This window comes from Stenotrophomonas sp. SrG (assembly GCF_050031795.1).
GTDB lineage: Bacteria > Pseudomonadota > Gammaproteobacteria > Xanthomonadales > Xanthomonadaceae > Stenotrophomonas > Stenotrophomonas rhizophila_A.
In genome coordinates this window covers 86,826-143,083 of the sequence record NZ_JBNBBE010000010.1, presented here as the reverse complement: position 1 = coordinate 143,083, position 56,258 = coordinate 86,826, and the positions used below count along the sequence as shown (strand labels likewise).

The following is a 56,258-nucleotide window of genomic DNA, read 5'->3' as shown; positions in this document are numbered from 1 at the left end:
ATGATCGGGGAATAGGCATCATCGGGGCTTTGGATCCAGGCCTGCCCACCGGCGCTGCGGACCGCGGCAACGCCGGCGCTGCCGTCGTTGCTGGCCCCGGTCAGCAGGATGGCGAGCACGCCACTGCCGAACACCTCGGCGGCGCTTTCGAACAGCGGGTCGATCGCCGGCCGCGAGAACAGCACCGGCGCGTCCACCGACAACGCCAGGGTGCTGCGGCTTTCGACCAGCAGATGGTAGTCCGGCGGCGCGAAGGTCACCGTACCGGGCGCCAGCGGCTGCTTGTCCTCGGCTTCGCGCACCGCCAGCGGGCAACGCAGGCCGAGCAGGTCGGCGATCCGGCTGGGGCGGTCACGCGGCAGGTGCAGCACCACCAGCACCGGCATCGGCAGGTCTGCCGGCAGCGCGGCCAGCAGCTGCTGCAGCGCGCTCACGCCGCCGGCGGAGGCGCCGACCACGATGACCTCGAACTCGGGCTGCTCGACCGGGGCGTCCATCAGGCCAGCTTCCGGTACAGGCGCTGTTCGCGCGCGCAGGCTTCGAATTCATCGGCGTGCTCGCCGAACTGCAGCGATTCCTTGCTGCCCAGGCCGAGGAAGCCACGGTGCACCAGCGCCTCATGGAACAGGCCAATGGCGCGGTCCTGCAGGGCGCGCTGGAAGTAAATCAGCACGTTGCGGCACGACACCAGGTGTACTTCGGAAAACACGGTGTCGGTGGCCAGGCTGTGGTCGGCGAACACGATGTTGCGCTTGAGCCGGCGGTCGAACACTACGCTGCCGTACCCGCTGCTGTAGTAATCCGACAACGAACCGGTGCCGCCCGCTTCCAGGTAGTTGCGGCTGAACTGAGCCATCCGGTCCAGCGCGAACGCGCCGGTTTCGGCGGCTTCCAGCGCATCGGGGTTGATGTCGGTGGCGTAGATGATGGCGCGGTCCAGCAGGCCTTCTTCCTGCAGCAGGATCGCCAGCGACCACACTTCCTCGCCGGTGCTGCAGCCGGCGATCCACAGCTTGATCGACGGATAGGTGCGCAGCACCGGGATGGCGTGCTCGCGCAGCATGCGGAAGTAGGCCGGGTCACGGAACATCTCCGAGACCTGCACGGTGAAGTACTGCATGGCCAGCGCAAAGGTCTCCGGCTCATGCAGCAGCCGGTGCTGCAGCGCGCCCATGTTGTCGCACTCGAAGCGGGCCATGGCGTGGCGCATGCGCCGGCGCAGCGACGCCAGCGCGTAGTCGCGGAAGTCGTAGTGGTAGCGCTGGTAAACGGCCTCCAACAGCAGCCGCAACTCCAGGTCGAACAGCTCGGCGTCGTTCATCGGCGCGAACACCAGACGCGGCACAGCGAGACCAGCTTGTCCACGTCGATCGGCTTGGCGATGTAATCGTTGGCACCGGCCTGCAGGCAATGCTCGCGGTCATCGGGCATGGCCTTGGCGGTCAGCGCGATGATCGGCAGGTCGCGCCAGCGGTTGTCGCGGCGGATTTCGCGCATTGCGGTCAGCCCGTCCATCTCCGGCATCATGATGTCCATCAGCACCAGGTCGATGTCAGGGCCCAGTTTGTCCAGGGCTTCGCGACCGTTGCGGGCGATTTCCAGCTTCACCCCCAGCGGCTCCAGCACGCTGGACAGGGCGAAGATGTTGCGCACGTCGTCCTCGGCCAGCAGCACGGTGCGCCCGTCCAGCACCGCATCGCGGCGGCGCGCTTCGCGCAGCAGGCGCTGCTGGTCGCTGGGCAGCGAGGCTTCCACGCTGTGCAGGAACAGGGTCACTTCATCGAGCAGGCGCTCGGGCGAGCGCGCGCCCTTGATGATGATGCTCTTGGAATAGCGGCGCAGGCGCTGCTCTTCGTCGCGGGTCAGAGCACGCCCGGTGTAGACGATGACCGGCGGGAAGGCGACCGCCTCGTTGCCGGCCATGTATTCGAGCAGGTCGTAGCCGGTGCCGTCGGGCAGCGCCAGGTCGGTCACCATGCAGTCGAAGGTGGAGGTGCCCAGTTCGGCCTTTGCTTCGGCGAGGCTGCCCACCGCGGTGATTTCCAGCTGGTCGCGGCCCAGCAGAAGCTGCAGGTTGGAGCGCAGCGCGCTGTCGTCCTCGACGATGAGCAGGCGGCGCACGTCGCGCTCGCTGGTGGCTTCCAGCTGCTGGATCGCCTCGACCAGGCGTTCGCGCGTGGCCGGCTTGATCACATACCCGATCGCGCCCAGCTCCATCGCCACCTGCGAGCGTTCCAGCCCGGAGACCACGTGCACCGGGATATGCCGGGTGGCCGGGTCGCGCTTGAGCCGCTCCAGCACGCTCAGGCCGGACACATCGGGCAGGCCGATATCGAGCAGCACGCCGTTGGGGCGCAGCTCGGCGGCCAGCGCGAGGGCTTCTTCGGCGGTCTGCGCGACCACGCAGTCGAAGTCCAGCTCATGGGCCATGCCCACCAGCGCCTCGGCGAAGGTCACATCGTCCTCGACCACCAGGATCATCCGCCCGGCGCGGCTGCGGCGGCCACGGTCATCCACCACGCGCGGCGAAGGGGCAGCGGCGGACGCGTCATGCGCGCTGCCGAACAGCGGCGCCGGTGCGGCCGGCTTGGCGGCCGGCGCCGGGCGCACGTCAGGCGCCGCCATCGGCGCTGCCGTCGCAGTACCCGCCGCCAGCGGCAGGTCCAGGGTGAAGCAGCTGCCGCGACCGGGCTCGCTGGACACAGAAATGCTGCCGCCCATGCGCGCGGCCAGGTCGCGCGAGATCGACAGGCCCAGGCCCGTGCCGCCGTAACGGCGCCGGGTGCTGCCATCGGCCTGGCGGAACGCCTCGAAGATCACGTCGGTCTGCGCCTGCGGAATGCCGATACCGGTATCGGTCACCGCGAACTGGATGCGCCCTGCCCCGTTGCCGCGCACCACCAGCGAGACACTGCCGTGTTCGGTGAACTTGACCGCGTTGGCCAGCAGGTTCTTCAGGATCTGCTGCAGGCGCTGGCCGTCGGCCACCAGCTGGCTGGGCGCATCGGTGTCGGCGCGGATGTCCAGCGCCAGGCCCTTCTGCGCGGCCAGCGGCTCGAAGGTCTCCTTCAGGCGCTGCAGCACGCTGGACACCGCCAGGTTTTCTTCGGCCAGTTCGACATGCCCGGCTTCGATGCGCGACAGGTCCAGGATGTCGTTGATCAGCGCCAGCAGGTCGTTGTTGGACGAGTGGATGGCCTGCGCGTACTTGACCTGTTCGGCGGTCAGCGTGCCGTCCTTGTTGTCGGCCAGCAGTTTGGCCAGGATCAGCGCGCTGTTGAGCGGGGTGCGCAGCTCGTGCGACATGTTGGCCAGGAACTCGGACTTGTAGCGCGAACTGGCCTCCAGTTCGCGGCTGTTCTGCACCAGCTGACCCTGCGCGATCAGCAGCGCCTGCTGGCGCGATTCCAGTTCATGGGTGCGCTCTTCCAGCTGCACGTTGGTCTGTTCCAGCTCGGCCTGCTGCTGTTCCAGGTTGGCCTGCGAGTGCAGCAGGCTGCGGCTCTGTTCTTCCAGCTCTTCGTTGGCCACCCGCAGCTCTTCCTGCTGGGTCTGCAGCTCTTCGCTCTGGCGCTGGGTTTCTTCCAGCAGCTCCACCAGCTGCGCGCGCAGCAGTGCGGTGCGCAGCGCCATGCCAATCGGCTCGGCGCACTGCAACAGAAGTTCCAGTTCCAGTGAACGCGCCGGGGACACGCCCGCGCGCCCCAGCTCGATCAACCCGATCACCGCGCCATCAGCGGTGATCGGTCCCAGCAGGCGCTGGTGCACGGGGGTGCGGCCCAGCGCGGTTTCAATCTCAAGCAGGCTTTCGCTTTCTTCCAGCCGACGCGGCTGGCCCTGTCGCAGGACTTCGCCCCACTGCCCGGCAGACGCCATGAGGGACTCGGGCAGGTGCGGCGGCAGCGCCGCGCCGCCAACCAGCACCAGGCGTTCGCCCTGCAGGCGATAGACCGCACCCACATCCGCGTTCAGCTGCGCGCACAGCGTGCGCATGGCTTCGTCGGCCAGCGTGCGCGGTTCCGGATCCCCGCGCAGGCTCACCGTCACCACGTTCTCGCCTTCCTGCAGCCACAGCGCATCGGCGGCCGTACGCCGGGCCTGGATGGCCTTGATCACCGTCAACGCCATCAACAGGAAGCAGATCCCACCAATGGTGCGGTTGACGAATGAAAATGCGGAATTGGTGCTCGCCGGGGCCAGGTGGTACCCGACGACCAGCAGGATGCACGAGCCGGCCGCGACCAGCAGCGGCACCTCCAGCCGGCGCTGGAACAGGGTGACGCCCACCGCGATGAAGTACGTCAGCCACACCGCATAGCCCAGCGGCACCACCAGCTCCAGGCCGATGGTGAAGGCCATCAGGCCGGCCGATGCCAGCCAGATCCAGCGATCGCGAGCGGTTGGCGCTGCATTCATGCACACGGTTCCAGGGTGAAAAGGGGTTCGATGTTAACCGAACTGTGAATTCGGGCGTTATACGCCAAATGGCGACGTGTTCAGAACCAATGTTGACACTATCTTCACATCGCGACTTCTACGGTTCAGCCCCTTAAAGGGGAGTAAAACCGCCGCCGTGGTCCAGGCAGTCACCGATATCGCGCCGCTTGCTGATGATCGTCTGCAGTTACAGCTGTTGATCGATCACGTATCCGATCACGCGATTTACCTGCTTGACGCGCACGGCTGCATCCGCAGCTGGAACCGGGGCTGCGAGCGGGTCAAGGGTTATTCCACCGAAGAAGTGATGGGGCAGCACGTGCGGCTGTTCTACGCCCCCGACGAGCGCGCCTCCGGCACCGCCGAACACACCCTCGGCCAAGCCGAGCAGCATGGCCGCTACGCTGGCGAAGGCTGGCGCGTGCGCCGCAGCGGCGAATGCTTCCGCGCCAGCGAGGTGATCGAAGCCGTGCGCCAGGACGGCGCCCTGCTCGGCTTCGTCAAGGTCACCCAAGACGTCACCGAGCGCTACCACGCCCAGCGCCTGCTGCAGGACGCCCAGCGTGCCCGCGAGCAGTTGCAGCAGTTCGAGGGCGTGGGCCGGCTCACGCGCGGGCTGGCGCACGAATTCAACAATCTGCTGACCACCATCGGCAACGCGCTGGACCTGATCTCGCTGCGCCCCGGCGCCGATGCGCGCACCCGCGAACTGACCGAAATGGCCCAGGCCGCCGCCGACCGGGGCTCGCTGCTGACCCGCCAGCTGCTGGCGTTCTCGGCCGACCAGACCCTGGTACGCGAGCCTTTGCAGGTAGCGCGGCTGTTCGAACAGGAACTGCCGGTGCTGCAGCGGGCCTGCCCGGACAACATCCGTCTGCGTCTGGAAGTGCCTTTCGACCTACCTCGAATCACCACCGATGGCGTACAGTTGCATACCGCTGTACTGAACCTGCTGCTCAACAGCTGCGAGGCCATGCCGCAGGGCGGGACCATCACCATCAGTGCCACGGCCGAACACCGCTTGGCCCCGGACCTGGCCAACCCCACGCAGCGCCGCTATGTAGCCATCGCGGTGACGGACCACGGCAATGGCATGCCCCCGGATGTGGCCGAGCGTGCCAGCGAACCGTTCTTCACCACCAAGGAAGTCGGCAAGGGCAGCGGTCTGGGCCTGAGCCAGGTATTTGGTTTCGTGTCCCAGTGCGACGGTTTCGTCGATGTACAGACCGCCCCCGGACACGGCACCACTGTCCGTTTGTTGTTACCTGCCCTAGAGGAAGTCGCGCATGTCTGAGCCCCTTCGTGTCTTGATGGTCGAAGACCAGGAAGACCTGCGCGAGCTGATCGGACAGGCATTGCGTGATTTCGGCATCGAGGTGCATACGGCGACCGACGGCCCGACGGCCGTTAAATTGATCGACCTGAACGGCGGCTTCGACGTCGTGTTCAGCGACGTCAACATGCCCGAAGGCATGAGCGGCCTGGAACTGAGCGCGCATGTCGCCAATGCCCTGCCGAACGCCCGGATGATCCTGTCGTCCGGCTATGCACGGTCCCAGCTGCCGCCGCTTCCGGATAATGTTGAATTCCTGCCGAAACCCTACCGGCTCAAGCAATTGATGACGCTGTTGAAGGAATCGTCGCCGGCGACCTGATGCGCGCCGAGGTGAATGCTTCATACCTGAACGGCGCACTTCACACCGGCACTGCAAACGCGGCGGGATAGTACCTGCGTACTCCGTTTGACAGGACGCACGGAATGCTCGACCGCAGCCAGGATCTGGAACGCATTGCGCTGATCGAAGCGCTCAACGTGATGGATCCCGCCTTGGGGCGCTCGCTGGACCCGGTCACCGAACTGGCGGCGTTTACCTTCGGCACCGCCATTGCGCTGATCTCCATCGTCGACGCCGACTCGCAGCGCTTCATCTCGCGGGTCGGGCTGGCGCTGGAACGCACCGACCGCCACCACTCGATCTGCTCGTGCGCGCTGCAGTCCAGCGGGATCCTGCAGATCGAAGACCTGCGCCAGGACCCCCGCTTCCACGACAACCCGCTGGTGGCCGGCCCCGAGCAGATGCGCTTCTACGCCGGCGCGCCACTGGTGACCCGAAACGGCATCGCGCTGGGCACGCTGTGCCTGATGGACCGCACCCCGCGCGTGCTGACCGCCGATGAGCAGCGCCAGCTGCAGACCCTGGCGCGGATCGTGGTCAACCAGATGGAATTGAAGATGTCGCTGGGCCGGCGCGAGCCGATCAGCGGGCTGCCCAACCGCCAGCAGTTCCAGGCCGACCTGAGCGTGCTCGGCCGCCAGGACGGTGGCAGCCAGTTCACCGGCGTGCTGCTGGATGTGTTCGACCTGCAGAGCGCCAATGACGCCGGCCAGGCGTTGGGCCTCAAACCGGTGGAATCCCTGCTCCGGCAGGCGTCGCTGCGCGTGCAGGAAGTGCTGACCGACGACGTGCAGGTCTACCACGTGGCCTCCACCCGGTTCGCCTTTGTGGTGCGCAACCACGACCACGCGCAGGTCGAGGCGTTGATGCAGCGGCTGCGCGAGCGCATGCGGCGGCCGTTGATGGTCGGCAGCATTCCAATGTCACCGCAGTTCCACGCCGGGCTGTGCGATTTCCGTGCCGATCCGGATGAAGCCGGCGACCTGGTGCGCAAATGCATGGTGGCCTTGAACCACGCACTCCAGACCGACGCGTGCCTGTGCTGGTATTCGGCCGACCGCGATGCGCACCTGCGCCGCCGCTACCGGCTCGCCTCCGATGCCGCGCGCGGGCTGGCCCAGGACCAGTTCAGCCTGGTCTACCAGCCGCGCTATGACCTTCGCGATGGCCAGCCGGTGTCGGCCGAAGCGCTGCTGCGCTGGACCCACCCGATGCTGGGACCGATCACGCCGGGTGAGTTTATTCCGGTGCTGGAATGTACCGCGCTGATGCCGGCGCTCAGCCAGTGGGTGATCGAGCACGCGTTCGCGCAGGCGGCGCGCTGGCAGCAGCTGCTGCCGGGATTCACGTTGTCGATCAACCTGTCCCCGCGCGATTTCGATAACGCCAACCTGTGGACCGGCATGGCCGAGCGCCTGCAGGCGAACGGGCTGGTGCCCTCACAGATCGAAGTAGAGATCACCGAAGGCCAGTGGCTGCACAGCCACCCCGCCGCCCTGCCCCAGCTGCGCGCGATGGCCGCTGCCGGCGTGCGCATCGCCATCGACGACTTCGGCAGTGGTTACAGCAACTTCGGGTACCTGAGCGAAGTGCCGATCAGCCACATCAAGGTCGACCAGAGCCTGGTCACCGGCCTGGCGCGATCGCGTACCGCGCGGCTGAAGGTGGAGGCCATCATCCGGCTCGCCCAGCAGCTGGGCTACCGCACCGTGGCCGAGGGTGTGGAGCATGAGTCCGAACTGTCGCTGCTGCGGCTGTGGGACTGCAACGAGGCGCAGGGGTATTACCTGGCCCGGCCGATGAGTGCCGATGCCGTCACGCAGTTGGTGCTGGCCTGTCGCGCCGGGCCCCCGAGCGATATCGACAGCGACTAGGCCGGCGTCGGGTTGCGATAATGGCGGCATTCCGTTATCTGGCGCTTCCCATGTCCGACCTAGTCCCCCTGCCCGTCCTTGCCCCGGGCCACTACCGCCATTTCAAGGGCGGCAACTATCAGGTGATCGACGTGGTGCGCCACAGCGAGACCTTGCTGCCAATGGTGCTGTATCGCCCGCTCGACGAGGACCTGGGACTGTGGGTGCGGCCGTATGAGATGTTCACCGCGCAGGTCGAAGTGGACGGTGTGCTGCGGCCACGGTTCGCGTTGGTGGACCAAAGCTGAGCTGGCGCAGTCCCCGCTGCGCGCACAAAAAGAAAGCGCCCCGAGGGGCGCTTTTTGCTACGGGATCAAAGCCATGGACTCAAGGTGTCGCGGTCACACCCTGGGCCGAGGCGCCGACCACGATGAACGGGTCGCGCCCGGCATCGGCGTAGGCACCGCAGCTGGCGTCGCCCGGTGCCACGGGATCGCACGGCCACACCGCGCGCGGCACGGTATCGCGCGGCTCGAAGCGCTCGCCATTCCAGACCGCGAAGCCCAGGTGCAACCGGCCCCATTCGCCGTAGCTACGCGGCTCGGGTTTCTCGGTGGTGCCAACGTCCACATACCAGCGCACCGCCGGGCCAAACTGCAGTTTGCCCGCATCCAGCTGCACGCGTGCGCCGTCGGCGCCGTAACGCTTCCGGTCGGCATCCGACAGCAGCGGCTCTGCCGGCAGCGCCTGCTGGGTGATGTCCGCCGGCGCCGCGCCAGCACTCACGCGGTAGACGCGCTGCTGCACCAGCCCCTCGCGGCAGCTGCCGGCCGGCAGGCGCACCGTCTTGACCGGCTCGGCGTCGGGGCCGCGGTTGTCGGCACACGCGAACGGGCCGGACACCAGGTACACCGTGGTGGACGGGTCAGCGCCTTCTAACGAACGCACCCAGACATCGCCCTGCACCGCCAGGAAGTCCGGGCGCAGCCCGTAGCCCGGGACGGCCTTGAACCAGCCCTTCTGCCTGACCTCGCGCTCGCGCCACGCGCGCGGCAGCAGCAGTTGCTGTTCCGGAATGGCCACCAGCAACGCTGAGAGGTGCAGCGGCAGAGTGCCTTGGCAGGCACCGATCAGGAGGTCCGCCTGGGTGGCCAGACGCGCTGCAAGGTCGTTCGGACAACGCGCACCGAGCTGACGCTCGATCTGGTTGTTGTCATTGGCGAGCGTGGGGATAGGCAGCGGGCGCGGAGCGACGGGCGCCGGTTCGACCAAAGGTGATGACTCGCCTCGCGGACCGACCGCAGCAGCAGTGTCGGCAGCTACAGTTGCAGTGTCCGCGTTGACCGGTGCAGAAGGACTCGCCGGGGGTTGGGCCCCATGAAGTACTCCTGCAACGGACGCAGCACCGATCGGCGCAGCGGGCGCTGCGGCCGGAGCATCAGCGGCGGTCGGGTCACTTAGAGTCGAAGCTTCAGCCTCTACTTCGTCAACCGCAGTGGCTGGTCGCGAGGGCGCCGGCTCCACCGGCCTCGGCTCGATGCCCGGAGTCACCGTCGCAGGCAGGTTGACCAAGGCAGGCTGAGCGACAGCCGCCACCTCCTGCACACCGGTCGATTCAGCGGCAGCGGGTACACCTACCGGGGAAGCAGCACCGCCCCCCTCGTCGACCACCGCTGCCGTCTGGGCATGAGCAGAGCAAAACGCGATCGGCAACAGCACCAGGAAGCATGCCGGAAGTCGAACAGCCGAACACCGAGATAGAGCAAGAGAATGTCGCATGATGTCGTCCTTGAACCTGAAAAATTAAACTACGAGACACACCTTCTCAGAATGCTTCAAACTTCGGCTTGGCACGCGCGGAATGTATCCTGCGACAACCTACCCCGCCGCACTTGGCGCAGCGGTCCAGCGCGATGTTCTTACCTGACGAAGGGCCCCAAGGCGCGCATCGAACCACACTTGGACGCTCGCCGAGAAAACCTGATTCAATGCGGGATCACTCGATTGTCCGCACGGGGCAATGTCAATACGACTCGAACTCAGGCTGCGCGCAGGCTGCGTAGATCACATTGCATCCAATACCACCATCGGAAGCGCACCGGTCCATCGCCAGCTCTTCGGCCTTCTCCTTGGTTTCGGCGCGACCGAAACTTGTACCACCATCCCCGGAAGTTGGCACCGTCGCTGCACCGCACTGATTCTTGAATGTGAAAGCAACCTTGCAGGAACGGCCGCCACTCTTCGCGCAGTTTGCCTCGGAGTCCTTCGCTGCGTCAGCCTTGCTGAGCTTGCCCGTCGATGCACCTGCCGCTCCATCGGTCGAGATCGCAATTGCGCCCCACGTCTTGTGCCAAACACCTGTGGGACGTGGAGAACCCGAACCCGCTTCTGATTCGGAACCGGGGATTGGCGCACATCCCTGAACGCCCTGCACCCCAATCGGGTATTGACCGGGAGGACAGCGTCCTTCCGCGATCGCGGTCACAGGAAGCAATACCAGACCTACAAGGACAATCAGTACTCGAATCACAGGCCGCTCCTGATTCCGTTCAAGCGCACAAGCCATTCAGAAAGATTTGAACTCGGACATGCTACACGCAGAATAAGAGACGGTGCAGTCGCCACCGCCATTCGCTTGCTTACAGTCACGAACTGCCAGACCCTTTGCCTGCTCAAGCGTTTCCGCATGCGCAGCAATGGAAGTGCCACCAGCTATGACGCCAGACGAAGTGCCAGGATCCGCTATTGCAGCGCATTGGTTGTAGTAGGCGAGACGAACTTCACACTTGTTCCCGCCTTGTTTTCTACACTCATCCATCGCAAGTGACGACGCGGCGCGCTTTGACTTTTGGGAAACAGCCGCCCCCGTAGCGAGAGGTGCACCTGGACTGGGAGACTTGTCTTCAGCAATCGCACCCCAGCGCGTTTCCCACTTCCCGGTTGGTCGAGGAGAAACACCATTCGCGCCCGTTCCGCCGCCCGGAATAGGGGCGCAACCTTGAACGCCTTGTCCTCCAATTGGGTAGTGGCCAGGTGGGCAATTGCCCTCCGCGAGTGCCGCAAAGGGAACCAGCATCAACAGTGCAAACAAAAGCTTGTTTTGCATACAAGAACCTCCACCTCTCGTGTCATTGCAACGCCGCTGAACGTGTCTCACCGTGAATCAGCGTTGCCGTACTTTCCAGACCCGCTGGCGGTACTTCCGGCCTCAGAAGTGCTCCTCACGGTTGGCTGTACCACCTGGCCTACTGATCCTGCATCGTCATTCTTGGTCTGCGCTGGAGTGTACGACCCCGGCGGCTGGCCTTGCGGGCCGGCGGCTGCCGAGCCACCTATCTGGGAATATGCCATGAAGCTACCCAACGTACCCTGGAAGAACATCGCGGCCATTGGGGGCGCAGTCAGAATCAGTGTCGTGAGGATGAGGCCCATGCCACCTTGCTGCATGGCCTGGCTGGTCATGCCGTCGCTCATCGCATCATCGAGGAAGAAGCTGTTGATCAGCGACGATGTCCAGAATGCCGCCGAAACACGAATGACCATGTCCAACGCGATGGAGACCATGGCCGACAGCACCGCCATGGAGAACATGGTGCCTATGCCATAGAACAACCACTTCTGGAAGAACTGCTTGGTCTGGTCGAACAGTAGACACAGAATAAAGAGCGGCCCGAACCCGATGAACAGCGCGATTGCAACCTGGTAAAGCAGCAGCATGGCGCCAGCCGTCACGGCCGGGCCGCCCGTGCCAATGCCGATGAACCACATGGCGCGCGTCTTCTCCTCGCGCAATCCGCCATCGTCCAGCACCTTGATCGCATCGATGCTGGACAACGCCACCTGCATCCATGCCAGGCTCTTGTCGATCTGGTCTTCAGCGGTGCCGCCCTCGCCGGTTACAACGCGGGTGATCAGGCCGCCTACGTCCTTGGTCAGGAAGTCGCTGACGCTGCTGCCGAACATCGCCATTGAGGTGGCTACGCTGATGATCAGTGCCGCGCGCGCCATGTTGGTGACCAACACCATCATTGAATCGCGGCTCTGGCCGGTGACGATGCGGTAGCCCTGGATCAGCACCCACAGAGTCATCAGGATCAAGGCGATACCACCGACCCAGGCCATCATGCGGCCCATCATGTCGATACCGAAATCGTTGATGCGCGCGCGGAGGTAATCCAGGATCAGCTTGAAGAAAACGAAGTCGCCAATCGACTGGACACGCACTGCGTAGCCCAGCAGATCCTGCAATCCGCCCGAGAAATCAAAAACGTTGGCAATCGACCTGATCGACATTTCCACAATCCCTTGGTGATGCTGCTACTGCTTTGGGTCCGGCATTACTTTGCAGACCCGCTGAACCTGCTTGGACGAGTTACTTGACGCTGAGCGCGCCCTTGAGGGCGGCGGTCTTCACCAGTGTCCCGATGATCTGGTTGGTTGTATCGCCTTTGAGGGCGTTCTCGGCAACCACCTTCTGGTTGGCTTCCATCACCTCGATGTAGGCGTCGTACGAGTGCATCCGCGATTGCCAAATCTGCGCCTGAACCGCCAGGTCGTTGGCCATGCGAAGGGCTTCACTGTCCGTGCCCTGCACGTTGCCCTGGCTGTTGCTGAAAATACGCATGTTGAAAATCCGGGTGAGCGACGACTGCATGAGCGGCACAGATTCGGTCATGAACTTGACCGCCTCGTTGTACTTCCGGTTCTGCATCATGCGGATGTTCACGCAGATTTGTGTCTGCTGCTGCTTGAAATCAGCCTTCGGGTTGAAGACGAAGGTTTTGAACAGGCCGGTGACGCTCAGGTCGGTAGTACCGCCACAGCTTTGCGCAACCAGATAGTTGTCCGCCACTGGAGTGAGCGCGATACCCTGCGGCATGCCAAAGTTGTTGAGTACCGCCTGCACCTGGACCAACGCCTGCGCATACTGCTCCAGCGTGCGGATCCAGCGGGTGCGCTGTTCGACGTACTCGGCCGCGTCCTGCGCCTTGGAGGCGTACGCGGTGATCTCGGCCTTGTAGGTATTGATCTGGTTCATGATCTGCTGGTACACGCTCGGGCCAACTTCGACCACGGGCATCGTGTAGGCGGGCGCGGGCGCGTTGCACATCAGCACGGTCACCAGCGACAGGGCGGCCAGGCGGAAGCTGAAGTGACGGCGGCGGGTCGTGTTTTTGTTCATGGCAATGTCCATAATTATCTCCATCGAATGCGGCGAAAGCCTGTCCCTGATCGGCCGGGGGACCGTCAGGCAACGGCGTCCTGTCGTGTCCCGGCGGGCTTTCCAGAGCCCTTGCGCTTCCTGTAGAACTCACTGAGCCACTGGTCCGGGGTGAGGTCGGCCTGCGATACCTTCTCGCGCTGGGCGGCGTCGAGCAGGACGCGGTGCATCACGTCGATATTGTCGGTGGAGGCCGAAATCACCGACAGGATGTCATCCATGCCACGCAGGTTGAGCTGGCACACGCTGGCGGCATGGCCCTGCTTGACCAGGAAGCAGCGCGAGCGCTCGTCCAGGGCGGTGACCACCTTGAACTCGGACTCGGTCAGCTTCAGCCCGTCGATGTAATCCGAGCGGCTGGCATTGGGGTTGGGCAGCAGGATCAGCGTGGCGGTCTGCTCGATCAGCGCCGCGGCGATGTCGCTCTTGAGCGCATCTTCCGGGCTCTGGGTGGCGAAGATGCCCATGCCGTTCTGCTTACGGATGGTCTTCTGCTTGTTCTTGGCGAATTCCTTCAGGCCGCCCTCGCCGTCCAGGATCTTCCAGAATTCGTCCATCACGTAGATCAGCGGGCGGCCGTCGATCAGCGATTCCAGGCGGTGCAGCAGGTAGTTGATGACCGGCACGCGCACTTCGGGGTTGTCGATGATGTCGGTGTAGTCGAAGCCGATGATGTTGGCGCGGCTCAGGTCCACGGTGTCGACCGGGTTGTCGAACACCCAGCCCAGCGAGTTGCCCGAGGTCCACTTGCGCAGGCGCGCATACAGACCGTCGTCGCCCATGTTGGGCAGGCTCTTCTGGAAGTTGGTCATGCTGCGCAGGTGCATGGGGGTATCGAGCATGTTCTCGACACCGCGGAAGATGTCCTCTTCCTCGCGGGCGCTGTACTCGTGCTTGTTGGCCAGCACCTTGATCAGGTCGGCCAGGAACTGCACGTTGGCTTCATTGTTCTCGCACTGGAACGGGTTGAAGCCGGTGGCCTGGCCGTTCTCGAGCGCCAGGTAGTTACCGCCACAGGCGCGCACGAAGATCTCCGCGCCGCGGTCCTTGTCGAAGAAGAAGATGGTCGGCGACGGGTCGTACTTCTGGACCTGGCTGAGCAGGAAGTTGATCAGCGCGGTCTTACCCGTACCGGACTTGCCGATCACCATGGTATTGGCGATGGCCTTCTCCCCCAGCGAGTTCTCCGACGGGTGGGTGGCGTGGAAGTTGAAGTAGTACGGCTGGCCGTTGGTGGTCTGCAGCGTGGTCACGCAGTCGCCCCACGGGTTGTTGTGCTGCTTGCCGGTGGCGAAGTTGTGCAGCGGCGACAGACCCAGGAAGTTCAGCGAGCTGATGTTGGCCAGGCGGGTGCGGTAGCGCCAGTTGGCCGGGAACTGCGAATAGAACGAGGCGGTGACGGCCAGGTCTTCCTTGGTCGACACGAACCCGGCGTTGGACAGCTCGGCGCGGGTGGTGGCGATGTTCTGCGACAGCTTTTCCTGGCTGTCGGCGTAGACGGCCATGATGAAGTGGTACTCGCCCAGCACGAAGTTGCCGGAGGACAGCTGGTCCATCGCCTGGTCGAGCTCGACGATCTGGCTCACCGCCTTGTCGCCGGAGGAGATCATCATGCCCTTGGTGCGGTCGAGCACCTTGAGCGCGTCCTGGCGGCCCATCGGGCTGAACGAATGGGTGATGACGTATTCGAAGTCGAGGTACTTCAGGCCGTTGAGCACGCCCGGATAGGTGCCCTCGGCGTATTCCTTGATGTTGAGGATGGCGCCGAAGTGATTGACGCCGTTGGGCGTGCTGATCACGAAATCGCCGGTCTTGGCCGAGAACATGTGGCGGCTGATCGGCAGGTAGTCCTTGACCGGCGCGGACAGCACCGGTACCGGCTCGTCGACGCGGTTGAGCAGGTAGCCGAAGAACTCCAGGGTCTCGGAGAAGACCATGCCGTTCTTGGCTTCATACATGCCCATCCGGTAGGGCGAATAGTCGCGGATCACCGCTTCCACGTTGCCGGCCATTTCGAGCAGCTTGGCCACGGACTGGTCCTGCTCGGCCTGCAGCTGGGTGATGCTGGAGGACTTGTCCATGAAGCGCTTACCGGACACGACCGGCCGGTAGATCATGGTCAGGTACAGCTCGTTCTGCATGATGCGCTGCGAGGACAGCATGCCCATGTACTGGTCGGACACGTCCTGGTTGAAGCGCTGGGAGAACTTGCTGCTGCCTTTGAGCTGGCGGCGACGGCGGATGTCGTGCACCCAGAAGGCGACGTTGACGAAATCCGGTGCGCGCAGGGTCTGCAGCAGTCGATTGAAGGTGTTGTGGCGGTGTTCGAGCTCCCAATCCTCGCGCCCTACGAAGGGCAGGCCTTCCAGGTGCCAGGTCAGCAGGAAGTCTCCACCCGTGGTCTTGACGACCGTCGGCGCCACATGGGACGACAGGGGAATGAATTCGCTGATCGAGGTATCGGGACTGAACATGGGCGCTTCCAAAGGGTGCTGCGGGGATGGTGCGGGGCCTGCACCGGGCAGGCGATGTGATCGCCTGCCCGGCCTGTAGCGTGCCGTGGTCAGTCCGACGGCGGCGGCTTGTCGCGGTAATGGTTGGGCGTGAACACCCACATTCCGTCGTGCTGCTGCAGGTTGCGCGCGCGGAACTTGAACTGCAGGCGCAACCCGATCAGGCGGAAGATCATTTCATCGCGCTTTGCCATGTGACGCAGGATGAAGATGGCAATCGGGATGGTGATCAACAGCCGCATGTCGATGTACATGCTCAGCAACAGCAAGCCGCCTGCGACCAGGAAGAACGGGACGTACGGAACGCCCAGAAACATCGCTGGCCGCGTGCAGCCGCGGAACAGGACGTTCTTATGCACTGTAGTACTGGACGGCGTTCATGATGGCGCCGGTGGCGCTGCCGGCGCAGGAGCTGGAACCGCCGTCACCGAGCAGCATCTTGGCGATCTGGCCAGCGGCGCCGATCAGCAGGCCACCGATCAGGATCGGGGCCACGTCACCGATGCGCTTGTGGGCGAAGGCGATCTGGTAGCCGGCGAAGATGACGGCGATGGTCACCACGGCGATGGAGGCGATGTTCAGCAGGCCGTTGATGTTGGAGAAGAAGCCGCACACCTTGGTGTCGGTGCCGCCGAAGTTGGTGGACTGGGCGAACACGTCCGGCACGAACACGGCAGCGGCGAAGGCAGCGGCCATCAGCACGGTCTTCAGCGTGCGCTGGGCCTGGGCGATATCGAGGTTGTTACGCTTCATGGTGGGTTTTCCTTGTTGATGGTCTAACACGACTGGATCGGTCCTTCAGAACACGAAGGCTTCATCCCCAGCGGGGATGTTCTGTACCGGCATGGCCTGCGCAGGCACGGCCTGCGCGGGTAATGCCACCGGGGCATTGCGTTCACTCCAGGCGCGCACCACGACCGGGCCGGCGTCGTTCTGTGCCGGCATGGGCTGCGGTGCGACTGGTTGCTGGGCGATGGGCTGCGGTGCGGGCATCTGGGCGGCCTGCGGCTGCGGCACCACCTGGTCCATGGCCCCCATCACCACGCGTGACAGCGCGGCGTCGGCGGTGCGGACCAGGCCACCGCGCACCATCGCGCCGGTGGAGGGGTAGACCTCGTAGGCACGCGCCGGGTCCACCGGCACGACGGCCTGTGCATACGTGGGCGAGAGCGCCTGCATGGCCTGCACGCGCGCTTCGGCCACGCCCTGCGGCTGGCCGCTGAACTGCGGGTGGTGGGCCACGTCGACCACGCGGCGCTGTGCACGGCTGACCACGTCGATCGGCGCGGCCCCGTTGGCGGCGACCATGTTGCCGCGCTGACGCGAAATGGACGCGAACACCTTCTGCACGTAGCCGTGGCGGAAACCGGTGGTGAAGTTGCCCGAGTAGTAGCAGCTGAAGGACTTGCCCCAGTCCTTGCCCGAGCGGCCATAGCACTCGGCCAGGATGCGCGAGGCGGCCTGCAGGTTCGGGCACTGCTGGAACGCCTTCTCGTACGAGTCCAGCCCGTACTTGGCCAGGTTGTAGCGGTTGACCTGGGCCAGGCCCACCGAGAAGTTGTAGCCCTTCTCTTCCAGCATGCGCACGGTGGCGAGCGCCTCATCGAGCTGCTTGGGCTGGCGGACCAGCGCGCCGCCGACCACGCCGATGGCGTACGGGTTGCGCGACGATTCCACGTTGATCACGTGCTGCATCACGTCCATGGACACGGCCATTTCCGGACACACCATGGCTTCAAGACCGGGCAGCATCAGGCATCACTCCCTGCGGCCAACGCGCGTTCGGGGCTGAAATCGATGCCGGTGATGTAGCGGCTGCCGGCATGCGCCTTGATGTGCACGACCACGTCGATGGTCATCTTCAGCAGGCGCTTGATCACCGAGAACTCCAGGCCGGAGCCTTCGGCCGAGGCCTTCACCATCAGGCCCAGCTGGTCCCAGGTCTGTTCCGGGCTGCCGGCGTGGCAGCTGGTGATCGAGCCGGGATGGCCGGAGGCGCAGTTGCGGATGAAGTAGAACGCTTCATCGCCGCGAAGCTCGGCCAGGATGATGCGGTCCGGCTTCATGCGCAGGCACGCTTCCATGCAGCTCTTGGCCGTGACGTTGCTGGCGCTCTGCCCGCCCTTGGAGTACAGCAGGTGCACCACGTTGGGCTGGCTGATGAACAGCTCGCGCGCATCTTCGATGGTGACCAGGCGTTCGTTGGCCGGGATGTGGTTGACCAGCGACTTCATGAAGGTGGTCTTGCCGCTGCCGGTGGCACCGGATACCACGATGTTCTTGCGGTACTGCACCGCCTTGCGGAAGAACTCGGCGTAATCGCGGTTCTGGCGCAGGGCGAGCAGTTCCTGGTCCTGTTCGCTCAGCGCGTGGCCCTGCTCCAGGATCTGGTTGAAGAACCCGTCGCTCTGGTACTGCTCCAGGGTCTTGGTGTGCTTGGACGGCAGGCGGATGGTGATCGACACCTTGCCGGCGTCGCACGCCGGCGGGATGACGAACTGGGCGCGCTGGCCGGTCGGGAAGGTCAGCGACACCACCGGATCGACGTCGGTGATGCGCTGGCCGGTGTTGCTTTCATTGACCACGGCGGTACAGAACTGGCGCGCACGCTCGAAGGTCAGCGTGGGAACTTCCACACGCTGCCATCCGTCACGCGTTTCCAGGTACACCTCGCCCGGACGGTTGATGCAGATTTCCGTCACATCGGGCGAGGTCATGTACTGGTGAATGCCCAGAACCTCGTACTGGTACCTGAGAAACTCACTGGAAACGTCGGCTACAGGGGCCACTTCGGCGTCCATGTTCTGTCCAGGCGATCAGCGGCGGCGCGGCAGCACGTCGCTGAAATCGACGTCCTTGGCCACGTAGACACTCATCACGGTGCCTTGGTTGATGGTGACGGTGGGCGGGCGACGCTCGCTCATCGCTTCGTTGGCCAGCCGCTCCATGCTGCGCGCGGTGGCGCTCTCATAGGGCGACTGCACGGCAAAACCGTTGCTGCTGATGGTGGTGGTCTCCGGACCGTGTTCGGCCGCGGCGTATTTGAAGGCGTCCGCGATCAGGCTGATCATCAGCGCCGAGGCGATACGGCTGCCCCAGTGGGCGCTGTAGTCGCCCGGGTGGCCCGCGCCACCGAGCTGGTCGATACCCGGGCTGGACATCGCCACGTCGATGCCGTTCGGCGTGGTGATGCGGTCCCAGATCACTTCGACGCGCTTGCCCTTCGGGCCGCCGCCATACGCACCGTAGATCTTCGAACCCTTCGGCAGCAGCAGGCTGCGGCCGTTGATCGAATACACCGGTTCGGTCAGCAGGCACGAAGTGAAGCCGGAGACGTCGGTGATGATGCGGGTTTCCAGCACGCAGCGCAGGTAGGTGCCGCGCACCAGCAGTGCATCCGGGCTGCGGATGAACGCAGCGCTGGAGACGTCTTCGACGTCGGGACCGCGGCGGACCTTGGCCGGTGCCGGCTGCTGCGCACCCGGCAGCTGCGCCATCATCGCGCGGGTGTACTCGTCATCGGGACGGCCACCGAGGCCACCCTGCCCTTCGGCCCCAGTCGCCCCATTGCTGCCACCCACGCCGTTGCCCGACGCCATGCGGCGGTCCAGCAGCGACGGCTGACGCGGTTCGTTGGACATGCCCATGTCACTGGGAATGGCCGGCGGTGTGCGGTACGGGTTGTCCTGTTCCGGCGGCGGCAGCGGCGGCAGCATTTCAATGGGCTGCGCATCGGCCACCGGGGCCTGCGGCAGCACCGGCTGCGCCGTCGGCAGTTCAGGCGTGGACACGCGGGCCTGTTCGTTGACCTTGGCCGGACCGTCCTGATCGTCGCTGCTCTTGCGCAGGAGCAGGAAGCCCATGGCGATGATCAGCACCAGGATGCCGCCCAGGAACGCCAGCGCCTTGCGGTTCAGGCGCTGTTCCTCGGCCGAGCGCAGCTGCGGCGCGGCGGCATCGAGGTTGGGATTGTTGTCGGCCACGTTCTGGCCGTAATACGGGTTGCTCGGCGCGTCGCCGTCGTCGCGGCCGCGGTTCGGCTCGTTGCCGGGAGTGTTGTGCTGGCTCATTTCTTCACGTTCCTTCGCAGACCAACGACGTTGTCACCGTGACGGATGACCAGGTAGGGATAAGTGCCATGCACGATGAGCGAATTGCCCTCCACCGTCGTGTTGACCACGAAATCCTCACCGTACTCGCTCTCACGGCCGAACACCGCCGGGAAAATGCCCGTCTTGTACTCCGGCGACGCCGGCAGTTTCAGGTAGGTGAAACGGCCATCGTCGTAGGCATTGACCGGAATCAGCCAGCCCATCTTCTTGGCGCGGCGGGTGGAGTACGAATAGTCGAAGTTGTACTGGCGATCCTTGGCCAGTTCCGAGCTGAGCAGCGGCTTGACCTCTTCATCCACCGCCTGCTGGGCGGTACCGAACTCGGTATCGCTGGGGTAGCTGAAGGCGATCTTGTACTGCACGCCGGCACGACGCGCCTGTTCCAGCTGGCGCCAATCGGTGGCCACCACCTTCAGTTCGAAGATGTAGGAATGGGTCTCGGTGCGCACCATCATGTTGGTGTCCACGTCGACGTTCTTCGGCTTGAGGTAGAACACGTTTTCGCGACGGGTCAGCTCCCAGCCACTGCTGAAGCCGGTGCTGTAATCCAGGATCTTCTCGTTCGGGCTCAGTTCGATCTGGGTGGTGAGACCCAGGCCGGTGCGCACCGGATAGATGCGGTCCTGTTCGTATTCGTAGTGGTCGACCACCTGGGCCTTCGCAGGCGCGGAGACCAGGGACATCATCGGCACCAAGGCCAATGCGGCCCACCAAAGTTTGCTACTACTCATCGGTTGCTTGCTCCCTCAGCAGTTCCGGTGGAAATGTTCTGTGCCGGCACGTTGGCCGGTTGCCGCGGCGCGACTTGTCCTGGTATCGCCTGGCCCGGCACTGCCTGCCCGGGGTATTGCTGCTGCATCGGCTGCGCGGGGACCTGGCCCGGCACCGTCATCTGGCCCGGCACCTGCTGCCCCGGCACCACCATCTGGCCGGGGACGGCCTGGGCCGGCACCGCAACCGGCTGGCCGGTGGCCGGGTCGATCATGGTGGCGGTGGCCGGGTTGTTCGGGTCGTACACCGGCGCTGCCGCGGCGGCAGCCGCTGCCGCCTGTGCCGCCTGCGCCGCAGCCGCCTGGTTGGCCTGCCTGGCCATATCGGCGTCGTCGGGCACCGGCACGCCACGGGCGTAGTCGTTGTCGACGCGGTATTCGGTCACCTGGAACGCCAGCGGATTGAGGATCCGGTCCTGTTCGCTCAACGCCAGGTCGGTGCGGTAATCAAAACGCATCGTGACCAGCTTGTTGTCCAGGAACTGCGAGACCCCGGTGGTCTTGTCGAGCAGGCTGCGCTGGATGCGCACCGAGGCGCCGCGGAAACTGCCATTGCCTTCGGCGGCCAGCGGCGTGATGCTCAGGATCTTGACCCGGATTGCCTTGTTGGTGCCATACACGAACACCGGGTTCTGCGGATTGTTGTTCGCATAGCGCTGGCGCTGGGTGGCGGCGACCGGCTCGGACGACATCGTGAACACCAGGTCCCAATCGCGCAGGCCCATCACCGCCGAGTCGAACGACTCGCGCGCCAGCACGTACTGGGCCACGTTGCTGCGGTTGATGGCTTCGTTGGCGGTGATCGATCCGTCACCGAAATTACCCGCCAACCGGGCCACGGTTGCGTTGCCGGTGTAGGCGTCGGCCATCACCAGGAACGGCACCTTCTCCTTCAGCGGCAGCATGTAGTAATAGCCGCCGGCCAACGCCAGCGACATCACCAGTGAACCGGTCGCCACCCACCAGGCGCGGCGCTCGCTGCGGCGCGCCATGTCGGCAACGGTCAACTCGTAGCTCACCGCCTTGGCGACCGCCTGGTCGACCTTGGGGGTGTTGCCTGTTTCCTTCTTTCGGAACATGGGGTCATCCGTACTACTGGAACATCAAGGGGCCGCGGAACTCAGCTTCCGCTGGACGCGTCGACACTGCCGGCGGCAGCGGTCGGCGATGCGGCGGAGGCGGACTGCACGACGATCTGGTTGCCGACGATGGACACCGACACGCCCTGCCCTGCATAGGCGGCAGTGAGATCGATCATCGCCTGCTGCGGATTGGTGGTGCCGATCGTGGAGACCGCGCCATACAGCGTGTAATCGGAGCTGATGCGGTAATCCAGCGTCATCCCCGAATCCTTGGCCCAGCGTTCAAGCATGGTCTTCAAGGTGCCATCCATGGGCGAGGCCTGGTACACGTAGCTGGTGTACAGCGGAATTTCCATGGTGGTGCTGGCGAAGCGGTTCACCGGCTTCCAGCGACCGCCAAAATCCGGCGCGTCGGGAGTCGCACAACCGGCGAGCAGCAGCACGGCAACGGCGGTGGCAACGCTGATGGATCCCTTTGACAGAAACGCTTGCTTCATACGAACTTCCCTATGACGTACGGAATAGCGGCTTTTAACCGGGAAAAAACGGCAACACGCTGACGTGTCATGGCCTGAGGTCAGGCCCGACAACGCAACGTTGGATGCGAGCAACACCTTTCACCGGTGCAACCGGGCCCCCGCCCCGTCTGGTGTGTAAACGCCCCGAACGCCTGTCCGGCCCCTGCGCCTGCACACCCAACCCGAGAAAAGCCATCCATGTTCCTCTTGACTGCTTCAGTGCATGTCTTCCAGCACTGGTCTCAACAACAAATTCATGACGTACAGAACGTCCATCACAAATACGATGCCACACATTCGCGTCAAATCAACGTCAAAAGCGACAATTTTTTAACGTTCATCCCGCGTTTCTTTGACGCACGTCACATGCCTTCACATATGACGATTACAGATCCAACGTAGGCACCGACGTCTTCGGCAACAGACGCGATGTGAAGTAGCGGTCCTGGTAATACTTGATCTTGTCGCACTTGACCGGATGCGGAATGCCCTCGTAGAGGAACACCTCATGGTCATTGCCCATCGCCTTCAGCTCCTGCGGCAGCATCAGCGCGCGCCGCTCTTCGGTGAAGCTGTGGGTCTTTTCACGGGCGTGCGTGACATTTTTCCTGCGCACGGTGGTGTAGCCGAGCATTTCCGAATAGTCGTTGGCATCCTGCTGCTCACGCGGCGCGTAGAGGATCTGCAAGGCGTGGTTGGTGATGATGGTGCGCGAGACGTCCCTGCCGTAGGTGGCGTCGAGCTGGGCCATGCTCTGGATGATGGGCAGCAGGCGCACGTTGTAACCGGCCATGTAGGATACCGCCGAGGCGATGATGTCCACCTTGCCGATCGCGGTGAATTCGTCCATCAACAGCAGGCACTGGTACTTCAGGTCCGGGTTGGACTTGGGCAGTTCCTTGGTGTTGAGGTTGATGATCTGGCTGAAGAACAGGTTGATGATCAATCGGCTTTCAGCCAGCTTGTTGGGCTGGATGCCGATGTAGATGGTCATCTTCTTCCTGCGCAGGTCGGTCAGCAGGAAGTCGTTGGCGCTGGTGGCCTTGTCCAGCACCGGGTTGATCCAGGCGTTCAACGGCTCCTTGAAGGTGCCCATGATCGACGCGAAGGTCTCATCGGCCTGCGACAGCAGGTTGGCGAATGCCGAACGCGCATTGCCGCTCAGGAACTTCTGCTCGGACAGGGCCTTGAGGTACTTCTTCAGGTCGCTGCCATCGCCGGTGGACAGGCGGAACACCGCGCCCAGCGTCGGCGTGCCCTGCCCGCCGGGGAAGCCCTGGCGACGCTCGTCGTCCCAGTTCTCGAACAGGTACAGGGTGAAGGCCATGAACGCATTGCGCGCCTGGCTGATCCAGAACTTCTGCTCGTCCGAACCATCCGGGTACAGCATCGCGGCGATGCTCATCAGTTCCGAGACGCGGAAGGCCTGGTCGTCGGACACGTAGCTGAGCGGGTTCCAGCGATGGGTGCGGCGGTCTTCGGCAAACGGATTGAACAGGAACACCTCATGGCCCTGGCTGGCACGCCAGCCGCTGGTGAGGTCGAAGTTTTCCTGCTTGATGTCCAGCACCACCACCGACTCGCCGTACTCGAGCAGGTTCGGAATGACCACGCCCACGCCCTTGCCCGAACGGGTCGGCGCGGCGAGGATCACGAACTGCTGGCCACTCAGGCGGACCAGCTTACCGCCGAAGCTGCCCACCACGATGCCGTTGTCGGTCTTCTTGAACAGACCGTGCCTGGCCAGGTCGGCGGCGTCCGCGAAGCGGGCATCGCCGTGCAGGGATTTCTTCTTCGGCTTCAGCACGAAGAACAGCGCAACCAGACAGGCCACGATGGGCAGGCTGAAACCCACCACGCCCGCCGCCTTGATCTTGGTCAGGTACGGCGCAACCGCCGGCTGGTCCATCGCCTGGACGTACTGGTAATAGGTATTCCACTTGAACAGCCCGGTATCGAGGCCGAGGAACAGCAGCGTGAGGTAGCCGGCAAGGCAGTAGCCAACAAGTGCGGTCAAGAGGATGACAACAGCGGTGACAACGATCTTCTGCGTGGACAAACCCAATCCTCCATGACGCGCCCGAAGGCGCTACGACTTACGCCGACGCCTGCGTGGCGCCGCGCGTGTACCGGTTGCTTCAACTTCCCCAAGGGCCGTCTTCGCTTCCTCGCGCAACAGCGACCAGTGCAGGTGCGCCTCATCAAGCGACACCACATCGGTCAGCCGCGCGCCGTCGGACGTGAGGACGGCGAAGCCGAACACATCGGCCGGACTGTAGACCGGCGAATATGTCAAAGCCACCAGCTGAAACCTGCCATCTACCCGCAGTGCGTGAGGGAATTGCACCATCACGCACGCTCCCTCGGGTCGATGCCAATGCGCGCATGCTAATGCACGTTTACGGCGATGCCAATCAGAAATTACTTACAATACAGCTGTGAATACAGGTGTACTCGCAACAATGTTGCGCGTGGCGGGACAATGTAACGAGATCGCGTTCAACACTCATCGCAAGCCGTGAAGATAGCGTGTACGTCCCGCACGTCTCACTGCGGTCAGTTGTTGCCGCCGAGGTTGCGGTGCGTGGGACACATGCACCCACTCACCGAACTCTTCGATGAGCTGGTCGAACGGAAGTTGCAGCGCGACGATGCGTCGCGCCAGCGCCATGGAGGTCATCCCCTCCACCTGGATGTCTGCGGCCTGGCCACTGCGGTGCTGGCTGCCAGCCACCCCGCCTACGGCGCGATTGACCGCGGCCGAGCGGAAGCCGGACGTGATGTACACCGGTTTACCAATTGAATCGCGCAACGGCTGCAGCACGTTTGTAGCCAAAGCCTGTAGTGCGGCGCGCTCTGCACGGTTGGGCACGTTGGGCAGCCCTGTCGCGGTCCGGGTGAACTCTTCAAGATGGAAGTTCGGCGTCAACAGCATCGGCATCCACACGCGGAATGGGATGGTCCAAGCGTGAAGCGTGCGCACCTCGCCGACGTGAAGATCGCGTGAAGAAAAGGCGAGACCGATCCCCGGTTCCAGCGGCCACGCCACAGCATTCCAGCACCGGATACCTTGATTCCGGCCATATGTTGCGCCGCAGCAGTACAATGGGCCGCTTCATTCTCCGCCTGCTGCCCATGAGCCCCACTCCCCTCCCCCTGGCCGCGCGCCTCACCGCGCGCCAGCGCACGCTGATCATCCTGGCGCTGTCGCTCGGCGGCTTCGCCATCGGCACCAGCGAATTCGCCAGCATGGGCCTGATGCTGGAGATCAGCCGCGGGCTGTCGATCAGCGAGACCCAGGTCGGCCACCTGATCAGTGCCTATGCCATCGGCGTGGTGGTGGGAGCACCGGTGCTGGCGTTCGCCGGCGCGGGGTATGCACGCCGCACGTTGCTGCTCGGCCTGATGGGCTTCTATGCCGTGGGCAACCTCGCCAGCGCGCTGGCCCCGGATTACACGACGATGTTGATCGCCCGCTTCATCGCAGGCCTGCCGCATGGCGCCTACTTCGGCGTGGCCATGCTGGTGGCCGCCGCGATCAGTCCGCCGGCGCAGCGTGGCGCCGCCGTATCGAAGGTGCTGCTTGGCCTGTCGGTGGCGATCCTGGTCGGCAATCCGCTCACCACCTGGCTGGGCCAGCAGTTGAGCTGGCGCACTGCGTTCGCGCTGGTGAGCGTGCTGGCGATTGCCACGGTGCTGATGATTGCCCGCTTCCTGCTACCGGACCCGGATGAAGTGCGGACCTCGCCGATGCGCGAACTGCGCGCGTTCAACCGGCCACAGGTGTGGCTGGCGCTGGCAATCGGCTCGGTGGGCTTTGCCGGCATGTTCTGCGTGTTCACCTACCTGGCGCCGACGCTGGTACAGGTGACCGGCCTGGCCGAGTCGTGGATGCCGGTGGCGGTGGGCATCTTCGGCATCGGCGCGATCATCGGCAATGTCGCCGGTGGCTGGCTGGTGGACCGCTTCCAGTTCCGGGCGGCGGCGATCGTGCTGCTGTGGTCGATCGTGGTGCTGCTGGCCTATCCGCTGGCCGCAAACTCTGTCTGGACGATCTTCCCGATGATCATCGCGGTGGGCACGATGGGCGCCCTCGCCGCCGTGCTGCAGACCCGCTTGATGGACGTGGCGGGCGAAGCGCAGACCCTGGCCGCGGCGTCCAACCATGCCGCGTTCAATACCGCCAATGCGCTGGGCCCGTGGTTCGGTGGCCTGGCTATCGGCGCCGGCTTCAGCCCCGCCGTGACCGGCTATGTCGGTGCGGCCACCGCGCTGGGCGGCCTGCTGTTGTGGGTCGTGGCAGTACTGGTGCAGCGCCAGTCGCGCACTGGTGCGGTGGTGGCCTGCGAGCGCTGATCCGCAAACGTGGCGCCGCGCTGAAGAAGCCCCGCTCCGGCGGGGCTTTTTTGTTGGGATTTTCCTATCATGGCGGCCCACCTCTCCCCGATGCCGGCCCGTTCCGGTACGTGGCCCGCTTTCCTGGATGTACCGATGATCCACGACTGGTCCCCTTCCCCGTGGGGCCGACGCCTCTCGCGTTCGCCGGACTGGCGGCTGCGCCGGCTCGATGACCGTTTCGAGCTCACCGTCGACGCGCAGGTGTATTCCCTGCCGGTCAGCGCAACCCAGGCGTGGCACCTGCAGCGCGGTGCGGTATGGACCACGCTGTGCATGTCGACCGACGAGGGTGACCTTCGCCTGGGCGGGCTCCCCAACGCGCAGGCGCACGAACTGGAAGCGCTGTGGAGCGCCAGTGCGCAGATCCATCGACAGGACCACGCGGTGGGCGAGGCCAATGCAGCGTTGGCGCAGATCCGTGAGTGGCTGCAACAGGTCGACGCGGTGATGGCGGGTGCCGATGCCGCGGACCGCTGGCTGACCCAGGAACACCAGCATGCGCTGCTGTACGCGCGCCCGGTGCTGGCGCTGGACGACGATGCGCTGTGGGCGGTGTTCGACGATCCTGCGCTGCGCCCGCAGCTCGCGGGGACCGCTGCGGTGATCGAGGACGACCTGCTGCGCTGGTCGGGCGACTGGACGGCGGTGTGGGCGTCACGCAATGAAGCGCACCTGCAACGCGAACGGACCGATGCGGCAGCACTGCTGAGCCACGTGGAGCGGCTGCCCCTCAGCGACGAGCAGGCACGCGCGGTGCTGTGCTTCGACAGCCGGATGCTGGTGGTGGCCGCCGCCGGTTCGGGCAAGACCTCGACGATGGTGGCCAAGGCCGCCTACGCCGTCGAGCGCGGCCTGATGGCACCGGACCAGATCGTGATGCTGGCCTTCAACCGCGAAGCGGCCGGCGAACTGCAGCAGCGCACCAGCGCCGCCTTCGAGCGGCTGGGCCTGCCTGCCGGCGACGTCACCGCCTGTACCTTCCACGCGCTCGGTCGGCAGATCATCGGCAAGGTCACCGGGCGCATGCCGGAGGTGCCTGCGTGGGCGGTGGACGCCGCCCAGGGCTTCGAACAGCTGGCCGACATCATCGACCGCCTCAAGGACCGGTCGCTGCACTTCCGCACCCAGTGGGACATGTTCCGGCTGGTGTTCGCGCGCGACCTGCCGCCGGAGGGCCAGGCCGCGCCGGCCGACGGCTGGGACGCCGAGGGTCACCGCTATGTGCGCACGCTTCGTGGCGAACGCGTGGGCAACATCGAAGAATGCGTGATTGCCGACTGGCTGTTCTACAACGGCGTTGAATACACCTACGAACCGCACCCGGTGCTGGATACCGCCACCGATACCTGGCAACCGGGGCACGCGGACTTCTTCTATCCGGGCACGACGCTGTACCACACGCATCGCACGGAAGACGGCGCCGGTCCGCACCCGCGCGGCCGCGATGCGATACAACTGCAGACCAGCAGCGGACAGCTGCGCAGCGGGGCGCTGTTCGAGGCACTCGAAACGGCGTTGAGCGAACACCGCATCGGGCTCGACCCCAACCCGGACCGCGAGCTGCCCGCGGAGGGTGCAAAGCCGATGCCGGACAGCGACCTCATTGGCCTGCTGCGTACCTTCATCAGCCACGCCAAGAGCAACGGCCTTGCCGTGGCCGACCTCGCCGAGCGCCTGCGCCAGCTGCCCGAGGACCGCTTCAAGCACCGCTATCGGCTGTTCCTCGAGCTGGCCACCCCGATCCTGCACGCGTGGGACGATGCGCTGGCCGCCGAGAATGCCATCGACTTCGAGGATATGCTCAACCAGGCCGCCGAACACCTTGAACAGGGCCGCTACGCATCGCCGTATCTGCTGGTGATGGCCGATGAGTTCCAGGATGCCTCGCGTGCCCGTGCGCGGCTGTGCCGGGCGCTGGTGGAGGCGCCGGGGCGGCACCTGTTCGCGGTGGGCGACGACTGGCAGTCGATCAACCGCTTCGCCGGCGCGGATGTGAGCTGCATGACCCGCTTCGAAGCGACCTTCGGGCCGTCGCAGATCCTGCACCTCACCCGCACCTTCCGCTGCCCGCAGGCGTTGTGCGACGCCTCCAGCCGCTTCGTTTCAAGGAACCCCGGGCAGATCGCCAAGCAGGTGCGCTCGCTCGCACCGGTACAGGGCCCGGTCCTGCAGGCCTTCCAGGTGGCCGCGCGCGACCGCCTGCAGGATGCGATCTACCAGTACCTTCAGCGACTGCAGCAGCAGCTTCAGAGCGGGGCCATGGCGCCCGGCCGCGATGGCCGGTTGTCGGTGTTCATCGTAGGGCGGTACAACGCCGAGCGCGCGTTCCTTCCCTCGCACTGGGCGGCGCGCTTCGGCGCGCACCTGCAGCTGAGCTTCCTCACCGCGCATCGCGCGAAGGGCGCCGAGGCCGATATCGTGATCCTGCCGGCCATGCTCGACCGCAGCTTCCCCAGTGCCCGCGCCGATGATCCGGTGCTCGCGCTTGCAATGCCGCATGCCGATGCGTATCCGCTCAGCGAGGAGCGCCGCCTGTTCTATGTCGCATTGACCCGTGCGCGTCGCGCGGTGGTCATGTTTACCGTGCAGGGCAAACGCTCGCCGTTCCTCGACGAGCTGGTCCACGATGGCGCCGTGGAGATCACGGCCGCCAGCGGCGAGCCGATCCGCGAGCAGGCCTGCCCGGCGTGCGATGGCGGGGTGATCGTGCAGCGCAGCGGGCCCTACGGCGAGTTCACCTCATGCTCGGGCTACCCGCGCTGCCAGTACAAACCGCGACAGACGGCGGCGGCAACAGCACCACGGTAGCGCCACGCCCTGCGTGGCTGACGCATCAATCAAGCAACCCCAACAGCGACCGGTGCACCGCAACCCCGACCAATGCACCCTCGCCCACCGCCAACGCGATGCTGCCGGCCATCCGCCCGGCATCGCCACAGGCGAACACGCCCGGCACCGTCGTCTGCTTGGCCGAATCGGCCGTGATGCAGCCGGCATCCATCAGCTCGCAGCCAAGCTGTTCGGCCAGGTCGCAGGACAACGTCGACGTCGGCAGCAGGAACAGCGCATCGAGCACTACACGGCGGTCGTCGGCCAGCACCACGGTGGCCGTGTCTTCGACACGTTGGACGCGGGTCGATTCGATCACCACGCCGCATGCATCGAGCCGCTCGCGCTTTTCAGGATCGATGCTGCCAGGGTCCGGGCAGAACAGCGTGATCTTTCCCCAGTCGCACAGCAGCAGCGCCTGCCCGACGCCACCATCCTTGGCGCAGCCGAGCACGCCGATGTTGCCTTCATACAACTCATAGCCGTGGCAGTAGGGGCAATGGTAGACACTGCGTCCCCAGCGCTCGGCAAGGCCATCGACGGGCGGTAATGTATCGGTTACGCCATATGCCAGCACCAGCCGGTCGGCGGCGAACGTGCGGCCGTCGGCGCAGTCCACCTCGAACGAAACGCCTTCCTCCACGACGCGGGCGCTCGCGGCCTTGCCCTCCACCCAGGTCACGGTGGGATAGGTAAGCAGTTCGGTGCGCGCCTGCGCGGCGATTTCCGCCGGATGCATGCCTTCCCGGCCGATGAAGCCGTGCGCTTCGAGGGAATTGCGGTTGCGCGGCAGGCCACTGTCGATCACCAGCACGCTGCGCCGGGCCCGGACCAGCTGCAGGGCGGCCGACATGCCGGCGTAGCTGCCGCCGATGATGATGACGTCGAAATGGTCTTGCGCTGTACGGCTCATGCGCGGGTGGTACCTGTGTAGATGGATTTCGGCAGCATACGGTTGCCGCGTGAAGTACCGCTCACGTGGTCGCACCTTGCAGCGTCAGGTAGCTTGCGGGCCGATTGCACATGAACAGTTGCCTAGCGTTCGCTCCGTGTGAGGCTCGGATTCACTGCTTCGCTACCGGGTTCCAAGCAGGATCGAGTCACCCACAACGGGTTCAACCACGAGGTAATTGAACATGGACAAGAATCGTACTGAAGGCGCGAAGAACCAGGTCAAGGGCACCGTGAAGGAAGTAGCTGGCAAGGTGACCGGCGATAAGTCGCAGGAACTGGAAGGCAAGGTCCAGAAGGAAGTCGGCAAGGTGCAGAGCGACGTGGGCAAGGCCCGCGATAACGCGCGCCATTGATGTCGGTGCCACGCATGGCGTGGCATTGCGTCAACCTCATGAAAGACGCCCCTTCCTGGGGCGTTTTCTTTTTGCGGTTTTCTGCTTCGACATCCGGCGCTCTCCGCCAGATACGCAAAACGCCTGCCGGTGCTGGTCATACACCGTCAACGTGACAGGGGCATGCTGAATGTTCGTGCGGGAGAATAACTATGCGGATATCGGGCAGTTTTCTTGCAGCAAGTGCTGTCACGCTGAAGGTAGGCGTCGTGTTCTGGGTCCTGGTGGCCTGGCGGACTCCGGGGGGCGAGCCTTGGGACGCGCCCGCGTTCTGGACCGTCGTCTATCCCATCGCACTGGGGATCGCTGCGGCTCTAGGCGCGTGTTTTCCCCGGCATGCGTGGCTGTGGGGCCTGCTGTTCATGGCGCTGGAGGTGCCAGTAGCGGCCATGGCGTCGGGCTTTGGCCCGATGTTTCTGGCCGGACTGGTATACGCAGCGGTGCTGGCGGTGCCCGCGATGGCTATCGCGGCAGCGGTGGGGGCGCTGCGTCGCCGCCTGCATGAGGCTTGAGGCATAGACCGCCAAGGCCGCCGCCGCGAAATATCCAAGCACATTCATGTAGTTCAGCTCCTAAAGCGAAGGGTTTGGCAGGAAGTGAACGACAGTCCTTGCTATAGCAGCAATGGGGAGCGCGATGCTTAGGGCCACGGTCAAACGGTTCCCCGCATTGCCTTGGAATGGAATCCAGATGACTAAAACGATAGTGATCAGCGAGAAGATCACCACTGCTTTGCCGCTTGCCATCATCGCCAGACACAAGGCGATAAACGCAAACAACTCAAGAGCAAGTTCGATGTAAGTGCGTCTATTCATCTTTTTCCGTCTTGCTTGGGCTGGGAGTCGTCCATGACCGCGATGGAAGCTTGCGGCCCACAAATGATATCACGAATCATTCGCAATTGAGGCGGATCCAACAGGCCACTGTCAGACTGCCTTGAGTGGAAAGCTTGGCTTGCACATACGCGACAAGCTCAAGACTTCGATATGGCGAGACGGCGAGCACATTTTGAGCGTGGAAGGATTCCACAGCGCCAGGGCTCTCGATCTGCCACTGCTCGTTGACCGTGGCGTCTGGGGAGCCGCTCCGGTTCAACGTGAGCTCCTGTAACTCCCCGGCGCCCGTCAGTCGAGTGATTGCCAGGTCAGCATCCGTTTTGCTGAGCTTGACCACTCCTTGATCCTTCAACTATGCGAAGAGTCGAGCACAGCCGATGAAAGGACGACCGCACGCACGTGGCCTGGGCCAGATCTATGGTCCGGAGGGTACGCTTGATAAGCCGGCAGTCGAGCACGACGCGAAGTTCGACGGGGACTCGCTGGACGAAGCACCAGCGGCCGGTGGCGGGCCGGCTCAGACGAAGAGCGATGCGCATGCGAGTGATTCCTCTGCATGCTTCCTGCCTTCCAATCGACTCAAATCAAGATCTCAATCCAGATCACTTTTTTAGCATCTAGTGGCGGAGAGAGTGGGACTAAACGTGCCCACTCTTAAACCTTTGATTTGCCTACAGAACTCAAACCGGAATGTGTCCTGGTGAGTGTCCTCCAAGTCTACGATCTGGGCACCCTACAAGCAACGTTATTCCCACCGAGTCTTCTGCCCATGGGCAGCGCGATGATCGCTCTTGGTTCCCAACGTAGAGCGCCGCTAGTCAATCAGCACAAGTCAGCGTGTTCAGCATGGTGCGTGCAGACCGTCGCCCTGCGCCCCCCATTTAAGCCTTGGGTCTAGCAGGGCGTGGGCGAAGATCAAGCTGGCCATTTGAATGAACGCCATTCCTGGCGTCGCCCTCGCCTATGCTTATGCTTGACCTCCTTGCACGTGGTTCCTCTATGCCAAATCTTTGCTCAAGGTGGTTGCCCGCTTCCACCATATGCTCTCGCGCCTGATTGATCGCGTCCGCTTGCAGCGCCGATGCCCGCTTGGAAATGTGGGCTTTGGCTCGGAAGTAGCGTTGCTTGGCTCGAGCGGCCTCACGTGACTTTGGCGTGGCCTCATACTCGGAGAGCTTGGCACGAGCCGACAGATAAGCCATACGCGCATGCTGAGGTCGGGCGACAGCGTGCGCATAACTCATCACCGCCAGCGCCAGGCGTTCAGTGTCCTCATACAAGAACGAGCTGGTCGCATAGGCGTCGACTCGTCGACACATGAGTGTGGTGTAGGCTTTTTGAAACTGCGGTTCGATCTGGATGCCGCCCACGCTTCGAAGCATATCAAGCGAGTCTTGCGCAGCTTGGCGCTGGCTCTCCAACCATTGTTCGACGAGCTCTGCTTCGGTGTTGAGAACGTCAGCGTCTTGCCCAGTCGCCCGCGCCAACCGCATCACCCGGCTGATCCGTCGCGTTATCCCCACTGGCACAGCTGTGGGCATGATACGTGAAGCGGTCGGTCTCGCTATGCCAGCGGTGTTTCCTCTGCCTGGCGTCCCCTCCGGTAGCGCCGCCTGTTCGCGCGCACGATCCGCGAGCGCAGATTGGTGGGAGTGCCCTTCGGGAACGCCATGAGTCTGGTGGGCGGTTTGCAATCGTCGACTAATGATCCGCTCCACGAAGCTCCCTACTGTAAGCGCGTGGTCCACACCCACCTTATTGGCCTGGCGCATCATCGCGGTCCGGGTCTTGCCCATATGCTTCGTTGGAGGGCGGCTGAGCTCTTTGGCTCGCGCGAAATCTTGCTTTAATGCAGCTTCCCGAGCTTGAGCCCTCAGGGTGCGGTGATCGACACGATCGCTTGCACCAGCGCGTTCCAAGTGCGCATTGATGACGCCTTCAATGGCTTTTCGAAGTTCCCGAATAGCCTTGGCACCGCCACCCTGTCGCGAGTCAAACGCCATGCCGGCGCGCTCGCCGAGTCCTCTAGAGTCGACCTTTCGCGCCGACATCAACAAGTGCACATGATGATTACGCTGATCGCCTTCTTTCGAGGGGGCGTGAATGGCAACCAAGACCGCAACTTGATAGCGGTCGACCATGAGCTGCCCCAGCGACGTCCCCCCGACTTCAGTAGCGGGCGGGTTTAGAGTCCGTTGCTGATGTTATCTTTCCTCGCCGCCAACTGCGCGGCCTACTGGGCGGGTGTTTGCCCGCCAAGCGCTCGCTTGGGTCTTTCTTCGTTGTAGTCGCGCCGCCAGCTTTCAATATTGGTACGGGCATGAAGCAATGTCGGGAACCAGTGCTCGTTGAGGCACTCGTCGCGTAGCCGCCCGCTGAAGGATTCGACGTAAGCATTTTGGTTCGGCTTGCCCGGTTCGATCAGACGCAGGGCAACTCCCTTTTCGTGAGCCCAGGCCACCATCGCCTTACCGCAAAACTCCTTGCCGTTGTCTGTCCTGATCACTCGTGGCAGCCCACGCTGCATGGCCAGTCTGTCCAGCACCCTGGACACGCCTTGCCCGGATATTGCCCGCTCCACTTCGATGGCCACAGCCTCGTGGGTGGCATCGTCGACAATGGTCAGGCACTTGACCACCCGGCCTTCCGCGGTACGGTCGAACACGAAGTCCATCGACCACACCTCATTGGCAGCGGACGGCCGCAGGAGAGGCTGGCGCTCGCCTACCGGCACCTTCTTACGCTTTCTGCGACGCACCTGCAGGCCCGCTTCCTGATACAGGCGCTCCACTCGCTTGTAGTTCACGACAAGCCCTTTCTGCCGCAGTTTCAAGTGGATCATGCCTACCCCGTAGCGTCTGTGCCGATGCGCCAGCGCAGCGATCTGCTCGCGCAGCTCAACGTTGCGGTCGGCTCGAGGCTCATAGCGCAGCGCGCTAGCGCTCATCCGCACCACCGTCAGCGCTCGCCGCTCGCTCAACCCCTTCTCGACCATGCTCCGCACCAGCAGCCTGCGCGCCGGTGCGGTCACCACTTTTTTCGCAACGCATCCTTGATGACGTCGTTCTCGAAGACCTGTTCCGCCAGTAGCTTCTTCAGGCGCGTGTTCTCCGCCTCCAGGTCCTTGAGCCGCTTGGCGTCGGGCACGCTCATACCGCCGAACTTGCTGCGCCACAGGTAGTACGAGGCCTCGCTGAAGCCATGCTGGCGGCAGAGGTCCTTAATGGGCATGCCGGCCTCAGCTTCGCGTAGGAAGCCGATGATCTGTTCTTCGGAAAAGCGTTTCTTCACGTCCAATCTCCTTGTCATTGAGGATTGGACTCCAAACCGCTTCTCTACTCAATCTCGGGGGGACGTCGCCAGATCCAGGGCTAGGGCTTTGCGCTGGGCGTCTGAGAGGCTGTGAGGCAAAGCGACCTCGACCTCACGGCAAACGCGGGCGTTAGCACGTGTTTCGGCTGCCTCGTTGGCGTCCCAAAACTTCTGAGCGTCATAGCACCAATTTGGCGCTCCAATGGGGGCGAGCATTTGATGATGGGCAACACCATGCCGGTGCGAGTAGCGGTGATAAAGACCTGTTGCGGTATCGACAAGATCAAACCCGGCACGATAAGCAGCAGCGGCGACGGAGGACTCGCCTTTTCCGCGAGAGAACGATTTCAGTGTTGCGTGATAAATGGCCATTTAAGTAGGGCTCCTGTGAATGGAGCACCCAATTAAAGGCGCGACTTGTCTTCGTCTAGTGCTGTCGGGCAACTGCGTAAGCGAGCGCTAGCTCACACTTTCCTCGGCGACCGAATTGGTCTGCCTGCCTGGCCATTTGACCCCGTCAAATGCGGGCGCGTCAGCGCTCGGCCAAACCCCGGCAGGCCGCACGGTTTACGCGAAGCGGAAACCATAAGTGCGGTTTTGACTTCCTGTTTTAGGGGTCATCCGCACCCTAGATTCCGTCCCAATCGATGCCTCCCAATCGCCAACGAACTTACGCTGAGCGTATCTGTTGGTGAACGAAATATGAATAGGGAGAAACAGCGATTGCCACTGGCGCCGTTTGCTCTCGCGCTAGACTGAGATGCGGGTCATAGACAGGGCCCCGTCATGCGGCGCGTCGTCCCAGTCCAAATTTGCAAGGAATGCTATGCCCATCACCGGGGTCAAGATCAAGGGTCTGAGCTGTTTCACCACAGAGTTCTGCGGCTTTGACGAGTTCAAGCTGATCAATGTCATCATCGGGCGCAACAACACCGGCAAATCGCAGCTACTGAAAGTGGTCCAGAGTCTTTGCTCGCCGGATCGCACCAAGTCGCGCCTTCCTGCCTCGTATAGATTCACGGGCACCTTCGACGAAGGGACGCTGCAAGGAATTTTTTCCAATTCTCAGCGCTCTGGTGCCCTCGGCGTTCCGAACACCCAAAGCAACTGGACGCATCACGGACTGCGGTTCGTCGACACACCAGTGAGTTGGATCGAGAACGCCCACGAGCTCGTGAGTGAGCTATCACATCGGGCGCAGGAAAGGCCTGATGCCTGGGGCAGAATTCTCCCTCATGAAGTTAACGAAGCGACAGAGATGGAGCTTAGCAAGGCAGTAAGCCGACTCCGGGGCCCATTTGCCGACAAAGTTTTCCGCCACATGCTGGCTGATCGCGACATACGTAATGAGCCTGCCGCCGCGAAGCTTGCGCTTCGCTCAGACGGGCAAGGCGCGACGAACATCATCCGTGACCACCTCATCCGGGCGGACAACATCATGGTTACGCGGCGCCTCATTCAAGGCGAACTGCGAGCAGCGCTCAACCATATCTTCGGCCCGGACGGCTCCTTCTCAGCAATTTCGGTGCATGAACAGGCAAGTGGCGAATGGGAGATCTTCTTGGAAGAGGCTCTCAAGGGGCTCATCCCGCTCAGCAGTTCCGGCAGTGGCTTAAAGACCGTTATCTTGGTCCTTCTCAATCTTCTCATCGTCCCCGTTCTCGAAGGCAAGAGCGCGAGCGACTACATATTTGCGTTTGAAGAGCTGGAGAACAACCTTCATCCTTCCCTGCTCCGGCGTCTGCTGAAATTCATCGACGAGTTTGCCGTTAAGAACGGGTGCTCCATCTTCTTAACAACCCATTCCAGCGCGACTCTGGATCAGTTCAGTCGCTCAGATCACGCCCAGTTCGTGCGGGTTTCGCATGATGGGACCGCTGCATCGACCCAGACCATCTCCGCGCATTTTGATCACTCTCAGGTAGTCGGTGACCTGGGTGCCCGCGCGTCAGACATCTTGCAAGCGAACGGAATCATCTGGGTTGAGGGTCCCTCAGATGCCATCTATCTCAACCATTGGATTGAGACCTTCTCCGAAGGCAGTCTCTTGGAAGGCCGTGACTACGCCTGCGCCTTCTACGGCGGATCATTGCTCTCTCGGACCACGCTCAGTGACCCCACGGCAGCCAACCCGGAGCTGATCAAGCTCATGCAACTCAACCGCAACGCAGCAATGGTTTGCGACAGCGATCGGTCATCAAAGAGCAGTTCGCTCAAAAAGCGAGTTCTGAAAGCGCAAGAAGAAATGGCAAAGCTGCGTAATGGATACATGTGGGTGACTGCCGGCAAAGAAATTGAGACTTACCTGCCTGGCTCAGTGATTGGCAAGGCACTCAGCCTGAAAGCCGATCCCGTTGATCCTGCGCAGTTCGAGCTCTTCTTTCCAAGCGCATCTAAGTCGAAGAAGGGTGACTCTTACGTTGAGGCCAAGCTCAATCGGGCCAGCATTGACAAGGTTGAGCTTGCCCTCGCCTCTCGCGAGCACACCACATCAGCCATCATGGCCCCACGCTTTGACTGGGCCGAACGCATGCGAGAACTGGTGGCCACAATCCGAAAGTGGAACGATTAGTCTGGCTCGGTGAGGCGCTTCAAATGCTTGTTCAGGACCCATCCGAACCGCAACGCGCCTTCGTCGTCCACCGTTTGGACAAAACGCCACTTGCCGGCAGCGCGCAGGACCTGCACTTCCTCACCGTAAGGCAACCAATGCGTGGCTGGCTCAGAGAGCTCTACCCGAAATGGAGCGGAACGGACGATGACCTGGTAGGCGTGATCAGCCATCTCTAGATCCAATATGGCTTGATTTAGCGCGACCATCTGACGCCCGCTTCGATTCTGCTCGTCAAGCTTGGCGTTCATCGCCTGACTTTGCGCGTCAATCTTGGCCATGTGCTCAGCGTGGTCTTGATTGCTTCCTATTTCCGTATAGAGGAAGCAAGCGATTGTCAGCGCATATCCATAGAGGACCATTCGATCTGCATGCGGTAGACCGGATGATCGCAACGCAGCCAAACACCCCACCAACCATGAAACCAGAGATGTTGCCGTTGCCGGCATTGCAGCAGGGGGCGTTGCCATGTCTGGTGACGAGGCTGACGTATCCTCCGACGCCTCCTGCAAAAGCTGCTCCATGCGCTCTTGCATCTCGACGCTGGACATCTCCGATAGCCAAGACTGAAATGCCGGCGATTGGCTCAGCTGCGCTGCTACGTGCAACTGCTCGCCGAACCGCTCAGCCAAGCGCCTGACAGGTCCAATGCTTGACTCGAGTCGGCGCATCGCCTCGACGGCAGCGTCGCGTTGGGGCGCATACCGGTCGCGCCAAGCAAGAATGTCATTTGCCGTTCGGCTTGCAGCTATCGCGAGTTCGCTGACAACCGGCTGCCAAGGCATGAGGGACTGGCGCAATGCCATGGCTGATCGCCTGGCCATCTCTGCATATTCGTTCAACTGACCCATGCGGTCGGCCAAGTTCTGTCGTATGCCTGAGGACATACGCAGCACGTCGCTGTTGGCCAGCTCTATCGCAAATCGGGTAGCGGGTGACTCGATATCTCGCATAGCGGCAATCGATGGATGCTGCTGGGCCGCGTGGAGAGCATGGATGGCTGAGTTGCGTTGCATCTGCTCAACAAGCCGCGTTGCCGAGCTTCGGTCAATCACACGCGTGAGCCGCGCACCCGGCGTTTGGTCTGGCTGACGCGCGTCTTCCTGGTCCGAAGTCATTGGCAGCTCGCAGATAGGTTGCCCTATCTTAGAAGCAGCCTACCCGCTCGGCCAGCTTCCGCTGCGGAGTTGGGATCTACGCAGGCAAACCGCTACGGCTGATCCTGCGCTGTGCGATCAATTTGAGCGTGGCGAACCCGGATTTCTTCGGCTAGTGCCCGAAGCTCTTCGGGTTCGTAGTCCTGGACAGCTTTGATCAGCTCGGCTAGCTCCGGCGTCTCGGCAACCAAATACGCCACGGACACGCCCAAGGACTGGGCGATCTTCAAGGTCGTTTCCCAGTCGGTCGCATGGACGCCGCTCTCATAGCGGCTTATGTAGGGCCCCGCCCGCTTTTCATCCAACCCCACGCTCTTCCCCAGGGCCCGCTGAGAGACGCCAGACGCTTTGCGGACCTCTTTCATTCGGGTCGCGATAAGGGTCTGGATCGAGAGGGCGAGCGCGTTCATCTGGGAATGATGAACGTCAGTTACGCCCAACGCAAAGTTACGTTGAACGCATCATACGTTTGACGTAACCTTTTTGGCAAGCCCGCTCCGGATCGCCCCCCTCCATCGCCTGATGCTCGCTCAAGCGCGCTCGTCCAATCGGCCCCTACGGCCTCCGGCCGAATCCCGGGACCTGCCTAAACCTTTGTCCACACTCCCTGCCCTCACCCATCCGCTTTCAGACCTCAAAGGAATGACCATGCCCAAGACCCTTCTGGTTTCACTTGCCACCGCCTTGCTGCTGACTGCGTGCTCTGCTGGACCGTCTGCAAACAAGGCGGAGGACGCGATGCTTGTTTTTGTGAAGGCCAACGGATCTGACGACGCTCGCTTGACCAAGTTTGCTATCGACAAGTGCGAGAAAGGCGACGGTGGCTACAACTGGCCCGTCAAGGCCCGCGTCTTGGCCATGAATGGTCGCTTTGACGAAGACTTCAATGGCGTCTTTACGTTCGCCGAGGTGGACGGCAACTACCAAGTCGTCGGCGTCGTCAGCCGCACCCTTTGATTGACCCCGACGCACTTCGCACGGCAGCCCGCGCTTATCATCCCAGAGCCAATCAGGAATTCCCATGACCGTCGGCACGTTCTTCCTCCTGCTCGTCCTCGGCGCCACCGCGCTTGTGCTTATTGGCTTGGGCCGCAGTTTCAAACTGCGGAGCGAGCGCGGCAACTTTGAGCAGGACTACGCGCGAAGCTACTTCTACCGCTCGGGCGCCATCGCGCTGTCACCTGAGCAAGTGAGGATCAAGCTTCGTGACCGCAACCAGACCAAGATCTACCCTTTTGCTGACGTGCGAGCCTGGGAAAAACACTGGCACAACACCAAGCGCGAAGGGACATCTTGACCACACGAAGATGGCCCTCGTGAGCAGCCTGGGCAAGAGCTCGACTGTCCTTGCCATGAGGGTCGCTGTCCGGAACTAGTAGCTTCACCACCTCAGAGTGGCCGCAGGCGCTTGCTTCGTATAGCGCAGCGGAATGGTCCGCTAGTGCGTCACTAACGGGCAACAGTAGCTCCACGACCTCTTTGTGCCCTGCCCGAGCTGCACACACCAGCGCTACTGAGTTTCTTGCCCTTGGCTCAGTTAGCGGAACAAGCTTACGAACAACATTGGCAAGCCCCTCCTCGGCCACCAACGCCATGGCAAAGACTCTGTCGTTGGGGGACAACATGGGAATCAGTGCTTCAATCAATGCCTCACGGTTGGCATTTATGGCGTCGTGAACCACTTCCCATGCCAGGGGCGCACTATCAGCTGACTCAGAGACAACCTTCATGATTGCTCTGACATCCGCGCTTTGGATGTCTCCGATCAAGCTGCGGCCAAGAGGCACACGCCATCTCCGAAAGAATCCTAAATTAGGGCAGGCTCATTGTTCGTCAAGTGAGTCACGACCGAGCCTGATCTCTTTCCGCCAACGCCTATCGGAATAACGGGCCAGGGAGCCGGCTAGAACCGTGGCTCACTTACCAACAGAACCCGCGCGGCCAAGCCTTTTGCGGGCAGTTGACGTGGGGCAACTAAGCATCGTTCCGCGCGCCAGTCACATCCATCACCACTATTCGCGTCGATGCTCGCAGATGTGCAGGAAGATCGTCTTGAAGCATCGCTTGCATCTCTTTAGCGGTGGCTGGTCGAACTCCTCTATTGGGCGGCAGAGGTTGAGTGGCTTTTCGCTTCTCGCCATACCAAAGGACCAGATATATGCCGAAGTCACTGGCCTCCGGATCTATGGAATACAGTCGATGAAGTTGCCCAGCTGCCGCCGTCCACACATCGCTATGAAAGTCCCGCTTGATCTCGATGACGCTCTTGATCTGATTGCCATACACAACGATGTCGACGCGCTTATCTGCGCTCATATGTCCCTCAGGCTCGGCGCGAACGCCGTGCGAGACTAGCAATGGCTTCAGCATAACGAGTAGACAGTTCCGGGCAACCTCCTCCACTTTCGGGTCCACAATCTCACCATAGGACCCGGTATTCCAAAACTGCTTGAACGGATCATCGTTTCGAGTAGAAATTGACTTGGCGATCTGCTCCAAGTGGCAGCACACAAGTTCATGAAGATCCTGCGCACTACTGGGGACCCCGTTCTCCAAAACTCTCATCCCCTTTTCCCAAGTCGGTATTTCGTATTGCGTATCCGCAAAAACCGTCTTGTGGTTTGCAAGCTGGTGCAAAATGTATTTTCTATAGCTCATCAAACCCGACAGATCCGCCAGCCGCGTCAGAGCATTTCCTGCCGCCCGGCCCGGATCGCTGCCAAGCTGCGCAAGCATCGTGTTGACCATAGAAGCGGCGTCCCAAGGATTTCGTGTTCCCACCGATGATCCAGTTGGATGCGACATATAGGGATAGCGCGATGCCACCCAGGTCACGATGAACTCAATTTGAGTGAGGCTATACGTCCACGTCTTCTGAGATCCCCATGATGCTTCACCGCCGTCTTCAAGGAGAGCCCACATCGCTGACTCTTCTCGATCACCACTCAGTCCTTGCAGCACATCAAAGTAGGCTTCTGGACTGAGCGAGAAGCCACACCAAAGCCACGCAGCCAAACCGCCGCTCAAGCCGCCCCTCAGATGCTTGGTGTCGTTGTCCTGCTCAGTCAAAAGCTGATCCACCCGGGTTCTTGCTAAGGCCGGGAGGTCGCTCCAGCAGCCATCGGCCTTGCACAAGCGAAGCATCCGAAGCAGGTCATACTCAGCTATTCTTGGGTGCGCCTGGAGCACTCGGACAATGGCCTCACCCCGATTTTGACCCGCAAGCTCAACGTTTTCCAGAGCGCTGAGCGCTCGAAGCTCGTGACAACCAAGCGCGAGCTCAGCAGCAAGAACAGTCTCATATGCCTGGATGGCGAGCTCGGGCTTGGCTTCTAAGAGCGGGCCAAACCAGACGTGCTCCAACACGCGGGGATGCGAATCTACTTCGACATACACCGGACAAAGCAAAGCAACCGCCAACCCCGCAGACCAAACGGCCTCCGGAAGATCAGCGATCCGAGCGCTCCTGCGCCAATGATCATCAAGTCCTGCCAACAGCGCTGTCCAGCGAAATTCCGCTTGACGTCGTCGCTTTGAAAGCAGCGCGCCAATGCTTGGCAGCTCGCCGCTGGAGAGCAATACCGCGAAGCCACGCAAGGTTGTCAGAGCATCGTCCGCACCCAAAACTTGTTTCAGCCGGGCGAGCGGCGTGAGCGATGCGGCGAATCGAATGGGCAGCCATTGGCCGAAATAGACTCTTGCCAAGCTATCCAGGAAAGCGGACGCCTTGCCCGCGACGACTTCCTCACGCTTAGCTGAGAACTCAGCACCGAGCGCGCGCAACCACCGCTCAGCCTCGGCTTCGCTGTCTTGCCTGTGCAGTTCTTCAATGTCCAGGACGGGCGCCACTTCCAGGTAGGCAGCTGAGTGGAACGACCTGATTTCGCTTAGCCCTACGTCATTATCTGCCAGCGCGTAGAGACGCCAAAAAACAGGATAAGGTGACACATCATTCCGTATGGCCTGCCGAAGGCACGCTGCGTAGATCTGGCCACGACGCGGATCGCAAGTTTCCCGCAGAGCAGACTCCATCTCGTCAAGCACCACTTGCGGATCCAAGACGGAACCGAACAGGCGCATAAAACGATCCCACGGCAGATTGACGCCAACACCGAAATCGATGTGCCGCAACACGCTCCGAAGCAGCTTTAAATCTTGGCCCTCACCTCCTGAAAGTGCAAGAAGCAGCGACTTGCCCGGATTTTCACCGCTCAGATGATGGCAGTAGATCAGATACCAATCGAAAATCAGGCGCCCCGCGCTTTCAACAGCCAGCGCCTTGGCGAAGAGCTCGCCATAGATACGCGCAAACTCCCTCGTATTGCGCCTGACCAGCAGCGGCCCACTTGGCACTGGCAGATCGACTGAGCGAAGGATTTCGGCAGCATTAACTGGCGTCACAACATCGGTCAACCCCCAACTTGCTCCGATGGGGATGCGCTCGTTCATGCGAAGAAAATGTAGAAGGAGGGCAACAATTTCCTCCTTGCCCAACCCGCCGTCGTAGAGAGCCCGCAGCAAAAGAAAGCGAAGCTGCGTGTCATCAGCGCTTGTCCCCAACCGCTCGTAGGCAGCGACGAGCAATTGTCGGTGCGCCAGGCTGCCCTCTAGCAATGCGTGGATCGCTTCCATGCGGAGAACGATCACTTGCGACCCATCTAAGATGAGGCGCTCCAGCGCCCCCTCAATCCCAGGCGTCATCCTCCCCGACTTCTGGACGGCAATCGCCAAGAGCTTGATGGAGACTTCGGCACTTGGACTGCCCAAGAGCTCTTGGTAGCTGACCAGCAGTGCCGGGTCGGCAAGTGCATAAGCGCCGGAAGGGAGGTGCGTCTCTCGAAAGAAGAGAGGGTTGGTCTTGCTCTCCGAAAGCAGCGCCTCTAGCAGGCGCAGCTTCATCGAAGTAGACCATGTAGACAAGTCCCCATACATCAGCAGCCCGACCAGATCCAGATGTAGTAACGATGACGGATCGGGAAGTTGAGACGTAAGCCACGCAACCAGCCCTCTAAGCGCTGTTGGTGGACGCTCCCGAACCCCCATCAAAGCCAATACACGCCCCATCGGCAGTCCTGCACGGACACGATCAGCAATCCAGCGCGCTGCCAAGTATTCGGCAACGGTGCGATGGACATAGTCCACCCTGTCCATCCCGCTCGCGACGAAGACGCGCCTTTTCAGACACGCCAGAAGATGATCCTGGGACGCCAGCGTTACCTCCTTGTAGCTCGGAACATCCTTCCCTACGGACCGCGCTTTCCAAGTGAATCCTAGACAGCTGGAAGTCAGGCGAAGCGCGCAAAGGGCTCCGGCCGCATCGAGCAATTGGCTGCCAGGGATATGAGCGGCGCCTTGATCGCGATCAGCATGTTGGTCGTTGACCTCGTCCAGCAAACCTAACGCTGCGCGTTGAAACAGCTCCGTGCGACTTGCAGGCCAATCCCCTCTACCTGAGACGGCCGCGAGCATGAGGAGCGTCTGGGCATTGCCAAGTAGCTCACCAAGTTCTCGGCGCTCAGCTTGCTCAAGAAAGTCCTCAGCATCTTCAAACCCATTGCTTTGGAGAATCTGCGCTTGCTCGGACCTGCTGAGCGCGAGCAATTGCACCACAAGGGTCTTGCCGCCCTTACGAACGTATGGCTTCAACGCTTCGAAGTCAGTGGTATGCAACCAATCCGCCGCGCGGCAGGACAAACGCATTCCACAGGGCGATATCTCTGCCAGTTTGTGCGTAAGTTCGTCAACGGGTGATCGGCCTCCACGTCCACCCTGGGTCTCATCCAGCGCGTCAATCCAAAGCACCTGGTCAGATGGGATGTCATTGAGTGGCGTGTTGAGCAACTCACGGACCGTGAAGAAGGCCCCGTTAGTCGCCTGGGCTTGCGAGCGGAAGAGCTCGCTCTTGCCAGCCCCTGGATCTCCGAGAACGACGATATTCTTGACGTGCCGGAAGGCGCTGAAAGCTGCCGCCCCGCCATCTTCCAACTTCGGCTCTACTTGCTTGACCTGACGATCCACAATACAGCCTTCGAGTTATCGGCCAGCGGCCAGCTCACACAAGCGCCCCCAGACGATAGCAGGCCCCCACCCTTATGCCGCGATTCTACACGGCACATTGGACCACGGACGTAACTTTGCGGGGAAGTGTTTAAGGAAATTACGATACTAAGATGAGTTAGCAACGCGATTGTGAGGGATGCATGATCTCTCCAGAGCCCGGCAACTCCATCGCTCGCCGCAAGCTGCGAGTCAGCCTCGCACACCAGCACGTGCGACTAACAGCCACCCGCCGCGCTCCCATCGCATCAAGGCGGAGGTTAAGAAAACCTCTGCAAGGATGTGAAGATGCATCCGAAGGACGAGGACAAACCATCGTTTCATCTCCGACTGGCCTCAACGACTGAGGCTGTAAGCCAAGTCTTTGCAGAGCGCGAAATTTCGCAAAAAGAAACAGCGCAATGGAAGATCGGGGTTGGTCAAATCGCCGGGCATCTCTCCCAGCTCACCTTTCATAGCGGCAGCGCTATGTGCTCAAGACACGAACGCGATGGGTCCAGCATTCACCTCGGGAAAACGCGTGTCCGATTGAGGCATATCTTTGAAGAGGGAAAGGAACGTCTTCGCTTCTGTTGAAGTCGGCTCAATCCAGCCCTGGATTTCGGCGGTGACTCTGGCCGCTGCATTGCAGATTAAAGGAATTACGTTAAAAACCACACGCTCCTCCGGCAAATTGAATCTGGATGCATATCTACAAAACTCACCTGATCCAAGGTAGGCCTTAATTTGTAACGCCAACGACGGTCTAATCCGAGTTGTGGCTTGGGGCAGCTCCAAGAGATCCCTCAGATCTTGCCATGCCAGATGGAGGTCGAACGTATCTCCTCCTTCCTCGGCAGCGACAAAGTCAAGCAGGACATACATCTCCATCCGACCAATCTTCTGCGCCTCTTGAATATAGTGCGTATAGAGCGTGCGGACCTTTTTCGCGTGATTATGATGGCGAGCATTTCTGAGCACCAAGATGGTTGCCAGTTCGGGGTGGGCATACCAGTCCAGCTCACATCGCGAGTCCTTTTCCGTCGCATCATATAGGCTGTGGAATGAATTCAGCACCCCAGTCCAGGCCATTTCGATGTTCCCGACAGCTTCGGCTCGATCCAGGAGTAGCAAACCATTGTTCGCTCGGAAATCTGCCTCTTGGAGAAGCCGCAACGCGTGTGAAAGATCATCAAAGGTATCTGTGAGTGTGGCCATATATCATGTATCCAGAAAAGAAGGAGTGGCGCGCTCGCACGGTGTCGCCCTGTCGCAATGGCATCGGAAACTTTGATACAAACGGCTTTGCAGCCCTCTTCGAACGGGCGGAGAAATCGCCGCATAGATGCATCACTTTGTTAGACAGAGCGCAAAAACAACCCGTAGTTCAGCGAAGAGAGCCCGGGGGAGTGCTTGCCCATACCGCTAAGCTTTTCCTTGGCAGTGAAGGCGCGGCTGTAAGTGGCGTGATGCTCATCATCGAGCTCGTGCCCGACGATCTGAGCGCGCAGCTCGGATGCTACACCGAGTGTTTGGAGCTCTTGAATGAAGGTCTTTCGCAACGAATGAAAGCCCCGCTTTGCCTTCGGCCAGTCCTTGCCAATTGTAGCCAAGTGTCGGCTAAACGCCTTCGTGATCCAATTGCCTTGACCATTGAGCGCGTCGCCCTTCGCCTGGGGAAACAGACGCTTGTGCCCTGACGCTTTGCGCGTTGCAACCCAATCCATGAAGCCCAACGCCAAGAGATCCGGATGCAAGGGAACGGTGCGAAGGCTGACCTCCGTTTTTACCTTCTGGTTCTCGCCTTCATCGGAGATTCGGATGCAAGGCAGCTTGCCTTCCAAGATGATGTCGTCGATCAAGAGCTGACCCACTTCCGAGGCTCGGGCGCCTGTGTAGAGTCCAAGGAGCGACGCCCATCGGGCGTTCTCTGAGAGCTTATCGAAGTTGCTCGGCAAGAAGATCGTTTGGATCTGATCACGGTCGTAAGCCTTGAAGCCGAGCTTGCGCCTGGCACGCTTCTCCCGCAGCGAATAGCTCACATGCCCGGTTGCGGGATTGTCGCCCTGGGGGAAGTAACCGGACGCAATGGCCCAGTCGAAGAAGCCGCCTTTACCGCCAACGTAGCTTTGTTTTTTCGTCAGTGTTGGCGTCGAGGCGCCGTTATCACGAAGATGTTGATACCAGCGCGCCAAGTCGGGCCTCGTGACCGTGTGAAGCTTGGACTTCGGTCCTAGGAACGCAACGAGCGACTCTACTGCGGCTGTCTTGATCGTGTAAGTCTTGGGCAATGTGCGCGGCTTGATGCTCGCCAGCCACGCATCGCGCGCCTTTTCCAATGAGATCGTCTCCGTCACTTGCGCACGAGTTTCGCGAACCGGCCTAGGCTCGGGGTCGAGCATGCCGATGGATGCCACTTCTGCGGGCGTTGCGAAGCTCTGCGCTTGGCGGAACAGACGGACATCGTCTTCGCTGTCGATCTGCCAGCGTTCCGTGACGGTGCCGTCCGCAGCCTGCGTCCGATGAAGCGTCAGATCGCGCCGATCTCCCCCGCCACTCAATCGCTCGACGAGCGCTTCCAGATCCTTTTTGCTAAACCGATCCACCCGTCGATCCCTCAACACGTCATACGCGTGAGCATAGCCTGATGCCAAGACGATCGCGCGCAGTCTGGCGGAGGCCAAGTTCGCGGTCCGGAGCGTTTGCTTGATGAGCTTGCGGCCGATGACGGCCTGCAAGTCGTTCGGCACGCGCTGACGAAACGCGTAAGTGCCGGAGGGGGTACGGATGAGGTGATGGGGAATGCGCATTTCGGGAGATGTGTCCCGATTTGCGTCCCGCTGGCAGACTTAAATATCCAAAATAAGTTCAATTAAATCAATAACTTATATAGATATTGGCGGAGAGAGTGGGATTCGAACCCACGGAAGGAATGACCCTTCGCCGGTTTTCAAGACCGGTGCCTTAAACCGCTCGGCCATCTCTCCGGATGTCCTGCGCCGGCCGAGGCCGGGCGCGTATTCTCGCATGGTCGGCCGGGTTTACCCAAGGCCGACCCCGACAGCGTCAGCCGGCGTCTACCGCCAGGGCGCCCAGGGCGCTGGCGCGGATCTTTTCCTTGGCCCGCTCGCAGGCGCCGCCGCAGTCCAGGCGCGACGCTTCCAGCTGCGGCGGCAGATGCTCGGCCAGGAAGTCGATGAACACCCGCACCGCCGGCAGCAGGCCGCGGCGGGAGGCGAATACGGCGTGGCAGATGCCCTGCGGCAGCGACCATTCCGGCAGCACCACTTCCAGCTCGCCGCTGCGCACGGCGTCGGCGCAGACGGTCTCGGGCAGCATGGTGATGCCGAAGCCGTCCTTGACCATGCTCTGCAGCAGCGGGAAGTCGAATCCGGCCACGCGCGGCTGCAGGTCCACGCGGCGTACCGCGCCCTCCGGGCCGTGCAGCTCCCAGCGCTGGCGGGCCTCGTCTTCGCTGATGCTCAGGGTGACGTGGTTGGCCAGTTCATCGGGATCTTTCGGGCGGCCGGCGCGATCCAGATATTTCGGGCTGGCCACCAGCAGTTCCTGCACCTGGCCGAAGCTGCGCATCACCAGGCTCCCGTCATCGTCCAAGCGTGAGCGTACGCGCAGGGCCACGTCATAGCCTTCGTTGATGATGTCCACGCGGCGGTTGCTGATGTTCAGCTGCAGGCGCACTTTCGGGTACTGGGCCAGGAACTTCGGCAGCAGCTTGGGCAGCTGCATCTGCGCCAATGAGACCGGAACGCTGGCGCGCACGAGGCCGCGTGGCTCGGCACTGAGGCGGTCCACCACTTCGCGGGCGGCCTGCGCTTCGGCCAGCATGGTCTGCGCGTGGCGATGCACGCTGGTGCCTACGTCGGTCACCGCGAAGCGACGCGTGGAGCGCTGCAGCAGGCGCACGCCCAGGTCGGTTTCCAGCTGGCTGATGCGGCGGCTCAGACGGGATTTGGGGATCCCCAGGGCGCGTTCGGCCGCGGCGAAACCGCCGTGGTCCACCACCATGGCAAAGTAGTACAGGTCGTTGAGGTCGTGCATACCGAAGTTCCAGATATAGAACAATACGTGGTATTCAACCACCTTTATCCCAGCGACGCAACAACCTAACCTGCTTTCCGTCGGCGGCGCCTTGACCGCCCTTCCCCGGATACAGGTGATTGCCATGAAGCTTCTTCACATTGATGCCAGCGTGCTGGGCGACAACTCGGTTTCCCGCCAGCTGTCCGCAGCCGTGGTCGCACGGTTCAATGAGACCGTTGAGAACCTCGATGTAACCTACCGCGATCTCGATCGTAATCCCATTCCCCATTTGAGTAGTGGTTCGCTGGCCCAGGTGGATGCGGCCGAAGCCACCGATGCCGAAGCGGTGATGCAGCAGTTCCTTGCCGCAGACGTGATTGTCATCGGCGCGCCGATGTACAACTTCAGCATTCCGTCGACCCTGAAGGCCTGGATCGACCGCGTGGCGGTGGCTGGGCGCACCTTCAAGTACACCGAGAATGGCCCGGTCGGCCTGGCCGGTGGCAAGCGCGTGATCATCGCCAGCTCGCGTGGCGGCATCTATACCGATTCGCCGGCTGACTTCCAGGAGCCGTTCCTGCGCCAGGTGTTCGCCTTCATGGGCATCACCAATGTCGAATTCGTGCGTGCCGAAGGCATTGCGTATTCGCCGACCCACCGCGAAGAAGCCATTGCCGCAGCGCTGGCCAGCCTGCCGGCCGCCGAGTTCGAAGAACTGGCCGAAGCCTGAGTGTTCCAGGGCAGGCGTTGAGTCCTCGTCGGACGCCCTGCCCGGGCCGGGTTCCCCCTCCCCCATCCGGCCCACCCTGCGGCCCCGCTTCTGCGGGGCCGTTTCTTTTTTCAGGCAGCCACGCACAAAAAACCCGCCTTTCGGCGGGCTTCTGCTGTTACGCGATCTTTTCCAGGCCGCCCATGTAGGGCTTGAGCGCATCCGGTACGGTGATGCTGCCGTCGGCGTTCTGGTAGTTCTCCATGACCGCGATCATCGCGCGGCCCACGGCCACGCCCGAGCCGTTGAGCGTGTGCACCAGTTCCGGCTTGCCGGTTTCCGGGTTGCGCCAGCGCGCCTGCATGCGGCGCGCCTGGAAGTCGCCGCAGTTGGAGCACGAGGAAATCTCGCGGTAGGTGTCCTGCGAGGGCAGCCACACTTCCAGGTCGTAGGTCTTGATTGCCGAGAAGCCCATGTCGCCGGTGCACAGCAGCACCTTGCGGTACGGCAGGCCCAGCTTTTCCAGCACCACTTCGGCACAGCGGGTCATGCGCTGGTGCTCGGCTTCGCTCTCGGCCGGGGCGCACACGGTGACCAGCTCGACCTTCTCGAACTGGTGCTGGCGGATCATGCCGCGCACGTCGCGGCCGCCGCTGCCGGCTTCGGCGCGGAAGCACAGCGAATGGGCGGTCATGCTCAGCGGCAGGCGCTCGGCATCGACGATTTCGTCGCGCACGATGTTGGTCAGCGACACTTCCGAGGTCGGAATCAGGTAGCGGGTCGACTCGCCCACGGCGGTCTTGAACAGGTCGTCTTCGAACTTGGGCAGCTGGCTGGTGCCACGCAGCGATTCCGGGTTCACCAGCACCGGGACGTTGGTTTCCTCATACCCGTGCTCGCCGGTGTGCAGGTCGAGCATGAACTGGGCCAGGGCGCGGTGCAGGCGCGCGACCGGGCCGCGCAGCACGGTGAAGCGCGAACCGGACAGCTTGGCGCCGGCTTCACCATCCAACCCCTGGTTGCGGGCGCCCAGCTCGACATGGTCGAGCACCGGGAAATCGAAGCTGCGCGGGGTGCCCCAGCGCTTCTGCTCGACATTCTCCGATTCGTCCTTGCCGTACGGGACATCGTCTGCCGGTACGTTGGGAATGCCCATCGCGATGGCTTCAATCTTTTCGCGCAGCTCGTCCAGGGTTACTTCCGAAGCTTTGAGTTCGTCGGCGAAGGCGGCGACTTCGGCCATGATCGCCGAGACGTCCTCGCCCTTGGCCTTGGCCTGGCCGATGGCCTTGGAGCGGCTGTTGCGCAGGCTCTGCAGCTCCTGGGTACGGATCTGGATGCGCTTGCGGTCGGCTTCCAGCGACTCCAGCCCGGAGACGTCCAGCTCGAAACCGCGCGAGGAGCGCAGGCGTTCGGCGAGTTCGGCGGGTTGTTGGCGGAGCAGGGCTGGATCGAGCATGGCGTTTGGGCGGTAAGTACGGGTCTGGAGGGGGATTATCGCCTGTAATCGGCTTTTCTGCCGCCCGGTTCATTCCCGGCGTGGCAGAATCGGGGAGTTCACCATGGTATGGCTCATGTCCGCTTCCCGTTCCTCGTCTGGCAAGAACATCACCTTCCAGCTGCCCCGCCGCAGCCTCATGATCGCCGGGATCGCCTTTGGCGTCGGCGTGCTGCTGTTCCTGGCCGTGTGGCTGGGCAACCGCAACAACGACTTCTACAAGGCCGGCCCCGCGCAGACCCCGCAGGAAGTCGCCCAAGTCGAACCCTTGCCCGAACCCCTGCCCGCCGCGGCCGGGTCCAGCGACATGCCTGACGCCAAGCCCCTGCCGGTGGAAGACGAAAAGCCGCAGCTGGTGGAAACCGCTCCGCCGCCGGCGCCGGCCGCCCCGGCCGCTGCCGCGCCGGAAACCGCCCCCGTGGCGATGGCCGCCGGCGACCGCCCGCAGCCGATTGCCGACCAGTCGCCGCCGCCGACCTACCCGCCTGCCGCCCTGCGCAACGGCGTGGAAGGCAGCGTGGTGGTGCGCGTGGATGTGGACGCGACCGGCTACCCGATGAACGTCACCATCATCCAGCGCAGCGGCTCGCGTGACCTGGATCGTGCTGCCAGCGATGCCGTGCGCCGTTGGCGTTTCCAGCCGGCGCAGAGCAACGGCATCGCGGTGCCCGGCAGCATCGAAGTCCCGTTCGATTTCAAGGCGCAATGAAATTGCGCGGGTAGATGCCCACGGGTAGGTGCCCACTGTTAGTGGGCACACTTCTGAAAACCGCGCGAGCTCCACGTAAAGGTCCGGCTCATGATGCTGAACCTCGACGGGAATGCACTCATCGCGTTGACGCATCGGTGACACACCCGCAACCCGGCTCAGGCAAGACTGGCGTCGTCAACTCGACACCAGGAGTCCGCCATGAGTGTTACCCATGCACACGAGATGCCTACGTCGCCGCAGCAGCAGCGCGACATCATTGACGAGCCGGGCCGCCGCCGCACCTCCCCCCTGCTGTGGATCGCGCTGATCGTCGCGATGTTTGCCGCCGCGCTGGTGTGGCTGCGCTATGCCAATCCCGATGAAGGCGCCAGCGCGCCGGTCGGGGAACGCATGCTGCCTGCTACCGAGACGCCGGTGGCGGTGACGCCGGCCCCGGCCAACCGTGAAGCGACGCCAGCCACCACGCAGCGTCGTGCTGCTCCCGTGGTCCGCGATCGCGATGCGCGCCCGCTGAGCAGCAATGCCAAGCCGGTGTATCCGCGGACCGCGCTGCGTAGTGGCGTGGAAGGCAGCGTGATTGCCAGCCTCAACGTCGACCCTCGCGGCCAGGTGACCGACGCCAATATCGTGCAGCGCAGTGGCGGTCGTGATCGCGACCTGGACCGTGCAGTGCTGAGCACCGTGCGTGACTGGAAGTTCGAACCGGCCATGCACAACGGCCGCGCCGTGGCCAGCGTGGTACGCGTGCCGGTGGATTTCCGCACCGAGCAGCGGTAACCCTCATCTGTAAAACGGCGGGGGAGCAGGAGCCGACCATCGGGTCGGCTCCTTTTTTTTGCCGCCGACGGTGCCTTACCCGAGGTTGAAGCCGGCGGTGCGGGCGATGCCGTCGAAGTTGGGGAACGAGGTGGCGACGTTGGCGATGTCGTTGATGCGCACCTCGCCGCTGCTTAGCTGGCCGGCGATGGCGAAGGCCATCGCGATGCGGTGGTCGCCGTGGCTTTCGATGGTGCCGCTGCCCAGCTCATGCCCGCCGTGGATGGTGGCGCCGTCTTCGGTTTCATCCACCTGTACGCCGAGGCTGCGCAGGCCGGTGGCCATGGCCGCGAGGCGGTCGGATTCCTTGACCCGCAGTTCGGCCGCGCCACGCACGATGGTGTTGCCCTGTGCAGCGGCAGCGGCAACGAACAGGGCCGGGAACTCGTCGATCATGTCCGGCACCAGCGCTTCGGGAATCTCGGCGCCGTGAAGCGGTGCGTGGCGGACCACCAGGTCTGCTACGGCTTCCCCGCCCTGCTCCGCATGGTTTTCTTCGCGGATATCCGCGCCCATCAGTCGCAGCGCGGCGAGCAGGCCGGTGCGGCGCGGGTTGAGGCCGACTTGGCGCAGGGTGAGTGCCGAACCGGGAATGATGCTGGCCGCCACCAGGAAGAACGCAGCCGAGGAGAAGTCAGCCGGCACCGCGATGTCGGTGGCGCGCAGGCGCTGGCCGCCACGCAGGCGGGCCTTGCCGGGCGAAAACTCGATCTCGACACCAAACGCGCGCAGCATGCGCTCGCTGTAGTCACGGGTCGGGTGCGGTTCGGTCACGGCGGTCTCGCCCTGCGCATACAGGCCGGCCAGCAGCACGGCCGATTTGACCTGCGCGCTGGCCACCGGCGAGGCGAAGTCGATGCCGTGCAGCGGCTGGCCGCCATGCACGCGCAGCGGCGGGGTGCCGTCGGCCTCGGTGTCGATCTTCGCGCCCATCTGCGCCAGCGGGCCGGTCACCCGGCGCATGGGACGGCGCGACAGCGATTCATCGCCCACCATCACTGAATCGAACGGCTGCGCGGCGAGCAGGCCGGCCAGCAGGCGCATGCCGGTGCCGGCGTTGCCGCAGTCCAGCGGCGCCTCCGGCGCCTGCAGGCCATCCACGCCCACGCCGTGCACGATGCGCTGCGACGGCGACGGGGTTTCAATGCGCACGCCCATCTGCGAGAAGATCGCGGCGGTGGCGCGGGTGTCCTCGCCTTCCAGGAAACCGTCGATGTGCGAAACGCCATCGGCCAGTGCAGCGAACATCACCGCACGGTGCGAGACCGACTTGTCGCCGGGAATGGTCAGGCTGCCCTGCAGGGGCTGGCCCTTGCGGGCGGTCCAGGAAGCGGAAGCGGTCATCGGGGAATCCTGTAGAAAGCCGCCCGCGAAGGCAGCGATGGTGCGGAATGACGGTAAGCGGCGCCGCGCGCAGTGCGGCGGCGCCGAGGTATCAGGGCACGGCCACCGGGTAGGAGCCCAACACCTTGATCTGCGCCGAGTGCGCCTTCAGTTCGGCCAACGCGGCCTGCATGGCCTCGTCGTCGATGTGGCCGGCCAGGTCGATGAAGAAGCCGTATTCCCACTTGGCGTTGTGCGACGGGCGCGATTCGATGCGGTTCATGCTGATGCCGTGCCGCGCGAACGGGCTGAGCACGTCGAACAGCGCACCGGGCTTGTCGTGGATGAACACCAGCACCGAGGTGCGGTCGTGGCCGGAGGTCGGGAAGAACTGGCGGCCCACCACCAGGAAGCGGGTGGTGTTGTCGGCGTCGTTCTGGATCGGCTTGGTCACGACCTTCTTCAGGCCATACACGTGCCCTGCACTTTCGCCACCAATGGCGGCGGCGTCATCGGCATTGCGGGCGCGGCGAGCGCCTTCGGCATTGCTCGACACAGGGATCTTCTCGGCCTTGGGCAGGTTGGCGCGCAGCCAGGAGGAGGTCTGCATGAACGATTGCGGGTGGCCATACACGCGTTCGACATCTTCCAGGCGGCCGCTGCGGGACATCAGGTACTGCTGCACGCGCAGTTCGACTTCGCCGCAGATCTTCAGGTTGGAGGTGAGGAACATGTCCAGGGTGATCTGGATGGTGCCCTGCCCCGAGTTTTCCACCGGCACCACGCCGAAATCGGCGTTGCCCGCTTCCACTTCCTGGAACACTTCTTCAATGCTGGCCAACGGCAGGCCCAGCGCCGAACGGCCGAAGTGCTTGAGCACGGCCTGCTGGCTGAAGGTGCCTTCCGGGCCGAGGTAACCGATCTTCAGCGGCTCCTGCTGGGCCAGGCAGGCCGACATGATTTCGCGAAACACATGCACCAGCACTTCATCGCTGAGCGGGCCTTCGTTGCGGTCCACCACCATGCGCAGCACCTGGGCTTCGCGTTCGGGGCGGTAATAATCCACGGCAGCGGCAAGCTTGCCCTTCGCCTTGCCGACCTGGTGGGCGAACTGGGCGCGCTCGGCGATCAGCGCCTGGATGCTGCGGTCAATGTGGTCGATCTTGGCGCGCACATCCGACAGCACCGGGGCGGCGACGGCAGGTACGGCGTCGGCCTTGGCTTTGGTGGGCTTGGCGGCGGGTGCCTTGGGCTTGGCGGGTTTGGTGGCCATCAGGGTATCCAGTTACAGATTCGGGAACGTCAGCCGTTGCGTTGCTGGAAATCGCGCATGAAGGCGGCCAGCGCCTGTGCGCCTTCCACCGGCAGTGCGTTGTACAGCGAGGCGCGGATGCCGCCGACGGCCTTGTGGCCCTTCAGCGCCAGCAGCCCGGCGGCCTTGGATTCGCTCACGAAACGGGCCGTGAGGGTTTCGTCAGGCAGGAAGAACGGAATGTTCATGCGTGAACGCGCGGCAGGCACCACCTCATTGCGGTAGAAGCCGCCGGAGGCATCGATGGCGCCGTAGATCAGCGTCGACTTGACCGCGTTGCGGCGCGCGAATTCTTCCACCCCGCCCTCGGCGAGCATCCACTGGAACACCAGCCCGGCCAGGTACCAGTTCCAGGTGGGCGGAGTGTTGAGCATGGAATCGCGGGCGACGTGCGAGCGGTAATCGAAGATGTCCGCGCGCGGCTGGCCACTGCGCTCGAGCAGGTCGCGGCGCACGATCACCACCGACACGCCGACCGGGCCCAGGTTCTTCTGTGCACCGGCGTAGATCAGGCCGTAGCGCGAGACATCCAGCGGTTCGCTGGCGATGGAGGAGCTGAAATCGGCGAACAGCGGCACGCTGCCGACGTCCGGGGTGTCACGGAACTCGACGCCGTGGATGGTTTCGTTGGCGGTGATGTGCACGTAGGCGGCATCGTCGGACAACTGCCACTGGCTGCGCGGCGGGATGTCATGGAAACCACCGGCTTCGCTGCTGGCGGCCACGTTGACCCGCACGTAAGGGCTGACCTGCTTGATCGCGGTCTTGCCCCAATGCCCGGTGAGCACGTAATCCACGGTCTGCCCGGGGGCGGCGAAGTTCAGCGCGAGCAGGGCCTGCTGGGTGGTTGCCCCGCCGGCCAGGAACATCACTGCGTAATCGTCCGGCACGCCGAGCAGGCGGCGCAGATCGGCTTCGGCCTGGGCGGCAACGGCCATGAACTCCGGGCTGCGGTGGCTCATTTCGACAATGGAGGCGCCAGCGCCGTTCCATTCCAACATCTCTTCCTGCGCCTGGCGCAGGACCGATTCCGGCAGGGTTGCAGGGCCGGCACTGAAATTGAACGCGCGCGTCATGTCACACCTATGGGGCAAGACCCCTAGTATGCCGCAGCGCACCAGCCTTTAGGCCTTGCAGGAA

At 62.9% G+C, this 56,258-nt stretch carries 51 protein-coding genes, 1 tRNA gene and 1 pseudogene (1 of these 53 only partly in view); 14 read left to right on the top strand and 39 right to left on the bottom strand.

Annotated elements, in window-relative coordinates; all coding sequences use genetic code 11:
* The 3 genes in view from ACQG3P_RS11515 to ACQG3P_RS11505 are tightly spaced (each overlapping or abutting the next) and all read right to left on the bottom strand, a layout consistent with a single transcriptional unit that may run on beyond the window.
* Window positions 1–497, bottom strand: partial view of a chemotaxis protein CheB gene (locus tag ACQG3P_RS11515; protein WP_426805108.1) — the 5' portion only. Its footprint begins 88 nt before the window's first position; the window shows 497 of its 585 coding nt (coding positions 1–497); it begins with the start codon at window positions 495–497; its stop codon lies beyond the left edge, outside the window.
* Window positions 497–1,321, bottom strand: coding sequence for a CheR family methyltransferase (locus ACQG3P_RS11510; protein ID WP_068854687.1), 825 nt, complete (start codon window positions 1,319–1,321; stop codon window positions 497–499). The genes ACQG3P_RS11515 and ACQG3P_RS11510 overlap by 1 nt, the downstream gene beginning before the upstream one ends.
* Window positions 1,318–4,416 carry a response regulator gene (locus ACQG3P_RS11505; protein ID WP_426805107.1) on the bottom strand — a complete coding sequence of 1,033 codons (3,099 nt, stop codon included), beginning with the start codon at window positions 4,414–4,416 and terminating at the stop codon, window positions 1,318–1,320. The genes ACQG3P_RS11510 and ACQG3P_RS11505 overlap by 4 nt, the downstream gene beginning before the upstream one ends.
* Window positions 4,417–4,573: 157 nt before the next feature.
* Here ACQG3P_RS11505 and ACQG3P_RS11500 point away from each other — a divergent pair, with 157 nt between their 5' ends.
* The 4 genes from ACQG3P_RS11500 (at window position 4,574) to ACQG3P_RS11485 (ending at window position 8,274) form a co-directional block, all read left to right on the top strand.
* Window positions 4,574–5,731, top strand: coding sequence for a two-component system sensor histidine kinase NtrB (locus tag ACQG3P_RS11500; RefSeq protein ID WP_426805106.1), 1,158 nt, complete (start codon window positions 4,574–4,576; stop codon window positions 5,729–5,731).
* Complete coding sequence (locus tag ACQG3P_RS11495; protein ID WP_426805105.1) at window positions 5,724–6,092, top strand: response regulator; 369 nt, start codon at window positions 5,724–5,726, stop codon at window positions 6,090–6,092. The genes ACQG3P_RS11500 and ACQG3P_RS11495 overlap by 8 nt, the downstream gene beginning before the upstream one ends.
* A 104-nt stretch (window positions 6,093–6,196) precedes the next feature.
* Window positions 6,197–7,987 carry a putative bifunctional diguanylate cyclase/phosphodiesterase gene (locus ACQG3P_RS11490; RefSeq protein ID WP_426805104.1) on the top strand — a complete coding sequence of 597 codons (1,791 nt, stop codon included), beginning with the start codon at window positions 6,197–6,199 and terminating at the stop codon, window positions 7,985–7,987.
* A gap of 50 nt (window positions 7,988–8,037) precedes the next feature.
* On the top strand, window positions 8,038–8,274 hold the full coding sequence (locus ACQG3P_RS11485) for a DUF1653 domain-containing protein (protein ID WP_068852713.1): 237 nt from the start codon (window positions 8,038–8,040) through the stop codon (window positions 8,272–8,274).
* A gap of 79 nt (window positions 8,275–8,353) precedes the next feature.
* Here ACQG3P_RS11485 and ACQG3P_RS11480 read toward each other — a convergent pair whose 3' ends face one another.
* From ACQG3P_RS11480 to ACQG3P_RS11400, 17 genes are all read right to left on the bottom strand, one after another.
* Window positions 8,354–9,238 (bottom strand): hypothetical protein, encoded by an 885-nt coding sequence (locus tag ACQG3P_RS11480; RefSeq protein WP_426805103.1) that lies wholly within the window; start codon window positions 9,236–9,238, stop codon window positions 8,354–8,356.
* A 751-nt stretch (window positions 9,239–9,989) separates the two neighbouring features.
* On the bottom strand, window positions 9,990–10,496 hold the full coding sequence (locus tag ACQG3P_RS11475) for a DUF4189 domain-containing protein (protein WP_426805102.1): 507 nt from the start codon (window positions 10,494–10,496) through the stop codon (window positions 9,990–9,992).
* Between the two features lie 36 nt (window positions 10,497–10,532).
* Complete coding sequence (locus ACQG3P_RS11470; protein WP_249834365.1) at window positions 10,533–11,042, bottom strand: DUF4189 domain-containing protein; 510 nt, start codon at window positions 11,040–11,042, stop codon at window positions 10,533–10,535.
* Window positions 11,043–11,119: 77 nt separating this feature from the next.
* Window positions 11,120–12,259 (bottom strand): type IV secretion system protein, encoded by a 1,140-nt coding sequence (locus ACQG3P_RS11465; protein WP_184126962.1) that lies wholly within the window; start codon window positions 12,257–12,259, stop codon window positions 11,120–11,122.
* A 79-nt stretch (window positions 12,260–12,338) separates the two neighbouring features.
* Window positions 12,339–13,160: a hypothetical protein gene (locus ACQG3P_RS11460; RefSeq protein WP_093535988.1), complete on the bottom strand. Its 822-nt coding sequence runs from the start codon at window positions 13,158–13,160 to the stop codon at window positions 12,339–12,341.
* A 53-nt stretch (window positions 13,161–13,213) separates the two neighbouring features.
* A complete protein-coding gene (locus ACQG3P_RS11455; RefSeq protein WP_068852720.1) occupies window positions 13,214–15,661 on the bottom strand; it encodes a VirB4 family type IV secretion/conjugal transfer ATPase in 2,448 nt (815 codons plus the stop codon).
* Window positions 15,662–15,750: 89 nt separating this feature from the next.
* Window positions 15,751–16,059: a type IV secretion system protein VirB3 gene (locus ACQG3P_RS11450; RefSeq protein WP_083214171.1), complete on the bottom strand. Its 309-nt coding sequence runs from the start codon at window positions 16,057–16,059 to the stop codon at window positions 15,751–15,753.
* Window positions 16,052–16,453 carry a TrbC/VirB2 family protein gene (locus tag ACQG3P_RS11445; RefSeq protein ID WP_068852724.1) on the bottom strand — a complete coding sequence of 134 codons (402 nt, stop codon included), beginning with the start codon at window positions 16,451–16,453 and terminating at the stop codon, window positions 16,052–16,054. The genes ACQG3P_RS11450 and ACQG3P_RS11445 overlap by 8 nt, the downstream gene beginning before the upstream one ends.
* A 45-nt stretch (window positions 16,454–16,498) precedes the next feature.
* A complete protein-coding gene (locus ACQG3P_RS11440; protein ID WP_426805101.1) occupies window positions 16,499–17,452 on the bottom strand; it encodes a transglycosylase SLT domain-containing protein in 954 nt (317 codons plus the stop codon).
* Window positions 17,452–18,501 (bottom strand): P-type DNA transfer ATPase VirB11, encoded by a 1,050-nt coding sequence (virB11, locus tag ACQG3P_RS11435; RefSeq protein ID WP_068852730.1) that lies wholly within the window; start codon window positions 18,499–18,501, stop codon window positions 17,452–17,454. Before virB11 ends, ACQG3P_RS11440 begins: the two co-directional genes overlap by 1 nt.
* Window positions 18,502–18,516: 15 nt before the next feature.
* Window positions 18,517–19,770, bottom strand: a complete 1,254-nt coding sequence (locus ACQG3P_RS11430; protein WP_426805100.1) for a TrbI/VirB10 family protein — start codon at window positions 19,768–19,770, stop codon at window positions 18,517–18,519.
* A complete protein-coding gene (locus ACQG3P_RS11425; RefSeq protein WP_093535996.1) occupies window positions 19,767–20,543 on the bottom strand; it encodes a TrbG/VirB9 family P-type conjugative transfer protein in 777 nt (258 codons plus the stop codon). Before ACQG3P_RS11425 ends, ACQG3P_RS11430 begins: the two co-directional genes overlap by 4 nt.
* The gene (locus ACQG3P_RS11420; protein WP_095362703.1) at window positions 20,540–21,661 is read right to left on the bottom strand and encodes a virB8 family protein; all 1,122 of its coding nucleotides are present in this window, start codon (window positions 21,659–21,661) and stop codon (window positions 20,540–20,542) included. Before ACQG3P_RS11420 ends, ACQG3P_RS11425 begins: the two co-directional genes overlap by 4 nt.
* A gap of 41 nt (window positions 21,662–21,702) precedes the next feature.
* Window positions 21,703–22,161 (bottom strand): hypothetical protein, encoded by a 459-nt coding sequence (locus ACQG3P_RS11415; RefSeq protein ID WP_068852741.1) that lies wholly within the window; start codon window positions 22,159–22,161, stop codon window positions 21,703–21,705.
* Between the two features lie 406 nt (window positions 22,162–22,567).
* Window positions 22,568–24,226, bottom strand: a complete 1,659-nt coding sequence (locus tag ACQG3P_RS11410) for a type IV secretory system conjugative DNA transfer family protein (protein ID WP_426805121.1) — start codon at window positions 24,224–24,226, stop codon at window positions 22,568–22,570.
* A gap of 45 nt (window positions 24,227–24,271) precedes the next feature.
* Window positions 24,272–24,535 carry a hypothetical protein gene (locus tag ACQG3P_RS11405; protein WP_141236186.1) on the bottom strand — a complete coding sequence of 88 codons (264 nt, stop codon included), beginning with the start codon at window positions 24,533–24,535 and terminating at the stop codon, window positions 24,272–24,274.
* 153 nt (window positions 24,536–24,688) lie between these two features.
* The gene (locus ACQG3P_RS11400; RefSeq protein WP_426805099.1) at window positions 24,689–25,231 is read right to left on the bottom strand and encodes a D-Ala-D-Ala carboxypeptidase family metallohydrolase; all 543 of its coding nucleotides are present in this window, start codon (window positions 25,229–25,231) and stop codon (window positions 24,689–24,691) included.
* 86 nt (window positions 25,232–25,317) lie between these two features.
* Here ACQG3P_RS11400 and ACQG3P_RS11395 point away from each other — a divergent pair, with 86 nt between their 5' ends.
* A complete protein-coding gene (locus tag ACQG3P_RS11395; RefSeq protein WP_354277922.1) occupies window positions 25,318–26,538 on the top strand; it encodes an MFS transporter in 1,221 nt (406 codons plus the stop codon).
* Between the two features lie 135 nt (window positions 26,539–26,673).
* Window positions 26,674–29,388, top strand: a complete 2,715-nt coding sequence (locus ACQG3P_RS11390) for a UvrD-helicase domain-containing protein (protein ID WP_426805098.1) — start codon at window positions 26,674–26,676, stop codon at window positions 29,386–29,388.
* Between the two features lie 25 nt (window positions 29,389–29,413).
* Here the strand turns inward: ACQG3P_RS11390 and ACQG3P_RS11385 are convergent, their stop codons facing one another.
* Window positions 29,414–30,322 carry an NAD(P)/FAD-dependent oxidoreductase gene (locus ACQG3P_RS11385; RefSeq protein ID WP_426805097.1) on the bottom strand — a complete coding sequence of 303 codons (909 nt, stop codon included), beginning with the start codon at window positions 30,320–30,322 and terminating at the stop codon, window positions 29,414–29,416.
* Between the two features lie 223 nt (window positions 30,323–30,545).
* On the opposite strand from ACQG3P_RS11385, the gene ACQG3P_RS11380 reads away from it, so the two are divergent.
* Window positions 30,546–30,716 (top strand): CsbD family protein, encoded by a 171-nt coding sequence (locus tag ACQG3P_RS11380; protein WP_068852760.1) that lies wholly within the window; start codon window positions 30,546–30,548, stop codon window positions 30,714–30,716.
* A 191-nt stretch (window positions 30,717–30,907) separates the two neighbouring features.
* The gene (locus tag ACQG3P_RS11375) at window positions 30,908–31,267 is read left to right on the top strand and encodes a hypothetical protein (protein ID WP_426805096.1); all 360 of its coding nucleotides are present in this window, start codon (window positions 30,908–30,910) and stop codon (window positions 31,265–31,267) included.
* A gap of 60 nt (window positions 31,268–31,327) precedes the next feature.
* Here ACQG3P_RS11375 and ACQG3P_RS11370 read toward each other — a convergent pair whose 3' ends face one another.
* The 6 genes and pseudogenes from ACQG3P_RS11370 to ACQG3P_RS11345 all read right to left on the bottom strand — a co-directional run.
* Window positions 31,328–31,570 (bottom strand): hypothetical protein, encoded by a 243-nt coding sequence (locus ACQG3P_RS11370; protein ID WP_426805095.1) that lies wholly within the window; start codon window positions 31,568–31,570, stop codon window positions 31,328–31,330.
* A 76-nt stretch (window positions 31,571–31,646) separates the two neighbouring features.
* Complete coding sequence (locus ACQG3P_RS11365; RefSeq protein WP_426805094.1) at window positions 31,647–31,928, bottom strand: hypothetical protein; 282 nt, start codon at window positions 31,926–31,928, stop codon at window positions 31,647–31,649.
* Window positions 31,900–32,130 carry a DUF6538 domain-containing protein gene (locus tag ACQG3P_RS11360; protein ID WP_426805093.1) on the bottom strand — a complete coding sequence of 77 codons (231 nt, stop codon included), beginning with the start codon at window positions 32,128–32,130 and terminating at the stop codon, window positions 31,900–31,902. The genes ACQG3P_RS11365 and ACQG3P_RS11360 overlap by 29 nt, the downstream gene beginning before the upstream one ends.
* Window positions 32,131–32,472: 342 nt before the next feature.
* The gene (locus ACQG3P_RS11355; protein ID WP_426805092.1) at window positions 32,473–33,732 is read right to left on the bottom strand and encodes a MobA/MobL family protein; all 1,260 of its coding nucleotides are present in this window, start codon (window positions 33,730–33,732) and stop codon (window positions 32,473–32,475) included.
* 92 nt (window positions 33,733–33,824) lie between these two features.
* Window positions 33,825–34,900, bottom strand: a protein-coding gene (locus ACQG3P_RS11350; RefSeq protein ID WP_426805091.1) for an IS3 family transposase whose coding sequence is annotated in 2 segments (ribosomal slippage) — window positions 33,825–34,624 and window positions 34,624–34,900 — 1,077 coding nt in all. Because the reading frame shifts where the segments join, the coding sequence is not laid out codon by codon here.
* A 51-nt stretch (window positions 34,901–34,951) separates the two neighbouring features.
* A pseudogene (locus tag ACQG3P_RS11345) lies at window positions 34,952–35,275 on the bottom strand (MobA/MobL family protein); the annotation flags it as partial.
* A 454-nt stretch (window positions 35,276–35,729) separates the two neighbouring features.
* Here ACQG3P_RS11345 and ACQG3P_RS11340 point away from each other — a divergent pair.
* Complete coding sequence (locus ACQG3P_RS11340) at window positions 35,730–37,475, top strand: ATP-dependent nuclease (protein ID WP_426805090.1); 1,746 nt, start codon at window positions 35,730–35,732, stop codon at window positions 37,473–37,475.
* Here ACQG3P_RS11340 and ACQG3P_RS11335 read toward each other — a convergent pair.
* Window positions 37,472–38,632, bottom strand: coding sequence for an SH3 domain-containing protein (locus ACQG3P_RS11335; RefSeq protein ID WP_426805089.1), 1,161 nt, complete (start codon window positions 38,630–38,632; stop codon window positions 37,472–37,474). The two genes, ACQG3P_RS11340 and ACQG3P_RS11335, sit on opposite strands and share 4 nt — an antisense overlap.
* Window positions 38,633–38,724: 92 nt before the next feature.
* Window positions 38,725–39,081, bottom strand: coding sequence for a helix-turn-helix domain-containing protein (locus ACQG3P_RS11330; RefSeq protein WP_229289964.1), 357 nt, complete (start codon window positions 39,079–39,081; stop codon window positions 38,725–38,727).
* Window positions 39,082–39,319: 238 nt separating this feature from the next.
* Here ACQG3P_RS11330 and ACQG3P_RS11325 point away from each other — a divergent pair, with 238 nt between their 5' ends.
* Both ACQG3P_RS11325 and ACQG3P_RS11320 read left to right on the top strand, forming a co-directional pair.
* Complete coding sequence (locus ACQG3P_RS11325; RefSeq protein WP_426805088.1) at window positions 39,320–39,628, top strand: hypothetical protein; 309 nt, start codon at window positions 39,320–39,322, stop codon at window positions 39,626–39,628.
* Between the two features lie 64 nt (window positions 39,629–39,692).
* Window positions 39,693–39,968, top strand: coding sequence for a hypothetical protein (locus ACQG3P_RS11320; protein ID WP_426805122.1), 276 nt, complete (start codon window positions 39,693–39,695; stop codon window positions 39,966–39,968).
* Here the strand turns inward: ACQG3P_RS11320 and ACQG3P_RS11315 are convergent.
* The 6 genes from ACQG3P_RS11315 to ACQG3P_RS11290 all read right to left on the bottom strand — a co-directional run bounded on the left by ACQG3P_RS11315 (window position 39,868) and on the right by ACQG3P_RS11290 (window position 48,766).
* Window positions 39,868–40,266, bottom strand: a complete 399-nt coding sequence (locus tag ACQG3P_RS11315) for an ankyrin repeat domain-containing protein (RefSeq protein WP_426805120.1) — start codon at window positions 40,264–40,266, stop codon at window positions 39,868–39,870. The genes ACQG3P_RS11320 and ACQG3P_RS11315 overlap by 101 nt on opposite strands.
* A gap of 379 nt (window positions 40,267–40,645) precedes the next feature.
* Window positions 40,646–44,689, bottom strand: coding sequence for an NACHT domain-containing protein (locus ACQG3P_RS11310; protein WP_426805087.1), 4,044 nt, complete (start codon window positions 44,687–44,689; stop codon window positions 40,646–40,648).
* Window positions 44,690–45,202: 513 nt separating this feature from the next.
* Entirely contained in the window at window positions 45,203–45,925 is a 723-nt protein-coding gene (locus ACQG3P_RS11305; RefSeq protein ID WP_426805086.1) for a hypothetical protein, read from the bottom strand.
* Between the two features lie 140 nt (window positions 45,926–46,065).
* The gene (locus tag ACQG3P_RS11300) at window positions 46,066–47,517 is read right to left on the bottom strand and encodes a DUF6538 domain-containing protein (protein ID WP_426805085.1); all 1,452 of its coding nucleotides are present in this window, start codon (window positions 47,515–47,517) and stop codon (window positions 46,066–46,068) included.
* Window positions 47,518–47,604: 87 nt separating this feature from the next.
* Window positions 47,605–47,694, bottom strand: a tRNA-Ser gene (locus tag ACQG3P_RS11295).
* Window positions 47,695–47,773: 79 nt separating this feature from the next.
* Complete coding sequence (locus ACQG3P_RS11290) at window positions 47,774–48,766, bottom strand: LysR family transcriptional regulator (RefSeq protein ID WP_068854691.1); 993 nt, start codon at window positions 48,764–48,766, stop codon at window positions 47,774–47,776.
* A gap of 124 nt (window positions 48,767–48,890) precedes the next feature.
* Between ACQG3P_RS11290 and ACQG3P_RS11285 the strand changes: the two genes are divergently transcribed.
* Window positions 48,891–49,478 (top strand): FMN-dependent NADH-azoreductase, encoded by a 588-nt coding sequence (locus ACQG3P_RS11285; RefSeq protein WP_184126984.1) that lies wholly within the window; start codon window positions 48,891–48,893, stop codon window positions 49,476–49,478.
* A 157-nt stretch (window positions 49,479–49,635) separates the two neighbouring features.
* Here the strand turns inward: ACQG3P_RS11285 and serS are convergent, their stop codons facing one another.
* Window positions 49,636–50,916: a serine--tRNA ligase gene (gene serS, locus ACQG3P_RS11280; RefSeq protein ID WP_093536014.1), complete on the bottom strand. Its 1,281-nt coding sequence runs from the start codon at window positions 50,914–50,916 to the stop codon at window positions 49,636–49,638.
* 115 nt (window positions 50,917–51,031) lie between these two features.
* Here serS and ACQG3P_RS11275 point away from each other — a divergent pair, with 115 nt between their 5' ends.
* Both ACQG3P_RS11275 and ACQG3P_RS11270 read left to right on the top strand, forming a co-directional pair.
* Entirely contained in the window at window positions 51,032–51,664 is a 633-nt protein-coding gene (locus tag ACQG3P_RS11275) for an energy transducer TonB (RefSeq protein ID WP_217537530.1), read from the top strand.
* Window positions 51,665–51,865: 201 nt separating this feature from the next.
* Window positions 51,866–52,444 carry an energy transducer TonB gene (locus ACQG3P_RS11270; RefSeq protein ID WP_068852777.1) on the top strand — a complete coding sequence of 193 codons (579 nt, stop codon included), beginning with the start codon at window positions 51,866–51,868 and terminating at the stop codon, window positions 52,442–52,444.
* Between the two features lie 75 nt (window positions 52,445–52,519).
* On the opposite strand, the gene aroA is transcribed toward ACQG3P_RS11270, so the two are convergent.
* The 3 genes from aroA to serC form a co-directional block, all read right to left on the bottom strand.
* Entirely contained in the window at window positions 52,520–53,827 is a 1,308-nt protein-coding gene (gene aroA, locus ACQG3P_RS11265) for a 3-phosphoshikimate 1-carboxyvinyltransferase (RefSeq protein ID WP_426805084.1), read from the bottom strand.
* Window positions 53,828–53,918: 91 nt separating this feature from the next.
* Window positions 53,919–55,079 carry a prephenate dehydratase gene (pheA, locus tag ACQG3P_RS11260; RefSeq protein ID WP_095362709.1) on the bottom strand — a complete coding sequence of 387 codons (1,161 nt, stop codon included), beginning with the start codon at window positions 55,077–55,079 and terminating at the stop codon, window positions 53,919–53,921.
* Window positions 55,080–55,108: 29 nt separating this feature from the next.
* Complete coding sequence (gene serC, locus ACQG3P_RS11255; RefSeq protein WP_426805083.1) at window positions 55,109–56,194, bottom strand: phosphoserine transaminase; 1,086 nt, start codon at window positions 56,192–56,194, stop codon at window positions 55,109–55,111.
* Between the last annotated feature and the right edge of the window lie 64 nt (window positions 56,195–56,258).

What these genes read in the sequence shown, in the direction of transcription:
- ACQG3P_RS11510 (WP_068854687.1), bottom strand. Translation starts at nt 1,321, where the DNA reads ATGAACGACGCCGAGCTGTTCGACCTGGAGTTGCGGCTGCTGTTGGAG.
- ACQG3P_RS11505 (WP_426805107.1), bottom strand. Translation starts at nt 4,416, where the DNA reads ATGAATGCAGCGCCAACCGCTCGCGATCGCTGGATCTGGCTGGCATCG.
- ACQG3P_RS11495 (WP_426805105.1), top strand. Translation starts at nt 5,724, where the DNA reads ATGTCTGAGCCCCTTCGTGTCTTGATGGTCGAAGACCAGGAAGACCTG.
- ACQG3P_RS11490 (WP_426805104.1), top strand. Translation starts at nt 6,197, where the DNA reads ATGCTCGACCGCAGCCAGGATCTGGAACGCATTGCGCTGATCGAAGCG.
- ACQG3P_RS11485 (WP_068852713.1), top strand. Translation starts at nt 8,038, where the DNA reads ATGTCCGACCTAGTCCCCCTGCCCGTCCTTGCCCCGGGCCACTACCGC.
- ACQG3P_RS11470 (WP_249834365.1), bottom strand. Translation starts at nt 11,042, where the DNA reads ATGCTGGTTCCCTTTGCGGCACTCGCGGAGGGCAATTGCCCACCTGGC.
- ACQG3P_RS11465 (WP_184126962.1), bottom strand. Translation starts at nt 12,259, where the DNA reads ATGTCGATCAGGTCGATTGCCAACGTTTTTGATTTCTCGGGCGGATTG.
- ACQG3P_RS11460 (WP_093535988.1), bottom strand. Translation starts at nt 13,160, where the DNA reads ATGGACATTGCCATGAACAAAAACACGACCCGCCGCCGTCACTTCAGC.
- ACQG3P_RS11455 (WP_068852720.1), bottom strand. Translation starts at nt 15,661, where the DNA reads ATGTTCAGTCCCGATACCTCGATCAGCGAATTCATTCCCCTGTCGTCC.
- ACQG3P_RS11445 (WP_068852724.1), bottom strand. Translation starts at nt 16,453, where the DNA reads ATGAAGCGTAACAACCTCGATATCGCCCAGGCCCAGCGCACGCTGAAG.
- ACQG3P_RS11440 (WP_426805101.1), bottom strand. Translation starts at nt 17,452, where the DNA reads ATGCTGCCCGGTCTTGAAGCCATGGTGTGTCCGGAAATGGCCGTGTCC.
- virB11 (WP_068852730.1), bottom strand. Translation starts at nt 18,501, where the DNA reads ATGGACGCCGAAGTGGCCCCTGTAGCCGACGTTTCCAGTGAGTTTCTC.
- ACQG3P_RS11430 (WP_426805100.1), bottom strand. Translation starts at nt 19,770, where the DNA reads ATGAGCCAGCACAACACTCCCGGCAACGAGCCGAACCGCGGCCGCGAC.
- ACQG3P_RS11425 (WP_093535996.1), bottom strand. Translation starts at nt 20,543, where the DNA reads ATGAGTAGTAGCAAACTTTGGTGGGCCGCATTGGCCTTGGTGCCGATG.
- ACQG3P_RS11420 (WP_095362703.1), bottom strand. Translation starts at nt 21,661, where the DNA reads ATGTTCCGAAAGAAGGAAACAGGCAACACCCCCAAGGTCGACCAGGCG.
- ACQG3P_RS11415 (WP_068852741.1), bottom strand. Translation starts at nt 22,161, where the DNA reads ATGAAGCAAGCGTTTCTGTCAAAGGGATCCATCAGCGTTGCCACCGCC.
- ACQG3P_RS11395 (WP_354277922.1), top strand. Translation starts at nt 25,318, where the DNA reads ATGAGCCCCACTCCCCTCCCCCTGGCCGCGCGCCTCACCGCGCGCCAG.
- ACQG3P_RS11390 (WP_426805098.1), top strand. Translation starts at nt 26,674, where the DNA reads ATGATCCACGACTGGTCCCCTTCCCCGTGGGGCCGACGCCTCTCGCGT.
- ACQG3P_RS11385 (WP_426805097.1), bottom strand. Translation starts at nt 30,322, where the DNA reads ATGAGCCGTACAGCGCAAGACCATTTCGACGTCATCATCATCGGCGGC.
- ACQG3P_RS11380 (WP_068852760.1), top strand. Translation starts at nt 30,546, where the DNA reads ATGGACAAGAATCGTACTGAAGGCGCGAAGAACCAGGTCAAGGGCACC.
- ACQG3P_RS11375 (WP_426805096.1), top strand. Translation starts at nt 30,908, where the DNA reads ATGCGGATATCGGGCAGTTTTCTTGCAGCAAGTGCTGTCACGCTGAAG.
- ACQG3P_RS11370 (WP_426805095.1), bottom strand. Translation starts at nt 31,570, where the DNA reads ATGAATAGACGCACTTACATCGAACTTGCTCTTGAGTTGTTTGCGTTT.
- ACQG3P_RS11360 (WP_426805093.1), bottom strand. Translation starts at nt 32,130, where the DNA reads ATGCGCATCGCTCTTCGTCTGAGCCGGCCCGCCACCGGCCGCTGGTGC.
- ACQG3P_RS11355 (WP_426805092.1), bottom strand. Translation starts at nt 33,732, where the DNA reads ATGGTCGACCGCTATCAAGTTGCGGTCTTGGTTGCCATTCACGCCCCC.
- ACQG3P_RS11340 (WP_426805090.1), top strand. Translation starts at nt 35,730, where the DNA reads ATGCCCATCACCGGGGTCAAGATCAAGGGTCTGAGCTGTTTCACCACA.
- ACQG3P_RS11335 (WP_426805089.1), bottom strand. Translation starts at nt 38,632, where the DNA reads ATGACTTCGGACCAGGAAGACGCGCGTCAGCCAGACCAAACGCCGGGT.
- ACQG3P_RS11330 (WP_229289964.1), bottom strand. Translation starts at nt 39,081, where the DNA reads ATGAACGCGCTCGCCCTCTCGATCCAGACCCTTATCGCGACCCGAATG.
- ACQG3P_RS11325 (WP_426805088.1), top strand. Translation starts at nt 39,320, where the DNA reads ATGCCCAAGACCCTTCTGGTTTCACTTGCCACCGCCTTGCTGCTGACT.
- ACQG3P_RS11320 (WP_426805122.1), top strand. Translation starts at nt 39,693, where the DNA reads ATGACCGTCGGCACGTTCTTCCTCCTGCTCGTCCTCGGCGCCACCGCG.
- ACQG3P_RS11315 (WP_426805120.1), bottom strand. Translation starts at nt 40,266, where the DNA reads ATGGCGTTGGTGGCCGAGGAGGGGCTTGCCAATGTTGTTCGTAAGCTT.
- ACQG3P_RS11305 (WP_426805086.1), bottom strand. Translation starts at nt 45,925, where the DNA reads ATGGCCACACTCACAGATACCTTTGATGATCTTTCACACGCGTTGCGG.
- ACQG3P_RS11300 (WP_426805085.1), bottom strand. Translation starts at nt 47,517, where the DNA reads ATGCGCATTCCCCATCACCTCATCCGTACCCCCTCCGGCACTTACGCG.
- ACQG3P_RS11290 (WP_068854691.1), bottom strand. Translation starts at nt 48,766, where the DNA reads ATGCACGACCTCAACGACCTGTACTACTTTGCCATGGTGGTGGACCAC.
- ACQG3P_RS11285 (WP_184126984.1), top strand. Translation starts at nt 48,891, where the DNA reads ATGAAGCTTCTTCACATTGATGCCAGCGTGCTGGGCGACAACTCGGTT.
- serS (WP_093536014.1), bottom strand. Translation starts at nt 50,916, where the DNA reads ATGCTCGATCCAGCCCTGCTCCGCCAACAACCCGCCGAACTCGCCGAA.
- ACQG3P_RS11275 (WP_217537530.1), top strand. Translation starts at nt 51,032, where the DNA reads ATGTCCGCTTCCCGTTCCTCGTCTGGCAAGAACATCACCTTCCAGCTG.
- ACQG3P_RS11270 (WP_068852777.1), top strand. Translation starts at nt 51,866, where the DNA reads ATGAGTGTTACCCATGCACACGAGATGCCTACGTCGCCGCAGCAGCAG.
- aroA (WP_426805084.1), bottom strand. Translation starts at nt 53,827, where the DNA reads ATGACCGCTTCCGCTTCCTGGACCGCCCGCAAGGGCCAGCCCCTGCAG.
- pheA (WP_095362709.1), bottom strand. Translation starts at nt 55,079, where the DNA reads ATGGCCACCAAACCCGCCAAGCCCAAGGCACCCGCCGCCAAGCCCACC.
- serC (WP_426805083.1), bottom strand. Translation starts at nt 56,194, where the DNA reads ATGACGCGCGCGTTCAATTTCAGTGCCGGCCCTGCAACCCTGCCGGAA.